Raw genomic sequence first — 56,212 nt, forward strand, 5'->3', positions numbered from 1 at the left:
CAATATCGGCGATGTCGGCAACCTGGCCAACAATGTGCTGCAACTCAAGCCGCACAACGCAGGCGTTGATACGGCGCGTTTGTTGGTCAACACCACCTTCGGCGTGCTGGGCTTCATTGATGTCGGCACCAAAATGGGGCTGCAACGCAGCGATGAAGACTTCGGTCAGACCCTGGGTTACTGGGGTGTGGGCAGCGGTCCCTACGTGATGCTGCCTTTGCTGGGCCCGAGCACACTGCGTGATGCACCGTCCAAATACGTCGACAGCTACACGCAACCGTATCGCTACATGAACGATATCGGCTGGCGCAACAGCACCATGGGCCTGAACATCGTCGACACCCGTGCCAGCTTGCTCGACAGTGAGAAGCTGATCACCGGCGACAAGTACACCTTCATCCGTAACGCCTACCTGCAGAACCGCGAGTTCAAGGTCAAGGATGGCAAGGTCGTCGACGACTTTTAAGCTGTGATGTTTTGAAACGAAATAAGGCGACCCCTGGAGGTCGCCTTTTTTGTGTGCGGGTTTCAGCGCATTTTCAGGATCTTCAGACCAAGCTGCTGCTCGTCCCCTGCGGTTTTAGCCCACACCACTTGCGTGTCCGCCTCCAGGCCCGCGAGCGCAGCGTGCTCCGAATCAATGCGCACGGTCAGCAGGTCACCCACAGTGAACTGGCGAGGCGCCTGTACCTGCATGCCAGAGCTGGAAAGGTCTACGCAAACCCCCGCAATCTCTTGCCCAGCGTGAATCAGTGACACATCGGCATCCACTTTCATGCGGATGAAATCACGTTTTTCAGCATAGTCGCGCTCGTGCTGGCTCATCGGTTCCGTCCTTACTTTGTGTTGTGGTTGTGCCTGTTCTTATAACTCCCGGTGATTTGCGGTGTAAAGACGCTCGGCGACCATCGGCATGAGCTTGAAACGCCTGTCGGATGGGAGTACCGTCTGCGCCTTAGAAGGGCACCTCTGCTTTACAGTTGTGCGTGGGCAAAACGCCTATGCTTTGTAGGACAGAGAGGCTAGAAAGCGAATCCAGTACGTGAGCCCGGTCATTGCCGAGCCACCTACGCCAACCTAATTCTGGCGCCGTTTGCCCACATGCAAAAAACCAGTGCCACGCTGCTGATAATCGATGACGACGAAGTAGTGCGCGCGAGCCTCGCGGCCTATTTGGAAGACAGCGGCTTCAGCGTATTGCAGGCCAGCAATGGTCAACAGGGTCTCCAGGTATTCGAGCGCGACCAGCCCGACCTCGTGATCTGCGACCTGCGCATGCCCCAGATGGGCGGCCTTGAGCTGATCCGCCAGGTGACCGAGCTTGCCCCGCAGACGCCAGTGATTGTCGTGTCCGGTGCCGGGGTCATGAACGATGCCGTCGAGGCCCTGCGCCTGGGCGCCGCCGACTACCTGATCAAGCCCCTCGAAGACCTCGCGGTACTGGAGCACTCGGTGCGCCGTGCCCTGGATCGTGCACGCCTTTTGGTCGAGAACCAGCGCTACCGCGAAAAGCTCGAAACGGCCAACCGCGAACTCGAAGCCAGCCTCAACTTGCTCCAGGAAGACCAGAACGCCGGTCGCCAGGTGCAGATGAACATGCTGCCGGTCAGCCCCTGGACCATCGACGAGTTCCAGTTCGCGCACCAGATCATCCCGTCGCTGTACCTGTCGGGAGATTTTGTCGACTACTTCCGTGTGGATGAGCGGCGCGTAGCGTTCTACCTGGCCGATGTCTCCGGGCATGGCGCGTCGTCCGCCTTTGTCACCGTGCTGTTGAAGTTCATGACCACACGGCTGCTGTTCGAATCCAAGCGCAATGGCACCTTGCCGGAGTTCACCCCGTCGCAAGTGCTGGGCCACATCAACCGGGGCCTGATCAGCTGCAAGCTGGGCAAGCACGTGACGATGGTCGGCGGCGTGATCGATGAAGAAACCGGTCTTTTGACCTACAGTATTGGCGGTCACCTGCCGATGCCTGTTTTATACACTCCTGACAGTGTGCGTTACCTGGAAGGGCGTGGCCTACCGGTCGGCTTGTTCAATGAAGCCACTTACGAAGACCACATCCTGGAGTTGCCGCCGACGTTCAGCCTCACGCTGATGTCCGACGGCATTCTGGACCTTTTGCCGGAACCTACACTCAAAGAGAAAGAAGCCGCCTTGCCCCAACGGGTCAAGTCGGCGGGCGGCAGCCTGGATGGCCTGCGGCAGGTTTTTGGATTGGCCACGCTGGGGGAGATGCCGGATGATATCGCCCTACTGGTGTTGAGCAGGAATCTTTGATGAGTACCGGAAGAATCCAGTTCGCCGAGCAAGACGGGACCTTTGTCCTGAAGTTTGTCGGTGAAGTGCGCCTGACCTTGTGTTCGGCGCTGGATGCGACGATTGAGCGGATCTTCACTGCGCTGAATTTCTCGGCGATCGTGATCGATCTGACCGAAACCCGCAGCATCGATAGCACCACCCTTGGTTTGCTGGCCAAGTTGTCCATTCTGTCGCGGCAGAAGGTCGGCCTGTTGCCTACCGTCGTCACCACCCACGAAGACATCACGCGTCTGCTGCAGTCCATGGGCTTCGATCAGGTGTTCAACATCGTTGACCGCCCGATCCCGTGCCCGGAATGCCTGACCGACCTGCCGTCCCAGGACCAGTCCGAGGAAGTGGTACGGGTCAAGGTGCTGGAAGCGCACAAGATCCTCATGGGCCTCAACGAGTCCAACCGCGAAGCCTTCCACGACCTCGTCAACGCCCTCGAGCGCCACTGATCCCTCTCATAGTTGAAATCTTGAGACCGGGGACAAAGACACAAAAAAGGGCGGCACCCTCACAGGTGCCGCCCTTTTTGCCGCTATCTGCCCTTACAGCTTGGCCGACAACAACGCCTCCAGCTTCTCCTGGTCCCGAGCAAACTGACGAATCCCCTCCGCCAGCTTCTCCGTCGCCATCGCGTCCTCGTTGGACTCCCAACGGAACTGCGCTTCAGTCATATGCACCCGCGCTTCACCGGCATGCCCTGGCGACAACTTGCGCTCCAGCTTGCCTTCATCGGCCGCCAGTTTCTCCAGCAGGTCCGGGCTGATGGTCAGGCGATCACAGCCGGCCAACTCTTCGATCTGGCTCAGGTTGCGGAAACTCGCACCCATCACCACGGTCTTGTAGCCGTTGGCCTTGTAGTAGTTGTAGATGCGCGTCACCGACTGTACGCCAGGATCATCGGAACCGGTGTAGTCGTTGCCGTTGGCCTTTTTGTACCAGTCATAGATACGGCCCACGAACGGCGAAATCAGGAACACGCCGGCTTCTGCGCAGGCCACGGCCTGAGCGAAGGAGAACAACAGCGTCAGGTTGGTCTGGATGCCTTCTTTTTCCAGCTTCTCCGCCGCGCGGATGCCTTCCCAGGTGGAAGCGATCTTGATCAGTACACGGTCACGGCCAACACCGGCTTTTTCGTACAGGTCGATCAGACGGTGCGCACGCTTGAGAATCGCGCCCTCATCGAACGACAGGCGGGCGTCCACCTCGGTGGAAATACGCCCCGGTACCACTTTGAGAATCTCTTGACCCACCGCCACCGCGAAACGGTCGCTGGCCAGGCCGACATCGCCGTTGCAGTCCTGCACACACTCGTCCAGCAGCTTGGCATAACCTGTGATCGACGCAGCTTTGAGCAGCAGGGAAGGGTTGGTGGTCGCATCCTGCGGCTTGAGCTTGGCGAGCGTTGAAAAATCGCCGGTATCGGCTACGACAGTGGTGAATTGCTTGAGTTGTTCCAGCTTGGAAGTCATGGGCGTGCTCTGTCCTATGGGTCTGGTGACATTACCCGAGCGTCGACAGGCGCTCAAGGCGCAAATGCGCTCGATCGTTTGCGCGGGTAATAAGCCTGAAAACAGCCGTTTGAGTGACCGGCCGTACTGCTCAATAGGAGGGCAAAACTGACCGCAGGTTCAACCCAACTGCCATGTGGGCAATACGGTCCCGTGATGCACAGCGTTCAAAAGGTGAGAGGGGGCTTGCTCCCGATAGCAATGTATCAGTCGAGCCATAACCCACTGACCCGCAGCAAGCCAACCAGTCAACGCCCTTCCAATAAAGCCCCTGCCTGATCCAGCAATGCCAACGGATCCGCCGCCTTATGAATATCCACCGACAACAGCTGCCTGAACCTGCGCGCCCCTGGGAAACCGGTGCCCAGCCCCAGCACATGCCGAGTGATGTGATGCATCACGCCACCACTCGCCAGATGTTCGGCAATATAAGGCCGCAATTGCGCCAGTACCTGAGCCCGACCAACCACCGGCGCCTCACTCCCGAACAACCGCTGATCCACCTCCGCCAGCAGATACGGGTTGTGATAAGCCTCGCGCCCCAGCATCACCCCATCAAACGTCTGCAAATGCTCCTGGCACTGTTCCAGCGTCTTGATCCCACCGTTAAGCACAATCTCCAACTCCGGAAAATCCCGCTTCAACTGCGCCGCCACGTCATAGCGCAACGGCGGAATGTCGCGATTCTCCTTGGGCGACAACCCCTCCAGAATCGCAATCCGCGCATGCACCGTGAAACTGGTGCAACCGGCGTCCTTCACCGTCCCGACGAAATCACACAGCTCGGCATAACTGTCACGACCGTTGATGCCGATACGATGCTTCACCGTTACTGGAATCGACACCGCATCGCGCATGGCCTTCACGCAATCGGCCACCAGGGCAGGGTGCGCCATCAGGATCGCGCCGATCATATTGTTCTGCACACGGTCGCTGGGGCAGCCGACGTTCAGGTTCACTTCGTCATAGCCGGCGGCTTCGGCCATGCGCGCGCAGGCGGCCAGGTCGGCGGGGACACTGCCACCCAATTGGAGGGCCAGAGGGTGCTCGGCTTCGTTGTGGCGCAGGAAGCGGTCATGGTCGCCGTGGAGGATCGCGCCGGTGGTGACCATCTCGGTGTAGAGCAGGGCGTGTTTGGAGAGAAGGCGCAGGAAGAACCGGCAGTGGCGGTCGGTCCAATCCATCATGGGCGCGACGGAGAAGCGGCGGGAGAGTGGGGCGGTTTCTAGGAGCATTGGGGGATCTGAGTCAGCGAGGCGAATGGGGCGCAGTTTATCAGGGATGCTTGTCGGGTACTTGGCGGGTTCTCAGGCCTAGTCACTCAATCTTCGATGACAGCCAGAGCACATGCTCGGTTACGGTTTGGGCGCAGACTTTGTGTTGACGATTTGTTGTGGCTACGATGAAGTTATTCAGATTACTTATAATCCGGCCAAAGACGATGGGGTAAATAAGCGATTGACTGCATGTCGTGGTGTTTACCCTATGGACTGACGCGGTCCACGTCATCAGCTTTCGTAAAGCCAACAAACGGGAGGTCAAAAGTTATGACCAAGAAACCCAGTCCTGAGAGGGGCGATACGGTAAACCCGGAATGCTCGGCCAAGGACTTCGCTAAGGCCAAACCAGCCAGCGAGGTGCTTGTGGGATTATTTGGCAAAGCTCAGGCGAAGGAAATGCTAAACCAAAGCGTGGCGGCCAAAGTCTTTAGCTACTAAAGAGCACGTCAATGTTCGTTTGGATGCTGATGTGCTGGAGCGATTCAGGGCTTCTGGCCCCGGGTGGCAAACGCGAGTGAACGCCGCTTTGGCCGATTGGCTCAAGACGCACACACCAGATGAGCTGAAGGCGGGTCGATAAGTAATATCCCCAAAACAATTAGCCGCCATGGGGAGGCTTTTTGCTGTCTGCTGAATTTTTGAGTGCTTTTGCAAGCCGCTCAGCCCGCATTCCGGCTCCAGCGCCTGGCGCGAATGGCTGTCACTTGGTCATCGGTGGCGAATATGCCCTGGTCGGCTTCCTTTACTGCCAGCTCGATTTGAGCGGTCAGCGTTTTTTCGTGCTCGATGTAGCCGCGAAGAACATCCATCGCCAAGTAGCTTGCCGTTTGGCCTTTGGTTTTGGCCTGGTCGGCGAGAGAGTTGGACAGGTCTTCTGGTAGATTTAGGGATATCCCAGTCATGACAGCCTCGATGATGGACGGTTGTGGGGCACCTTACACCTCGGAGCGCGGGATTGAATCGGTAGATCGTCGTGAGATGTGTCTGGGAGTGAATCGGCTGCTCCGGGTATCGTGGTCTGACCGCCCTATATCCCTATCCCGGTGGAGCTTTTTAGGTCTCATTCTACCCAGGTGGTCCTTCAAGAGGTAGGTATGAAAAAATCATTTTTTTATGAAAATGTAGTATCAAAAAAAAATTTTTCATTCACAATCTACCATTAGTATGAAATAGCCGCTGAGGAAGAATGGGGGCTATAACTAAGTTGGCTAATCAAGGAGCGAAATGTGGCAGCTATATCTGTAAGTCTGATAAATATGAAGGGTGGTGTTGGTAAAACGACACTCGCAGCTCAACTTGCACACGCTGCTGACACAAAGCGCTTGAGAATTTTGGCGGTAGATCTCGATCCTCAAGCAAATTTAAGCCAGGCTTTAATGGGCGCTAGAGGGTACGTTGATCATCTAAACCAAAAACGTCCAACAGTTGTTAATTTGTTCGAGCAGTATTTGCCGCCAAGCATTAGTACCCCCAGTCCGACTAAGTGCACAATTAATGATGTAATTATCAAGCAAGCAGGCTATTGGTCGAATACCATGTTGGACCTGATTCCTAGTAGGCTGGAGTTGTCCAATACGCTGAAAAACCCAACCGGAAAAGAGAGGAAGCTAGCTAAAGCATTAAGCACTGTGGTAGATGATTATGATTTGATTATCATTGATTGTGCACCTACGGAGTCTATTTTAACGGATGCTGCATACCATGCGAGTAGATATGCATTGGTTCCGGTGAAACCAGAATTTTTGGCAACTATTGGTTTGCCATTGTTGGCAAACTCAGTTATCGAGTTTAAAGCCGAAAACGCAGATCATTCTTTGGACATATGTGGCATTGTTTTTAATCATTCATCTTCCTATTCAGATGGTCCTGAAACTGCGGCGTCGGTCAGAGAGGTAACCAACGAGGCATCTAAGCACGGTTGGCATATATATGATACACATGTAAGATATTCGCGATCGTATGCTAAAGCTGCCCGAGAGCGTACGCCGATTGCATCGACTAGTCACGTGCGAACAAATGTTCCTAGGCAATTCTCCGCATTTTCCCAGGAGTTTTTCAAATCCATTGGAATAAACTAATTCTATGACGCCTAACGATATATTAGATTTAGAGATTTCGTTGCTTCTTTTGAAATATGGAAGGCAGCGTGTTTTACAATCAATTGCCAGGCGGGAGGGGGTGCCCGATGATGTTATTGAGCAAGAACTCAAGTTGGGCCTATTTGCGAAAGTAAGATCAAATAGGAAGAAGACAAATCCGTCTAAGCTATTTAGTATCGATTCGATTGTAACTGATAGTGGCGAAAAGTCTTTGATCTTGCGTGATCTAAATGCAAAGTTTGAAAATCGAAGGTTTCTGCCAGAGTTGAAGGACGTGAAACGGTTTTATGAACGTTACGGGGGGCGGTCAGCGTTATTAAAAACGCGAGCCGGATCTCAAGCCGTTTTATTTAGAATGTTGTCAAGCTTTGAGTTAAGTGAGCTTAAGAAGTTGACAGTCGATCCTCCGGCTCAGAACGAGTTTTCAGCTTTAGGTCTTATTTCAGATGAGATTTTAAGGCATAGCAAAAATAAAACGAATGATCAGAAAGAGTAGTATTTTTTAATTTTTTAAAGATGAGTATATCGGGGTCAGACCCTGAGGAATCCCTGGATTGAATCGGCAGGTCGTCTTGAGACGTGTCTGGGAGTGAATCGTTTGCTTTTCCTCTGCCAACTCAAAGCCGGGTATCGTGGTCTGACCCCCGATATCCCATTGAGATTTGGCTACGTTGGAAAATTAAAGCCTTTTGACGTTGAAGCTATTGCAGCCTTGGGAGCGTAGGGGGATTGTCATTTCAGGATCTGCAAACAAATCGACCTGGACGCAGTAGAGCATCAACCCCTTTCCCGTTGACGTAGAAAACAACGTATCAAAATAGCTTTTTGCATAGACTGCGAAGCGTTCGGTGTCGATGTCCTTTGCCACGCTTTCACGAACAGCCCACATGCGTGGGGAGACTTGATAGGCTCTTGTTGCGGAGACTGTTCGCTCAAAGCTGCTGGAGCCAGCCCCACGCACCAGGCCTGGATCGCCGATATTCCGGAAAAATGCAGCAGGGAAGGGCCCTCCACGACCTTGCGGTGTTCTCACATTGAAAGCCTGTGCTTTGAAGTCATAGCGGCCTAGTGTGATAACGGCGCTCCCAGTGAGGAGTCGAGGCGCGGTCTCTCCAAATTCAGCCCGGGATTGTCTGAAGGCCTCTTCGCCCGCAGATCTGCCTTCTGATGAGCGTCGACGTGCTTCGAACTCATCTTTTGGACTGTCCTCGTTTTCATCGTGAAGAAGCACATATTCCCGTGTGAATTCGGGTAAGTCATAGTTCTGAGCGAGGCCGGCAGTTACCAACACGCGATTTTTGACCTGATTGACATCTAGCGCCTTGGACTTTTGCTCTTCAGTAAGTGCTGTGGTCTCAAACGGCAAGGTCGTAAGTTTCTCGACCACAGCGGCGTTGTAGGTGTATCGGTTTTGTTTCTGAAAATGAAGTCCAGCAACGATGGCTGAGATGGAGGCGGCCATGGCGATAGAAACACCAATGACTGATTTTTTGGTTACTTTGCTCATGCTTTCCCTTTGCTCTAAGAGCCGATGCCCATCATTTTTGTCTGGCGCGAGTATGATTATCTCCAGTGACTGTATCCAGCTGGATTCCTCAGGGTCTGACCCCGATATCTGTCTTTCGACCCGCGATATCTAGGGGGCTTCGGAGTTTACTGAACTCAACTCTGTGTTGGTTGGGTTTGCCCCTCGAAACATTGCGCTATGTGTTATCGCTCTTCGGTTGTTCGCTTTCTGAATATTCCTCTTTTGGCACAACAGGAAATTTAACTTGGCCGGCAGCAGTTAATATGGCTTTTCGGCATTTTGTTGCATATCTTGTGTCGCGCTTGTTTTTCAAATACTTGGCAATGAGGAAAAGGTCAGGCGTGAATACGAGAGCTGTTGAACTTGTCGTTGCAGCAGAAATGCATTTTTTTGTGAACGGTTCTAGTCTCGCATTAATAGGCTGCAATCTGTATGGGTTGCCAAATAATACGGGTTTGGCTGGGTCATTAACTTCATCTCGCTCAAGATCCTCATGTATATTCATCGCGAGCTGACGTAGCTTATCAATATTTATTGGTTTGTTGTCTTTGCCTTCGGCCTCGCCAATTAGTCTACCTTCCTTGGATTCAAAAACAGCGTCGAATTCAGACTCGCCGTTATCAAATTGTGACACTTCGAAGCCGATTATTTTGAGGGCATCTAAAATTGCGAATTCTAATGGCTTGCCTTTCTCGAATAAAAGATTTCTAAGTCTTCCTAAGTCTTTTATTTCATCGATTATAGCTTCTTTTTGGGCTTGAACAGTTTCAAGATTTTTTTCGATTTTTAGAAGTTTCTGAGATGCTGATTTTTCTTGGTTTAATTTGTATTTGGGGTCTCTTGCCCAGTCAGGCTCAGGAGTTAATTCGGCAGAAGATCGTAAGGATTTTTCTATCGAAATAATTGATTTTATCATCCTGGATGCAAACTGCTTTGCTTCTGCTGTCCACTCACCTCCATTTTCTTCGTTTTCGTCACCAACTATAAAAGATTCAGGGTAGAAATCTATGTCAGGGAGGCATAGCAACGCGCCGTTAGAGTTTTTTGACCTATTAATAGTTCCTACTACTTTGTCGCCATGCCGGGTTAACAGGCACGGCGTCAATTCCCCTTCAATGATAGTCTTGTATGATGAGACTTTTGAGAACTCTTGCCAATAGGAAGATATAGGTTCAAAGTTTTTTTCAGAAGGTTTTATTTCTTTTCCCTTTGATATTCGTGGTTTTAGGGTTAGTGGTATTGACTGATAGTTGTCGTAGCTTGTCACGATTCTCGTGGTTTTTTGATTTTTGCCAGTCCCGGAGTATCTCTTTTCTCCTGTTGCAATACTCAATGGGGTCAGGTCACTTAAAAATACTAATACTAATTTCCCGTGCTCAGTGGCTGCTTTTATTTCTTTTCGCCAATGCTCAGATTGTGATTTTAATTTGAATGATTGATCATCCGATAAGCACGGTTTTCCTTCAAAGGTGCTCTCACGCTTATAGATGTAGTCGCTGATGTCTGGTTTAAAAAGGATTATGTCCCAGTCCAAAAGAGAAATGTCAGAGTCGAAATCACAAAATTCAGTTTCGTTATCTGCCAGTGAAAGTCCGATGGTTAATATCTTTTTGTTAGCCATGAATTATCCATTTCTTTAAAAACACAGAATTATAGTTAGGCCCAAAGCGGCTTCCAGGGCCAGTTGATTTTGATAAAGCCGTTCCTGCACTTCCGTACAGTGAGTACTCGCTCGCCATGGTATGCGACTCGTTTTGAAAAAAATCAAGCATAGCAGTGGCAACTCTCGGAATTGCGAAAGCGAGCAAAAAAAGGGAAAGGCGGCAGTGCGTGGGAGTGACTCTGGGACGAAAGTGGTACGAATGGGTGGCGAAGGTGCTGTAGTGCGCGTTCTGTGAGGCCTGTGATTTTAGTCGTTCCAATCCATCATCGGAGCGACCAAGTGATCCAGTGACCAGGCCAAATAGTCTAGGAAGTTTCCCACGCTTTTCTCAGCTTGCTCCTCAGACCACCCCTAGCTAACCTCCTCAAGCCGCTGCCAATCCAGCGGCCGGATGTGGAAGTCCGTACCAAGCTAAGACGCAATCGTCACAAACACCTACCGGCGTTTTTTTACGCCTGTATCATGTGTTTCGGCGGCTGTGCGCGGGGCACTTCGGTGCGCCGGGTCCTTAGCCCTGGTCTTCCACACCTGCGTACAGCTGCCACCCTCATGTGGAAGTGAGTTTGGCAGTTCCTGAAATAGTTAAGGAGCTTCGCCATGTACAAAGTCACACCAAATCCGCCTCATGCCTCAAACGCTGCGCTCTCTGATGTCAAGCTTCACGCTGCGGCCCAGCGTGCAATTCCTCATTACTTTCCTCTATCTGACGACAATGCACCGGTTGAGCAAGCTTGTAGCAATGTCTTCGTCGTCAACCCCAACATAGACACCGAAACCCTCCTGGCCAACGCCGCCGAAAACCTCGCCTCCGCCAACCAAATGGCCGCCACCCTGGCCTTCGACCTCGACGACCCCCTGCGCGCCCTCGCCCTGGGCATCCAACAACTAATCGACCTGAGCGCGCTACTCGTCGACCGAGCCCAGGAGCAAGTCGCGCCTGCCGCAAGCACGACCACAGTCTGACACCCACCCCGCCGCCTCACCCCAAGGCGGCAACCTGAACCCACCCTGTCACCCAACAAAATTTCATAATCCCTCGCCCCATTGAGGTCTACGATCCTCTTCGAGAGAGGCTCCCAGCACCACCAGCCCACAGGGAATTGAAAAATGATCTCCAACCTCGTCAAAGTCGTGATGATCACCGGTACGTTGCTGTTAAGCGCCTGTTCATCCTCACCCGCTGTAAACAGCGACCCGTGTTTTTCAGGCGGATGCCAGGCATTCGGTGACCACAGCCCGAGCAAAGCCGCCAAGATGAATTTTGGCGGCAGTGGGTTGGGGAGTAGTTATGGGGAGTATGGCTCGGGGTTGTTGCACGACGATTGAGGTCAGTCAGCCTGTTACGACGGTGCCCTTATGAAAAATCTGGCGGCGGGCCCGGCGGCTGATATTTTCGTGCTTGCTGGTTGCGTACATGGCGTCGAAGCGCTGGCGATCAATGTTGCCGTAGTGGGTCAGTTGTTCCAGCACCATCCGGTCGTAATCCTGCTCGATCACGAAGCGGAAAATCTCTCGGCGGTAATAGAACCCAAATTGAAACGCCAGCACCTCGGGCAGGTAGTCGGTTGGTGTGAGGAAGCAGTTTTCCAGGTCGATGGCCTTGGCAAGCGTTGGCTGCTTCAGATTGATCATCACGTTGTTGGCCCAGAAGTCCATGTGCACGACGCCTTTGCTGTGCAAGCAGTGCAGCAGTTTGAAGGACGCGGCGATCAGGCGCTGGATGTCGCGTTCCTGTTTGAGCCATGCCAGGCCATTGAGGTAGCCCTCCAGCATCTCGGTAAAGATGAAGAATTCCTGGACCAGGCCAAGCGCCGACTTTCTATAGCCGAACCCATACAAGCTGGCGACCGGGGCGCCGCGTTTCTGGGCGCCGAGGGTGTTGAGGACTTCTTCGACTGGCCAGTCGAACGCACCGTCACGTTTGGCGCGTCCGAAGGTGACTCGCCATTTTGGTCTCAGGCTATCCAGCGGTTGGGACTTGGCGAACAGGCCGTTTTCCATGCCTTTGAGTGGTGCGCTGATGCGGTCTGTCAGCTGATGCCGCGTGTCGATGAGCTCCTGAATCGCCTGCTGAGCATTTTCATCAGTATTGTCAGTGGTAAAAATCGTGGCGTTGCGATGGTTAAGTGTGGCCGAAAACTCCTGAAGCACACTTCTGTCAGGAAAACTCAAAACACGTCCTTGTCATTTCGGAAATTTATGACGGATATGTTACATGCTGCGTTTATTGGATCCAACCTGAACCTAACCTGTCTGAAGATAAAACAGTCTTCATTTCAGTGGTGCAGGCCGTTCGTTTGTGCTTTGCGCCAGGATTAATGCCCACCCTGCATCCGCCGCGCGCATAGGTATAGGCCCAGGCCGATCAGCGCCGTAGCTGCGCCAATGTACCCGGTGCTGGTCCACCCCAGCCCTGCCGTAATCGCCATCCCGCCAAACCACGGCCCCAGCGCATTCGCCAGGTTGAACGCCGCATGGTTGGATGCCGCCGCCAAACTCGGGGCTTCGTGGGCAATGTCCATCAGGCGGATTTGCAGCGGTGCGGCCAACGACACCATGGTGCCGACCAGGCCCATGCTCAGTAGCACGCCCCACAATGAAGCCGCGGCGAAGGGGAAGAACAACAACACCGCAATCGACCACACCAATATCAAACCCACGGCACGAAACTGCATGCGATCAAACAGTTTGCCGCCAGCGATGTTGCCGATGATTCCGCCCACGCCAAACGCGGCGAGGCCGAAAGGGATCCATTGCGGTGACACTTTGGTCACTTCGAGCATGGTCGGTGCCAGGTAGCTGAACACGCAAAACATCCCGGCAAAGCCGATCGCGCCGATGGACAGGGCCATCCACACTTGGGGTTTGGTGAAGGCGCGCATTTCCTTGCGCGGGTCGCTGCGTTCTTCGTCGTGGCGGTGGGGCACGAATTGCCAGACCAGGGCGATGGTGCACAGGGCAATCACGCTGACCAGCCCGAATGCCGAGCGCCAGCCCAGGTGTTGGCCGAGGAAGGTGGCGATGGGGTTGCCGAGCAGCATGGCCAGGGTCAGGCCCATCATCACCCGGGCCACGGCGCCGGCGCGTTTGTCGGTGGGCACCATGCTGGAGGCGACCACGGCGGCGATGCCGAAGTAGGCGCCGTGGGGCAGGCCGCTGATAAAGCGGAAGGCCACCAGTGAGCCGAAGCTCGGGGTAAACGCTGTGGCGAAGTTGCCTAGCGCATACAGGCCCATTAATAACAGCAGCATGTGTTTGCGCAGCAACTTGGCACCGAGGATGGCCAGCAGCGGGGCGCCGACCATCACGCCCAACGCGTAGGCGCTGATGGCGTGGCCGACCTGGGGTTCGCTTAAGCCCAGGTTCTGGGCGATGTCTGGCATCAGGCCCATGATGGCGAATTCGCCAGTACCGATTGCGAAAGCGCCCACGGCCATGGCCGCTTCCATTTTGGCGGCACTGCGCGCGGGCAGCACGTGCCCGGGTGTTTGGTGGATAGACATGGAGAGCTCTGTTGGATGAGTGCACGAAAGACAGTCGTCGATGCTACGCACGCGACGGTAAAGGTGTCTAGAACCGCCTCAGGCATGAGAGTTCCGGGCGTGTGACGCCACGTCGCGCCCGGTGCTATTGACACCTGCGGGTTAAAAGCCGCGATTTAGAGCTGTCAATTGGCCAAACAGCGCATAACGGCCTTTTGCCGTGATATTCTGCGCGCCGTCCTGGTCTAGTCTTTCCCCGGCGCGTACACCCGTATACGTCCCGGCGATTGGCTGTCGTCCAGGTAGCTGAAGCCAATAATGATAAGAAGTCAGCGCAGAAGGGACATAACAGTGAGGTCGATACGTCGGCCTTGTGTGCCCACCCTGCGACCCTGAAGAGTCAGGGCGGTAGGGCGGATGGCGTTTTATCATAGGTGCTACTGATGTTTAAGAAAGTAAACACTGCCCTGCTGGGGCTGGCTTTGTCGATGGGGATCACGTCCGTTCACGCGGAAGAGGCAAAGAAAGTCGATGTGCTGCTGATCGGCGGCGGCATCATGAGTGCCACCCTGGGTGTCTGGCTCAACGAGCTGGAACCGGACTGGTCGATGGAAATGGTCGAGCGCCTCGACGGCGTGGCCGAAGAAAGCTCCAACGGCTGGAACAACGCCGGTACCGGTCACTCGGCCCTGGCTGAGCTGAACTACACACCGGAAGACAAGAACGGCAACGTTGAGATCCCCAAAGCGGTCGAGATCAACGAAGCGTTCCAGATCTCCCGTCAGTTCTGGTCCTGGCAGGTCCAGCAGGGCGTGCTGAAGAACCCGCGTTCGTTCATCAACTCCACACCGCACATGAGCTTTGTGTGGGGCGATGACAACATCAAGTTCCTCAAGAAGCGCTACGAAGCCCTGCAGGCCAGCCCGCTGTTCGCCGGCATGCAGTACTCCGAAGACCCGGCGCAGATCGCCAAGTGGGTTCCGCTGATGATGGAAGGGCGTGACCCGAACCAGAAAATCGCGGCCACCTGGAGCCCGCTGGGTACCGACATGAACTTCGGCGAGATCACCCGCCAGTTCGTTGCCCACCTGCAAACCACACCCAAGTTCGACCTGAAACTGTCGAGCGAAGTGCAGGACATCACCAAGAACGACGACGGTTCGTGGCGTGTCAGCTACAAAAACCTGAAAGACGGGACCAAGACTGAAACCGACGCCAAGTTCGTGTTCATCGGCGCCGGCGGCGGAGCCTTGCACCTGCTGCAAAAGTCGGGCATTCCTGAAGCCAAGGAATACGCGGGCTTCCCAGTGGGCGGTTCGTTCCTGGTAACCGATAACCCAACCGTGGCCGAGCAGCACCTGGCCAAGGCCTACGGTAAAGCGTCGGTCGGTTCGCCGCCGATGTCGGTTCCGCACCTGGACACCCGTGTGCTGGATGGCAAGCGCGTGATCCTGTTTGGCCCATTCGCAACCTTCTCCACCAAGTTCCTCAAAGAAGGCTCGTACCTGGACCTGCTGACCAGCACGACCACCCACAACATCTGGCCAATGACCAAAGTCGGTATTCGTGAATACCCACTGGTCGAGTACCTTGCCGGCCAGCTGATGCTGTCGGATGACGACCGCTTCAAGGCACTGCAAGAGTACTTCCCTAACGCCAAGAAAGAAGACTGGCGCCTGTGGCAGGCCGGTCAGCGCGTGCAGATCATCAAGCGTGACGAAGAGCAGGGCGGCGTACTGAAACTCGGTACCGAAGTGGTCAGCTCCGCCGACAACACCATCGCCGGCCTGTTGGGTGCATCGCCAGGCGCGTCGACCGCGGCTCCGATCATGCTGACCGTGCTGCAGAAAGTGTTCAAGGACAAGGTCGCGACCCCTGAGTGGCAGGCAAAACTGCACCAGATCGTACCGAGCTACGGCACCAAGCTGAACGACAGCCCTGAAGCGGTTGCCAAGGAATGGGCCTACACCGCTGGCGTCCTGCAACTGATGCCACCGCCTGTAATTCCGCAAATGGCGGCTCCAAAGGCCACCGAGGCTGCCAAGCCTGCGGCCCAGCCGAGCAAGCCGGCGTCTGATCTGGCGCTGTAAAAAGCTGAGAAAAAGCCCGCTGAACCGGTGACGGTCAGCGGGCTTTTTTATGCGCGTCGTGTTTATGTACGAGGGCGCGAGCGCTCCACGGCCGGCAGTTCAACCGTGCGCTCGGCGGCGGCCAGCGCGGCCTTCAAGCCGGCCTGGTCCAACGGCACGCAATACGCAGGCTTGGCCCGCTCAAACCGCCAGCTGTCATCCAGGCCACCTGCATCCACGGCATCAAAACCGAGTTCGTCGAGCAACCGGATCACTTGTGCCTTCGCGGCGGCGTCGTCCGCGGCCACCGGCAGGGCACGGCGGTCGGGAGCGCCGTGGGGGCGGGCATCCTGTGTCAGGTCGGGGGCGAAGATCGCGTTGAACACCTTCACGACGTGTGAGTGAGGCAAGTGCTCGGCGAGCAGGCGGCTGGTGGTGGTTTCAAAGCGATCCAGCACAGGGATATGCCCGTCGCGGTTGGGGTAGTAATTATTGGCATCCATCACCGTCTTGCCTTCCAGCCATTGGGCCGGGACGCTGCGGTAATGCTCCAGGGGAATCGCTACGAGTACTACATCGCCGAACTGGGCGGCGTCTTCGGCGCTACCCACTTGCACGCCGAGTATGCCGCTCACCACGCTGCTCATGGTGTGTGGGCCGCGGGAGTTGCTCAACATCACCTCATGCCCGGCCGCCAGTGCCAGTTGAGCCACGGCGCGCCCGATAAAGCCTGCTCCAATAACGCCAATCTTCATGACTGTGCTCCTGCTGATGGGGGAGCCGTTATGATGATTGGCAACCAATGGGTGATAAATTGTCGTTCGGGTGTGGCTGTTGTTACTGGGAGTGGTGAATGATGGATCGCTTATCAAGCATGAATGCCTTCGTGACGGCGGCTGAGCTGGGCTCCTACGCGCGTGCCGCTGAGCGCCTGGGCATGTCGCCGCAGATGGTGGCCAAACATGTAGCCGCGCTGGAGTCGCGCCTGGGCGCACGCTTGCTCAACCGCACCACACGCAGACAAAGCCTGACGGAGCTGGGGAGCGCGTACTACGAACGCTGCAAACATATCCTCACAGAGGCCGAGGCTGCCGATTCGCTGGCGCAGATCATGAATGACACGCCACGCGGCAAGTTGAAAATCACCGCGCCGGTGACCTTCGGCTCCCACAGCCTGATGCCGCTGATTACCGGGTTCCTGCGTGACCATCCGGATGTGGAAATCGACCTGCACCTGACGGATCGGTTTGTCGACCTGGTGGAGGAGGGGTACGAAGCGGCGTTCCGTATCGGTCCCCTGGCAACCACCGGCCTCACGGCCAGGCCGCTGGCGCCTTACCGCCTGGTGGTCTGCGCTGCGCCGGCCTACCTGGCGGCACGCGGTACACCGCGGGTGCCGGCGGACCTCGAGCACCATGAATGCCTGGGGTACGCCTTCTGGTCGCGTCCGGCCGATCGCGAGTGGGTGTTTTTCCAGGGTACGACGCCGTACAAGGTGCAGGTGGCCAGCCGTTTGCAGATCAACGAAAGCCGGGCCTTGATGTCGGCCGCGCTGGATGGTTTCGGTATTGTCCTTGGTCCGGAGGATTTTCTGCGCGGGGCATTGGCCAGGGGCGAGTTGGTGCGGGTACTGCCGGACTTTGATGCGCCGAGCCGGTCGATGCATTTGGTCTACACCGCCAACCGGCAGCGTACGGCGAAGTTGCGACGGTTTGTCGAGGCGGTGGTTCAGCGCTTCGGTCCCGCGTGATGCCCTTACGTGCGCAGCGACCAGCGGTTTGCCGGATTAAAGAGTGAAACCCTTCTTCAACTGCTCATGCAGATGCAGCGCCAAATGGTTTGCGCTGTCGGAAAGCAAGTAAATGTGGTGTCGCGGCAAGTCCGGCAGATGCACCCCCGCAATGGTTTTAGTCAATCCAGGGGTGATTCGGCTTTCCTCAATCATGCCCACGGCCAAACCGCACATGATTGCCGCCTCTACGGCGGTCGAACTGGCGCTTTCAAGCAGGATTCGATAGTAGACCCCGTGCTCTTTCAGCGCCCGGATGGCCGAGGCTCGATAAGGGCAACCGACCAATTGCACCGCGATAGGCAGTGGGGCTTGCTCCGGGGTTTTGAACTGCTCGGAGACCACCCACACCGGCTGTATCGAGCCCAGATGTTCTCCTTGTTCCAAAGGGTGTGCGCTGACGATCAGCGCCAGGTCTATCTGTTCCCGGCTGAACATCGTCAATAGCTCGCCACTGGAACGGGCTTCCAGTTCGAGTTCCAACATTGGGTTTTCAGCAATGAGCTGCGGCAGAAAATCACGCATAAAGGCCGGGGCGTAGGAGTCGGGCAGTCCCAGGCGGATCTTTCCCTGCATGCGCTGCGGGCTCAGGGAGGCCAGCAAGCGATCGTGGCTCTTGAGGAAATCTGTCGTTTCACTGAGCAATTTTTTGCCGTACATCGTCAGCTCCACTCCCTGATTGCTGCGACTGAACAGGCGCTGGCCTACCAAGTCTTCCAGTTTTTGGATCTGTGTAGTGACGGTCGATGCGCTGCGATGGACGTGATTGGCCGCTTCGTTGAAGCGCCGAAAGCGTGCCACCGCGTGGAAGGTACGCAACAAGTCGATATTCAGTTGCTTGCTCATGATTCCTCTTTTGGGAATTACTGGTGCAGATTATTCAAATATACAAAATCATGCGGCCACCCTAGGCTTTGAGTCAAACAGGCGAGCGCAGGCACGCCGAAGTCAAACAAGAAACAGAGGGAGTCGATATGGATATCAATGAGTTGGTCGTCTCGTCACTGAAGAGCAACCATGGGGTTGTCTGCCCGATTTGGACAGTCGAAAACGCGGCCAAATACGCCGCGTCATCCGCTGATTTACTTGATCGACATCGGCAAGTCAGTGAAGAAATGCTGAGCCTGATGACCTCTTTGAATCACGAAGGCGTCACCCGGGCCGATCTTTGTGCCACGCCCTGTGGAAAGGGTGCATTGAATGAGCTTTTGCTAGCGGTGGCGGATGACCTCGTTGATTTAGTGGGCGAGGGCAGTTTGCATTACGTTGAACTGGGCCCCGAGCCGATCAAGACCTCAACGCTACTCCATTACTTGCTTGAGCACGGTACACAGTCGTTGCATTACACGGCGGTTGATATCAACGGAGCGTCGCGTGGTGTCATGCGCCGTGCGGTCGAGCCTCTGCTGTCTGCTCCCCAGAGATTTCGTTACTTGGCCACTGACTTTCGTGAGTTGTGCCGACGCCATATCGAGTGTGGACAGGACGTGACATTGATCACGATGCTGGGTTTCCAGGAAGGCAATGAGCTGCCCGATACCATCGGCCGAATCATTCGCCGAGTGGGCGGTGCGCGAACCTATATCCTTTCAGAAATGCAATTGTCGAGCCCAGAGGGCGATCAGCACATCCACCGTTTTTACGAACATGGCTGCATGAGCCGATTTTCCGATCTGGTGGGGTTGAAACTTGGCTTCGAGAAGACTGGAGACCATGAGGTCGTCATCTCGGAAATCGAGCACGACGATGATCGTTACCGCGTTGCCGTAACCTTGCTGCCGGTGAACAGCGGGCACGATGAGGGCTATCTACTGACCAATGTCTGTTTGAAATACACCCGTGAGCAGTTTATCCGCGTGCGCCAGGATTACGGTGGGTGCCGTGTCATTGGCGAGTATTGCAGTGGCGATGGAAGCGTCCTGTATCAGTTGGCGGAGTATTGCGCGCACGACCGAGTTGCCAACTGAGGGCATCATCATGAGACGACACAGTGAACTGCCCGTATTTGCCCAGGGCACGGCACGCTTGAAGTCAGCCTTGCAGGCGTCACTCTCACCGGCATCCAGGTGTAAACACCCTGGAGCATTGCTGGACACCCTGCAGCATTGGAGCGACAGCTATCTGCAAAGTGAGCGGCCGGACCTGCCGGTCTATCGCAGCCTCGCTGATTTTGGCTACACCACCTCGCCGCAGCCTATTGCCACGCCTCGGCAGTTGGCAGCGGTGGCTCAGGTTTCCGGGCTCTTCAGTGAGCAGGGGATCGTGGAGTTAAAGCGTGCGTGTTATCAACTGGAGGCGGGCTCCAGTGTCAGCGACTGGATTATTTCCAACCGGACCCGCGCGGTGACACAGTCGTCGACGCTTATTCGGGAGATGATGAACAGTCGAGCGTTTTTGCTGGCTGTGTCGCGAATTGCGGGTGTTCCGCTGGTGCCGCATCCATTGGTGCGTGCGCGCTCTCAGGTCAACTATTTCTATCCGCCTCAAACTCAGGATGCCAAGGCCCAGATCGGGATGTGGCACACCGACGGGACCAGCTTTGTACTGAATATCCTGCTGTCCGACCCCAGTGAGTACGACGGCGGCGAGTTCGTTTATTTCGATGGGCCCATACAGCGGTTCGATGTCGAAGGCTTGGGCGACCGTGTGCGCACCAGTTCAGTCAAGGCCAGCGGAGATGCGGTCTACATCTATGGAAGCAGGGTTTTCCATGGCGTGCGGCCGATTACCCGTGGCCGCCGCATGTCACTGGTGCTTTCATTCCATTGTCCCTATAGCAACGAGGATGTGAATAAGTTCTGGCATCTTGCCTCCGACGACGGTGTGCTGACGACCATCAGGCCTTGGTTCCAACTCAAGCGTGATCTGGCGCGTCCGGCCTGGGATCAATATCAGCGGTTGGGCATAGAGCCCATCACCTTCGCTGACCTGGCAGCCTTGCAGGGGGGGCGATGATGTTTCATAGCGCATCGACCGGTAAATTTTTGAAATTGCTGGTTCTTCAGGTGGTATTTGTCCTGTCATGGAGTTCCGGTTTTATCGGCGCCAAGTTGGGTGCGCAGAGTGCGGGAGCCTTCAACCTGTTGTTCTGGCGGTTTCTGCTTGTTTCTGTGTGTTTAGCGTTGTTTTTGAACGTGAGGTTGTTGAAGGTTTCCTGGGCACAGATTCGCCACTATGCCGTGATCGGGTTTCTATCGCAGTTCCTCTACCTGAGTTGCCTCTACGTAGCGATCCAAAATGGTTTGCCTCCTGGCATTGCCGCGATCATTGCAGCGCTACAGCCATTGATGACCGCTGCCTTATCGACGGGCAACGTGGGGGAGCGCAGCGGAGGCTGGCAGTGGCTGGGGTTGATGATCGGTTTTGGCGGGGTGTCGATTGTTATCTTCGGGCAGTACAACAGCGGTGGGCAAAGTGTTGGCCTGGTCATGTACCTGCTGCCATTGGTATCGGCATTGGGCCTCACGTTGGCAACCTTGTATGAGCGCCGCTCGGCACACACCCAGAGCGGTGGCTTGGTTTTGCCGTTGTTCATTCAGTCGCTGCTGACCTTGATCGGCTTCACCGCTGCCGTGTTGTACACCGATACGCTGAGCGTTCCCCATGAACCTGATGTGCTGATCTCGATTGTATGGCTGACGGTGTTTTCCACCTTTATCGCCTACTTGAGCCTATGGATGCTGCTGCGAGTCATGACCGCGACGCATGTGGCGGCGCTGGTCTACCTGGAGCCACCCGTGACGTTAGTGTGGGCGGCACTGATGTTTGGCGATGTGATTCATGCTTCGACCTACGCCGGTATCGCCGTGGTGGTCGCGGGGCTGGTGCTGGTGCGCTTCAAGCGACCGACCGTCGCTTGCACTTCTTGATGCCCTCGGGTTCAGCAATCTGACAGACACTGCCTGTTAAAAAAGTACCCAGGCCAAGCAGGAGCGCGGCTGATACACAGGGGGATTTTTTACTGGTGCAAGTGTTGGGCGTCAGCGCCCGAGGGTTTTGTATGTTGCTACGTTATGCGGCATTGGCGGCGGTCGTCGTCGCGGCATCCGGGTGTGTGCAAGAACGCGTTGTGCATGAGCGTCGGCCGGTACAGCGTGAGTATGTCGAGGTGGTTGCGCCGCAACCGCCCCCGGTGCAGGTGATTGAAGTCGAGCCACCGGTACGTGAAGGCTACGTATGGTCACGCGGTTACTGGCGCTGGGAAGGCGGACGCTATGTTGCGGTACATGGCCACTGGGAGCCGGTGCGCGAAGGTTATCGCTATGTGCATCCGCACTGGGTGCAGCGCAATGACGGGTATCACTGGCAGGTAGGGGGTTGGGTTCGCTGAGCCTCGTATCAGGAAAGCCTGCCCGTTGCCGCAACGCCGCGACTCAGGTCAGTCGTTTCATAGCCGCCGCTTTGGCGGCATTGAGATCAAAGGTGGCGGTGTATTCGCAGCCGGCCGCGTGAGCACAGCGCTCTATCAGGCAATCGGCGAAATCGGCGCCGTTGGCCGCGAATCGCCGCAGCGCCTGCCAGATGACTTCGGCATGTTCGACGGTCAATTCTCGCGTGCGCAAGAGCGTTTCCAGCACGGTGACTACATCGCTCTTCGTCGATTGGTAACAGCTTTGTAAAACCCAGACCAGTTCCACCACGGACACCAGGCTGACAAAGCCTGGCGAAAGGGTGGTGAGGGATTCGATCAGGGCGGATGCCTTGGGTGATTGAACCGGATCATCCTGGGTGACATAGCGCACCAGCACGTTGGTATCCAGCCCGATCATCCAGCCTTCGCTCCTCGCGCAGCGATGGCGCGGTTCATATCGTCAATGGAAACCTTCTCGGCAGGCTTGCGGATCAGCCCCTTGAGGTCTTGAACGGTCTTGCTCGCTGCGATGATGGAAAATTTGCCATCGTCCATTTCGACAAATTCAACGCGGTCGCCTGTTTCCAGGCCCAACGCGGTTCTGACTTGGACGGGGATGGTGATTTGCCCTTTTGAGGTGAGTGTGGCGGTCGCCATAGTAAGTATCTCCAGCATGATGCTCCTTACCTTAGGGTAAGGAATGATGGAGGACAAGATCCGTTGGTCCATGGGGTGCTCGCAGGTGTGGGTGAGTCGGCATCTTCAAACCGTAGACCCCACACTGCTGATCCGCACCCGTGCCCAGGCGCCAAAGCGATACAAACTATGACCGACCGCCAGCCTCTGCTGGCGGCGGCGCGACTGGCGCTAGCTCACTGCACCACGCGGTAGCACGGCACATACGCCGCGCCGCCCGGTAACTTCATGCGGTGCTGGGCGACGAATGCCTGTAGCAGCTCATCCAGCGGTTTCATGATGGTCGGGTCGCCGTGGATCTCGTACGGGCCGTTCTGTTCGATCAGGCGGATACCCTTGTCCTTGACGTTCCCCGCCACGATGCCCGAGAAGGCGCGACGCAGGTTCGCCGCCAACTCGTGGGGTGCCAGGGCATGGCTCAGTTGCAGGCTGGCCATGTTCTCGTGCGTCGGGTCGAACGGACGCTGGAAGCCTTCATCGATCTTCAGCAGCCAGTTGAAGTGAAACGCGTCGTTGCGCTCGCGGCGGAACTGTTTCACCGCCTTGAGGCCGACAGTCATCTGGCGCGCCACTTCGGCCGGGTCGTCGATGATGATCTGGTAGTGCGCCTGCGCCGCTTCGCCAAGGGTGGCACCGACGAACGCATGCAGTTGCTGCAGGTACGGCGCGGCCTGTTTCGGCCCGGTGAGGATGACCGGGAACGGCACATCGCGGTTGTCCGGGTGCATCAGGATGCCCAGCAGGTACAGAAATTCCTCGGCGGTACCGGCGCCGCCCGGGAAGATGATGATGCCATGGCCGACCCGCACGAAGGCTTCCAGGCGCTTCTCGATGTCCGGCAGGATTACCAGCTCATTGACGATCGGGTTGGGTGCTTCGGCGGCGATGATGCCCGGCTCGGTCAAGCCCAGGTAGCGCCCGCCGGTGATGCGTTGCTTGGCGTGGGAAATGGTCGCGCCCTTCATCGGACCTTTCATCACACCGGGACCGCAACCGGTGCAGACGTCGAGGCTGCGCAGGCCCAGTTCGTGGCCGACCTTCTTGGTGTATTTGTATTCTTCGGTATTGATCGAATGCCCGCCCCAGCACACCACGATCTTCGGTTCGACGCCCGGGCGCAGCGTGCGGGCGTTGCGCAGCAGGTGGAACACGTAGTCGGTGATGCCCTGGGAATTGCTCAGGTCGATGCGCTGGCTGTCCAGCTCGTTCTCGGTGTAGACGATGTCGCGCAGGGCGCTGAACAACATCTCACGGGTGCTGGCGATCATTTCGCCGTCGACGAACGCGTCGGCGGGAGCGTTCAACAGTTCCAGGCGCACGCCTCGGTCCTGCTGGTGGATGCGTACTTCAAAGTCTTTGTAGGCGTCGAGGATGGTCTTGGCGTTATCGATGTGCGCGCCGGTGTTGAGGATTGCCAGGGCGCACTGGCGGAACAGGGTGTAGATGCTGCCGGTGCCGGCTTCGCTCAGTTGCTGGACTTCACGTTGGGACAGGGTTTCGAGGCTGCCCTTGGGGCTGACGGAGGCGTTGATGACTTGACGTTGGGGCATTCTGATTCCTTGAAAGCGCAGCCACCGCGCCCTGTGAGGCGCGATGGCTTGAGATGGTGGGCGCGGATTGAAGCGCACGAGCCGAATATTTACCTCAGGTGCAAGGCCGAGCGCAAATACCGTCCAACACCATCATGCCGCAGAACTTACTGAATCAGCTTCCAGTTTTTGTAGAAAACCCGACGCAGGGTAAAGACCATTCCGGCAAACCCCGCGATCACGGCATTCAGCACCCGCGGTAACCGGGTAGGCCGCACGATATCGATAAACAGGCAGTAGCGTTTGGCGTCGTTCTTGTTGAAGGACGCATGCATCAGCGTGTCATCAAAGATAAACAGCGGGTCGTCGTGCCAGTAGTGTTTGTGCTTGCCCACCTGGATATACACGCCCTCGTGATGAGGCGCCGGCGCCATGTTGTAGAGCACACGGAACATCATGCGCAGGGGGCCGAAGTGAAACGAGGTGGAGCGGTTTTCGTTGAACACCGACACGCCGATGGTCTTCACGAACGGCAGTTTTTTGCGCAGCTCAGGAATATCCAGCGTGGTTTCAATCGGGCGCCCGTACCACTGGAAAAACAACATGCCGCGCTTCTTCTCGGCCATGCGCGTATCCAGGTAACCGATGATTTCATCTTTATGGGCCATCGCATCGTCGAGCACCTGTTGCAGGTCTTCACGCCAGGCGGGCGGCAGGTCGCTCATCGTATAAACATGGCGATTGCGCGAACTCAGCAGGTCGAACAGCGTGTTGAACGGTGCCAGCAACCAGGTGTTGCGGCCACTGCCGATAAAGTATTTCTTGAACGTGGGTGTGTCATACAGGCCGTTACGCAGGAAGTCATAAATACCGCAGATCAGCACCAGGCAGAGGAATACCAGCGTGGTTTCGGGGAATACATCAATGATCAGCAGGACGCCGAGTACCCAGGCGATCGATACCGCTTTTTTACGCAAGGCCAGCGTGTTCATGCAACTTCGCTCCAGCAGGACGCCATTCGACAGGTCCGTATCCGTGGCCGCGAGTGGTGGGGTTTTGAAACATGTTGAAATAATTGCGTCATGATAAGCCGTTCTGCGTTGCAATGGCGTTTTTAAATAGGGCGAAATTGTGAAGGCTTTTCACACTTTTCAAGCCTTGCCAGCCGTGTGTGGATTGGATTTTGTAAACAGAAGATTTGCGACTATCGTGACGCTTCGGTTTTTCGGACGTCATAGACCGGTACGATTGAAGTTGAACGGCCACCACTGGCCTTCGGCACCTTGGAAGAGGCAGAGATTTTATGATCATCAAACCGCGGGTTCGTGGCTTTATCTGTGTGACCGCTCACCCTGTTGGCTGTGAAGCGAACGTCAAGGAACAGATTGACTACGTGACTCAACACGGAATCATCGCAGGCGGCCCTAAAAAGGTGCTGGTCCTCGGCGCTTCCACCGGCTACGGCCTGGCCGCGCGCATCAGTGCTGCGTTTGGCTGCGGCGCCGACACCCTGGGCGTGTTTTTTGAGAAAGAAGGCGAAGAAGGCAAGCTCAGCTCCGCCGGCTGGTACAACAGCGCCGCGTTCGAGAAGTTCGCTGTTGAAAAAGGCCTGTACGCCAAGAGCATCAACGGCGACGCGTTCTCTGATGAGATCAAGCGCCTGACCATCGAGACCATCAAGAAAGACCTGGGCAAGATCGACCTGGTGGTCTACAGCCTGGCCGCGCCACGCCGTACCGATCCGCAAGGCGTGGTGCACACTTCCACCCTCAAGCCGATCGGCAAGGCCGTAACCCTGCGCGGTATCAACACCGACAAGGGCGTTGTGGTCGACACCACCCTTGAGCCAGCGACCCAGGAAGAAATCGACGGCACCGTGAAAGTCATGGGCGGTGAAGACTGGCAACTGTGGATCGACGCCCTGCGTGACGCCGACGTTTTGGCCGAAGGTGCCAAGACCACCGCATTCACCTACCTCGGTGAGAAGCTGACCCAGGACATCTACTGGAACGGCTCCATCGGCGAAGCCAAGAAAGACCTGGACAAGAAAGTCCTGACCCTGCGCGACAACCTCGCCGCGCTCAAGGGCGACGCCCGCGTGTCGGTGCTCAAGGCCGTGGTCACCCAGGCCAGCTCGGCGATCCCGATTATGCCGTTGTACCTGTCGCTGCTGTTTCGCGTGATGAAAGAGCAGGGCACCCATGAAGGCTGCATCGAGCAAGTCTACGGGCTGTTCAAGGACAGCCTGTATGGCAGCGAGCCGAAACTCGACGCCGATGGTCGTCTGCGTGCCGACTTGGCCGAACTGGAACCGAAAGTCCAGGACGCCGTGGCAGCCCTGTGGAACCAGGTCACCGACGAGAACGTCAACGAGATCAGCGATTTTGCCGGCTACAAGGCGGAGTTCCTGCGCTTGTTCGGTTTTGAAATCGACGGTGTGGACTATGAGGCGGATGTGAATCCGACCGTCAAGATCAATGGCCTGATTCAGGCCTGAACACCGTTGTAAAAAATGTGGGAGGGGCACCGCCCCTTCCACATTTGCTTTGTGTGCGTTTTCAGAAGTTTCTTACGCTTCAGCGCGCCCACTTCTCCATGACGAAATCAACAAAGGCCCGCAGCTTCGGCAGCCGGTAACGGTCCTGGCCATACAGCAAGTGCATGGGGCGGCTTGGCAGTTGATAGTGGTTCAGCAAGGCCACCAGCTTGCCGCTCTGCAGGTCCGGCTGCACCAGCGCATCGGGCAGCATGACGATGCCCATGCCTTGCACCGCCACCTGGCGCAGGGCCTGTGAGCTGTTGATGGTCAGCGAGCCGGACACCGGGATTTCCACTTCACCTGCTGCGTCGGTCATGCGCCACAGTTTGTCGGCATCGCGCCAATCATCGGTGGAAGGGTAGGCGAACGCCAGGCAATCGTGCTGTTGCAGGTCTTCGGGCGTTTGCGGCGTGCCGTGCCGGGCCAGGTACTCCGGCGAGGCGCACAGGGTGATGGTGTAGTCCTGCATCGGTCGGGCAATCAAGCTTGACGGCTCCAACTCACCCAGGCGGATCGCCGCGTCAAAGCCGCTATCGACCAGGTCCATGCGTTCGTTGCCGAGGACCACATACAACTTGATCTGCGGATAGCGTCGGGAAAACTCACTCAACGCCGGCGCCAGGCGTTCGGTGCCAAATGCCGGTGGGGCGGTGATCCGCAGCGTGCCCTTGGGCACGTCGCTGTGGGCCTGCTCGGCCAATTGCTCGGAGTCCGCCACCAGGCCCAGCACCTCCAGGCAGCGCTGATAATACTGGCCGCCAAATTCCGTCAGGCTTTGTTTGCGCGTGGTGCGCTTGAGCAGGCTGACGCCCAGGCGCTGCTCCAGGGCGCGCAGGTGGTTGCCGACCATGGTGGTCGACATGCCGCAGGCATAGGCAGCCGCGGTCATGCTGCCGGTCTCTACTACTTTTACGTACACCGACATTGCCTGGAACAAATCCATTATCAAGCCCTGGTTTAAAGTCATTGCAGTAAAGCGCAGTTTATCCAGCTGGGGTGGCTAACGATACTTCGATCATCCCTTAACGATGCACTGGAGCCCGCCGTCATGACCGCCGCCTGCCTGATGACCACCTACCAACCCTTGGCCTTGAGCTTCACCCGTGGCCTGGGTACGCGCCTGTGGGATCAGCAGGGCCGCGAATACCTGGACGCGGTGGCGGGGGTGGCGGTGACTAATGTCGGGCATTCCCACCCGAAACTGGTGACGGCCATCAGCGAACAGGCTGGGCTTTTGCTGCACACGTCCAACCTCTACAGCATCGACTGGCAGCAACGGCTGGCCCAGCGTCTTGCGCAACTGTCTGGCCTGGACCGCGCCTTTTTCAACAACTCCGGCGCCGAAGCCAACGAGACAGCGCTGAAACTGGCGCGGCTGCACGGCTGGAAAAAAGGCATCGAAGAACCGTTGGTGGTGGTGATGGAAAACGCCTTTCATGGGCGCACTCTCGGCACCATGGCGGCCAGCGATGGGCCGTCGGTGCGCCTGGGTTTTCAGCGGTTGCCGGGGGATTTTCTCAAGGTCAGGTTTGGCGATCTGGCGGCGATTGAAGCCATCACCCAGTCGTATGGCGCGCGCATCGCTGCGGTGTTGCTGGAGCCGATCCAGGGCGAAAGCGGCGTATTACCTGCCCCAGCGGGTTACCTGCAAGCCCTGCGCGATCACTGCACGCGCCACGGCTGGTTGATGATGCTCGATGAAATCCAGACCGGCATCGGCCGCACCGGCGCCTGGTTCGCCTTCCAGCACGAAGGCATCGTGCCGGACGTGATGACCCTGGCCAAAGGCCTCGGCAACGGCGTGCCCATCGGCGCCTGTCTGGCCCGGGCCGCAGTCGCCCGGTTGTTCACCCCGGGCAGTCACGGCAGTACCTTCGGCGGCAATCCGCTGGCCTGTCGGGTGGGCTGCACCGTGCTGGAGATCATCGAAGAGCAAGGCCTGCTGCACAACGCCGCGCTACAAGGCGAGCGCCTGCTGGCGCGCTTGCGGATGGAGTTGGATGAGCACCCACAGGTGCTGGCGATTCGGGGGCAGGGCTTGATGATCGGCATCGAACTGGCGACCCCTTATCGCGATCTGGCCCAGCGTGCGGCCCAGGAGCATGGGCTGTTGATCAACGTGACGCGGGGCAAGGTCATTCGCCTGCTGCCGCCCTTGACCCTGGAGGCCAAGGAGGTGGAGATGATCGTGCGGGCCATCACTCGCCTGCTGAACTGACAGGAAAGTCCATGGGCCCATTCAACCATTCCTGGTTCATCGTCTCGGTGTCCCCCAGATACTCCAGCAACCACGCCATGGCCGGAGACAGCTTGTCCTGGGCCCAGGCCACGCAGGAGGGGCTGGCGGGGAAGGGCCGGGTCAATTGCAGCGCCACCAGCTCGCCGCGTTCGATCCACGGCAGTACCTGATGCGCCGGTGCCATGCCGACACACAGGCCATCGCGCAGGCAGTCAAGGGCTGACGCCCAGTTCGGCACCACCAGGCGACGCTGGTTATCCAGGGTCCAGGTGTCGCGCTTGGGCAGGTTGCGCGAGGTGTCGGTCATGCACAGCGAAGCAAACGGACGCAACTGGTCGTCATTGAGCAGACCTTCGACCGTTGCCAATGGATGCTTCGCACTGACCACACACAGCCAGTTCAGCAGCCCCATGTCCCTAAAGGTGAAGCGGCTGGCGACCGGCACTGCGCTGGTGGCGCCGATCACGATATCGGTGCGCTCGTCGGCCAGGGCGTCCCAAACGCCGTTGTACACCTCGTATTCGAGCAGCAATTCCACTTCGGGAAACTGTCGATAGAAGTCCAGCACCAACTGTCGGCAGCGCTGGGGTTTGACGATGGAGTCCACCGCCACCTTCAACTGGCCGCTCCAGCCGTTGGCCACCTGCTGGCACAAGCGCCGCGTGCCGAGCATTTTTTTCATCACGCCACGGGCTTCATCGATAAACAGGCGACCGGCGGGGGTCAGTTCGACGTCGCGATGGCGCCGCACAAACAACGGCACCGCCAGCCATTCTTCAATCTGGCGTACGGTATAGCTGATGGCCGACGGCACGCGGTGCAATTCCTGGGCGGCGGCGCTGAAACTGCCATGGCGCGCCACCGCATCGACTACATCCAGGGAATATTCAGACCACATAGGGGCTGCCTTCAAAATTTTTGAACAAGTTGTCCAATTATTATCGCTTCACACAAAATATGTCAGCTTCATAATGAGCGCCAGTCAGCAAATAGTTTGATGGCAGAGTTCACAAAGGCTTCAATGAAAAATTCTTTTGGTTTCACTGGGTACCTGGCGGGGCTGAGCATGCTCGGTTATCTGGCCATGGACATGTACTTGCCGGCGTTCGGCGCCATGGGCGAGCAGTTGCAGATTGGTGCTGGCGCGGTGGGCGCCAGCTTGAGCATCTTCCTCGCCGGCTTTGCGCTGGGGCAGTTGTTGTGGGGGCCGTTGTCCGACCGACTGGGGCGCAAACCGATTCTGCTCGCGGGTCTGAGTCTGTTCGTGCTGGGCTGCGCCGGAATGTTCTGGGTCGAGACGGCGCCGCAGTTGCTGGCCTTGCGCTTTATGCAGGCGATTGGTGTGTGCTCCGCTGCCGTGAGCTGGCAAGCACTGGTGATCGATCGTTACCCGGCCGACAAGGCGCACCGGGTGTTCGCCAGCATCATGCCACTGATGTCGCTGTCACCGGCCCTGGCACCGCTGTTGGGGGCGATGGTGTTGAATCACTTGGGCTGGCAGGCGATTTTCGGGGTGTTGCTGGGGGTGTCACTGCTGTTGCTGTTGCCGACTTTACTCCTGCGCCGTGTGCCGAAAAACGTGACGCAAACGCCGTCGCGCCTCGGTTATGCGCAGTTGCTCAAGTCTCGGGTGTTCACCGGCAACGTGATGATCTTCGCTGCCTGCTCCGCCAGTTTCTTCGCCTGGCTGACTGCTTCGCCGTTCATCCTTGGCGACATGGGCTACAGCCCGAATGACATTGGCTTGAGCTATGTACCGCCGACCCTGGCGTTTCTGGTGGGGGGCTACAGCTGTCGCAGTGCCTTGCAGCGTTTCCAGGGCAAGACATTGCTGCCTTGGTTGCTGGTGGCTTATTGCATCAGCATGGTGGTGCTGTATCTGGTCGCCACCTTGAGCGTGCCGACTCTCACCACCTTACTGATTCCGTTCTGCCTGATGGCGCTGGTCAACGGCGCCAGTTACCCGATCGTGGTAGCGAATGCGCTGATGCCCTTTTCGGAAAATTCCGGCAAGGCCGCAGCGCTGCAAAACACCCTGCAGTTGGGGCTGTGCTTTCTCAGCAGCCTGCTGGTGTCATCGATGATCGAGCAGCCGCTGTTGATTACGGTGATTGTAATGCTGGCGACTGCGCCACTTGCGGTGTTGGGGTACTGGTTGGCGCGGCCGAAAAACCGTCCTTGCGAACCGGCCAACGCCTGAGCTGACAATGCGCTCAAAAATGTGGGAGGGGGCTTGCTACCCGTTTTGGCTCATCACGGCCAGGTTGTTTTTGTAACGCCGATGGAGGGTATTTTGTTCGACATATTGTATACAACTCTATGGACATACAGTCCTAAGATTGCATACAGTGGCCGCACAACAAAAACAGAGACCCCCTCACCATGACTATTCCGAAGGCGTCACAGCGGCCAGAAGATGAGAATCTCGGCGTCGCCGCCAACATGGCTTACGGCCTGCAGCATGTGCTCACCATGTACGGCGGCATCGTCGCCGTCCCCTTGATCGTCGGTCAGGCGGCCGGGCTGTCTCCGGCGGATATCGGCCTGTTGATCGCGGCGTCGCTGTTTGCCGGTGGCCTGGCAACTCTGTTGCAAACCCTTGGCCTGCCGTTCTTTGGCTGCCAGTTGCCGCTGGTGCAGGGTGTGTCGTTTGCCGGTGTGGCTACCATGGTGGCGATTGTCGGCGGCGACGGTGCAGGCGGGGTGCCAGCGATTCTCGGGGCGGTGATGGCAGCGTCGTTTATCGGGTTGCTGATCACGCCGGTGTTCTCGAGGATCACCCAGTTTTTCCCACCGTTGGTGACCGGTATTGTGATCACGACCATTGGCCTGACCCTGATGCCGGTTGCCGCGCGCTGGGCCATGGGCGGCAACAGCCGCGCGGCGGATTTTGGCAGCATGGCCAATATTGGCCTGGCCGCATTGACCCTGTTGCTGGTGTTGCTGCTGAGCAAGATCGGCAGCGCGACGATTTCGCGCTTGTCGATCCTGCTGGCGATGGTGATCGGCACGTTGATTGCGGTGTTCCTCGGCATGGCGGACTTCTCGGGCGTGGCCCAAGGGCCGATGTTCGGTTTCCCCACGCCTTTTCATTTCGGCATGCCGACCTTTCACATCGCTGCGATCATTTCCATGTGCATCGTGGTGATGGTGACCCTGGTGGAAACCTCCGCCGACATCCTGGCCGTGGGCGAAATCATCGATACCAAGGTCGACTCCAAACGCCTGGGCAATGGCTTGCGCGCCGATATGCTGTCGAGCATGTTCGCGCCGATCTTTGGCTCGTTCACCCAGAGCGCGTTCGCCCAGAACGTCGGCCTGGTGGCGGTGACCGGGGTGAAGAGTCGCTTCGTGGTCGCCACCGGTGGGCTGTTCCTGGTGATCCTCGGCCTGCTGCCGTTCATGGGCCGGGTGATTGCGGCGGTGCCGACCTCGGTGCTGGGTGGTGCCGGGATCGTGCTGTTCGGCACGGTGGCGGCCAGTGGTATTCGTACCTTGTCCAAGGTCGATTACCGCAACAACATGAACCTGATCATCGTCGCCACTTCCATCGGTTTTGGCATGATCCCCATCGCCGCGCCGAGTTTCTACGATCACTTCCCCAATTGGTTCGCGACGATTTTCCACTCGGGCATCAGCTCGTCGGCGATCATGGCGATCCTGCTGAACCTGGCGTTCAACCATTTCACGGCGGGCAACTCGGACCAGCAGTCGGTATTTGTCGCGGGGACCGAACGCAGCCTGTGCTTCCACGAAGTGGCGGCGCTGCGTGATGGCGATTACTTCAGGGGCGGCAAGTTGTTCGATGCCGAGGGGAAGGAAATTCCTTTAGTCGCAGATGTGCCGACGAGGACAGCAAAGGCTGAAACCAGCGAGGTCTAAATGTGGGAGGGGGGCAATCCCCCCCACATTGCACTCAACCGGCCTTGAGTTCCGGGTGCATCACCGAACACGCCTCATCCAGAAACTTCACCACAGTGCCCATGCATGCCTGGCGCTCTTCCACATGGGGCATGTGGCTGGAGTCTTCAAACAGCGCCCAGCGCACATCGGCGATCTCATCCAGGAACGGCTTGACCACCAGCGGCGTGGCCTCGTCATGCCGGCCGGAGATGACCAGGGTCGGTACCTTGATTGCCGACAGGCGGCCGATGGACGTCCAATCCTTCAAACTGCCGATGACATGAAACTCAGTCGGACCGCTCATGGCGTGGTACACCGTGGGGTCCGAATCGACCTGAGCGAAGGTGCGCGCCACTTCCTCCGGCCACGGGTTGACGCGGCATACATGCTGGTCATAGAACACCCGCGAGGCGGCGAGGTATTCCGGGGCCTGGTAGGTGCCGGCGGCTTCATGCTTGAGCAGGGTTTCATGCACACCTTCAGGCAACAATTTGCGCAGGCGGTTGGCTTCGCTGACCCAGGTGCGCATGCAGGTCGGTGAGTTGGCCGGGATAAACGCGCGCAGCCCCTTGGGTTGCAAAATGGCGTGTTCACTGCCGAGCATGCCGCCCCAGGACTGGCCGAGGATCGCGTAGTTATCGCTGATCCGCAGATGGTCCAGCAGGTTGTTCAGCTCGGCCAGGAACAGCTCGACGGTCCAGAACGATGGGGCTTTATCAGGCAAGTGCGTCGAGCGCCCATTTCCCAACTGGTCGTAGTGAATGACCGCGTGCCCACTGGCCGCGACATCCTTGAAGGCGTCGACATAGTCGTGGGTGCAGCCGGGGCCGCCGTGGATGATCACCAGCGGTGTACGGCCGCTGGCCAGGTCGCCGGTGACGCGGTACCAGGTCTGGTAGTCGCCAAATGCCGCATACCCTTCGCGGATTTTTTCGATGAAGTCCATTTCGTACCCTGCTCTGAAAAAAAGGATCAGAGCCACGATAATCTGCACGGGGCATTTAAGTAACTAGCAAAACAGCTAGGTTTTGCCGGTGAATCAGTCTTCGAGCAAGCGGTAGTGTGTGGCGCGAACCACCGCCTGTACGCGGTTCTTGGCCCCCAGTTTGTGCATCGCCGAGGCCAGGTGCAGGCTGACCACCGCCAGTGAGCGGCTCAACTGCGTGGCAATTTGCGCAGCGGTGAGGCCTTCGGCGGCCCATTTGAGGCATTCGCGCTCGCGCTTGGTCAGGTGGATGTATGGATAGGTGCGCAATTCTTTGCTGAACAACGGATAGGCCGCTTCCTGCAAGGCGTGGGAAATCACGCTGAACTCCGACAGCGTCTGCTGCGCATCCTGCAACACGCTGCTGGCCTTGCCGGTGCGCAGGCCGGTCAGCGATGCAAAACCGCCACGGGGCAGGTGGATCGGCACGCTGACACCGCAGGTCAGTTGCTGGTCGTGCAGGTAGGAAGATACGGGGGCGTGGCACGGATCGATGATTTTCTGCAGCGGCGTATCCGTCTTGGCCTCATAAGACCACACGAACGGCGACACCGTGCTCAGGGCCAGATGCTGCACCGGATCGATCTGGTAGAACCCTTTGCCGCACCATAATGCATGCCAGTCGGGCGGGGTATTGCGCAGTTCCAGCACCGACGGGGTGATCAATGCACCGTCCTGGTCAGTCGGCACCGGGGTGTAGTCGTACACCAAGGCATCGAAGCCCAGCTGTTGGGCGAGCAGGAAAGTGTTGTCCATCTGCTCGTCCAGGCTCCTGCCCGGCATCAGACGAGTATTGAAGGCAGTTAGCTTGGCCAGCATCCGTTCTGCTCCCGAAGTCATTTGAATCTCCACGTGCTGCAAGTAGAATGCCACGCCCCGGCGAAGGACTGCCAGGCCAAACCTATAAGAACTGCTAGGTTATGGACGCGCGGCATCCTCGGTAGTGTTGACCTGTAAACGGCCGCTACCCCGCCAGGCCGATACAACACAAGGAATGTATGCATGTGGCGTGAAATTGCCCCCGACCAGCGGTACAACGTACAGGTCGACGGCCACAACCTCGTGGTCTACAGCTTTGGCGAAGGCGATGAGGTGTTGCTGTGCCTCAACGGCGGCCCGGGCCTGCCGTGTGACTACCTGCGCGACGCCCATGGCTGGCTCAAAGAACATAACCTGCGAGTGGTTGCATTCGACCAGCTTGGTACAGGGGCATCAGCCAGACCGACCGATGTTTCGCTGTGGGAAATCCGCCGTTATGTCGAAGAAGTCGAAACCGTGCGCCAGGCACTGGGTCTGGGCCGTGTGCATCTGCTCGGGCATTCCTGGGGCGGCTGGCTGGGTATCGAGTACGCCGTCCATTACCCCGACATCCTGAAAAGCCTGATCCTGGAAAACACCGTCGGCGACATTCCGCACCTGTCCCAGGAGCTTGAACGCCTGCGTGGCGCATTGGGCAGCGAAACCGTGGCGATGATGCAACGCCATGAGGCCATGGGTACCCTTGACCATCCGCAGTACCAGGCGGCGATCACCTTGCTCAACTATCGCCATGTGTGTCGCCTCGACGAGTGGCCCGAGCCGGTCAAGCGTTCCCTCGGCGACTGGAACATGGGCCCCTATGAAACCATGCAGGGGCCCAACGAATTTCTTTACGTCGGCAACCTCAAGGACTGGAACCGCCTCAAGGAAATGGCGGATTTCAGCATGCCGATCCTGATCACCACCGGCCAGCATGACGAACTCACCCCTGCCTGCGCGATGCGCATGAAGATGGCCGCCCGCCACGCCGAACTGCACGTATTTCCCAACAGCAGCCATATGCCGTTCTATGAAGAACCCCAGGCGTATTTTCCGGTGCTGCTGGACTTTCTCGCTCGTCATCGAGGCTGACGGATGAACCTGGCGCGTTATCGTTTTGTACTGTCCCGGCCGCTGCAATTGCTGCCGGTGCTGTTCGGCATCAGCCTGATCACCTTTGTGCTGGTGCGTTCGATCCCGGGCGACCCGGCACGGGCGTTGCTCGGCTCGCGCAGCACGCCGGACGCCTTGCTGAAAATCCGCGCCCAATATGGTCTCGATCAGCCTTTGTGGCTGCAATACTTCTACTTCCTGAAGAACCTCCTCCAGGGTGATCTCGGCAATTCCCTGCTGTACAAGGTCGATGCGCTGAAGCTGATTGTGACTCGCATCGAACCGACCCTGGTGCTGGTGCTCGGCAGCGTCGTGCTGGCCCTGCTGATCGCGGTGCCACTGGCGACGCTGGCGGCGCGCAATAAAGGCGGCTGGACGGATAACCTGATTCGCGTGTTCACCACCGTCGGGCTGGGCATGCCGGCGTTCTGGCTGGGCTTGATGCTGATTTTGTTGTTCAGCGTGCAATGGGGCCTGTTCCCGGTGTCCGGCTACGGGCGGAGCGGGTTGGACAAGGCGCACCATATGGTATTGCCGTGCCTGACCATCGCCCTGGCGCTGTCGGCGGTGCTGGTGCGCAACCTGCGCGCCAGTATGTTGATGCAATTGCAGGCCGATCACGTCACCGCTGCGCGGGCGCGCGGCCTGTCTGAGGCGGCGGTGTTTCGCCGGCATGTGTTGCCCAACGCCCTGGTGCCGACGGTCAACTTGCTGGCGGTGAATATCGGCTGGCTGATCAGCGGCACGGTAGTGATCGAGAGCCTGTTCGCCATTCCCGGCATCGGCCAATTGCTGGTGCGCGGCATCTTTACCCGCGATTACATGGTGGTGCAGGGCGTGGCCATGGTGCTGGCCTGCGCGACGGTGGCGGTCAACTTCATCGCGGACGTGGTGACCGTAGCCCTCGACCCACGGGTGAAGATGCAATGACCAGCCGCCCAGTGATTGCCCCGTGGCGCTTGCGCCTGCGTTTTGGTTTTCGCAATGGCCGGCTCACGGCGGCGTGGGGGCTGTTGATCCTGCTGGGGTGGTTGGGCCTGGCGCTGTTTGCGCCGTGGATAGCGCCTTATGACCCGATTGCGCAAAACACCGATATCAGTCTGCTGGGCCCCAGCCTGGCCCATCCATTCGGCACCGATAACTACGGCCGCGACATTCTTTCGCGGGTGATCTGGGGCGCGCGCATCGATTTGCAACTGGCGGTGCTCGGGGTGATCTTCCCGTTCATGATCGGGACGTTCGTGGGCGCGGTGTCCGGCTACATCGGCGGGCGTTTCGACAGTGTCTGCATGCGTGTGATCGATGTGGTGCTGGCGTTCCCATTCCTGGTGCTGATGCTGGCGATCATGGCCATCCTCGGTCCGGGGTTGCAGAGCTTCTATATCGCCATGGCGCTGGTGGGTTGGGTCTCGTATGCGCGGTTGATTCGCTCGCAAATCCTGGTGCTCAAGGAGAGCGACTTCGCCCTGGCCGCCAAGAGCCTGGGCTTTGGCCATGGGCGCATTCTGTTCCGGCATTTGCTGCCGAACGCGATGTTCGGCTCGATTGTGTTTTCCATGTCCGACGCCGTGCTGGTGCTGCTCAACGGCGCGGCTGTGAGCTACCTGGGCCTGGGTGTACAACCGCCGACCGCCGAGTGGGGCACCATGGTCGCCGAAGGCCAGGCGTTCATTACCACGGCCTGGTGGCTCTGCACGTTTCCCGGCTTGGCCATCGTGACCCTGGCCATGGGCTTCAGCCTGTTGGCGGACGGCGTGGCGCACGTATTGGGGGATCGTTCATGAGCCTGCTGCACGTGCGTGACCTGAGTGTGATCGCCAACAATGCCGGGCGTGAGGTGACCCTGGTCGACCGCGTGTCGTTTGACCTGGCCGAAGGCGAAATCCTTGGCCTGGTGGGCGAGAGCGGTTCGGGCAAGACCATGGCGTGTCGTGGCCTGATGCGTCTGCTGCCGTCGCCCAACCTGCGGGTGCAAGGCGCTGCGGTGCGCCTGGCCGGCCAGGATCTTCTGCAATTGGACGATGCCGGCATGCGTGCGGTGCGCGGCGGGCAACTGGGCATGATTTTCCAGAACCCCAGCAGCCACCTCGACCCGCTGATGCGCATCGGTGAGCAGATCGCCGAGGGCATCCGCCTGCACCAGGGCGCTTCGAAAAAACACGCGCGTTTGCAGGCCATCGATGTGCTGCGCCAGGTGGGCATTCCCGATCCGAAGGCGCGCGTCGACAATTATCCCCACGAGTTTTCCGGCGGCATGCGCCAGCGCGCGATGATCGCGGTGGCGCTGGGCTGCAACCCCAAGGTGCTGATCGCCGACGAGCCGACCACGGCCCTGGACGTGACCGTGCAGGCGCAGATTTTGCGGCTGTTGCTGGACCTGCGCGATCAGCGTGGCCTGTCGATCATCATGATCACCCATGACCTGGGGGTGGTGGCGCAAACCTGCGACTCCATTGCCGTGATGTACGCCGGCCGCCTGTGTGAACACGGCAGCAAGTACGACGTGCTGGCCCATCCGCAACACCCGTACACCGCCGGCCTGATCGACTGCCAGCCGGCCCACAGCAGCGGCCATGCCTTGCTGCGCACCATTGTCGGCCAGCCGCCGTTGCTCGACGCGTTGCCCGAAGGCTGTCGGTTCAACCCGCGTTGCCCGCAGGTCGGCGCCTTGTGCACCGAGCGCTTGCCCGAAGGCACGCGGGTGGCGTGCCACTATCCATTGGGAGATCGCCCGTGAGCCTGTTGCAGATCAAGGACCTGGAGGTGCGCTTTGCTGCGTCCGGCACTGGCCTGTTGGGCCTGAACAAGCAGTGGGTGAGGGCGGTGAACGGGGTGTCGCTGAACCTGGCCGCCGGCGAAACCCTCGGCCTGGTGGGCGAGTCGGGCAGCGGCAAGAGCACCCTGGGCCGCGCGATTCTGCACCTGAACCCCATCAGCGCCGGGCAGGTGCTGTTCGATGGCATCGACATGGCCCAGGGCAGTGCGATCGACATCACGCGCCTGCGCTCTGAAACGGCAATGATCTTTCAGGACCCCTACGCCGCGCTGAACCCGCGCCATACGATTGGCGAAACCATTGCCGAGGTCTTGCGCGTGCAGCGCAAAGTGGCCTCGGAACACATTCCCGCCCGCGTCAACGAACTGCTGGACCTGGTGGGCCTGCGTCCCGAGTTGGCCGGTCGCAAACCCGGCTCACTCAGTGGCGGCCAGTGCCAGCGTGTCGGCATTGCCCGGGCGTTGGCGGTAGAGCCGCGCCTGATCATCGCCGATGAATGCGTGGCGGCGCTGGATGTGTCGATCCAGGGCCAGATCATCAACTTGTTGCTGGAACTGCAACAGCGCATGAACCTGGCGATCCTGTTTATCGCCCATGACCTGGCCATCGTGCGGCGCCTGTGTGACCGCGTGGCCGTGATGTACCTGGGCAAGATCGTCGAGGAAGGGCCGGTGGAAGCGGTGTTTACCGCACCGCGCCACCCCTACACGGCGGCATTGATCCAGGCGATTGCGCAGATCGATCCGCATCTGCCGTTGCCTGCGCAGCCGCTGTTGGGCGAGCCTGCGAGCCCACTGAACTTACCCACAGGCTGCGCCTTTCACCCGCGTTGTCGGTATGCGCGCGCCATGTGTTCCGTGGTGTTGCCGCCGACCCATTTGCTGCACGAGCATCGGTACAGTTGCGTGCTTGAAGAACCTTTGCTTTGACCCTTCCCTGCCATTCATGAACAAGGAGTTATGACATGCAATCGCGCCACTTGAAGTTGCTCGCCGCCGCCACGCTTACCGCGTGGTCGCTGACCGCCGGCCTGGCCCAGGCTGCCGGTGTACTGACCATCGGCTGCCGTGAAGACAGCACCACCTTCGACCCGATCAAAAGTGCACAAAACCGCGACACCTGGGTGTTCGCCAACGTCTACGACACCCTGGTGCGCGTGGACAACCTGGGCACCAAGATGGAACCGGGCCTGGCTGAGAGTTGGGAGATCTCCAAGGATGGCCTGACCTACACCTTCAAACTGCGTGAGGCGAAGTTCTCCGACGGCTCGCCGATCACCGCCGATGATGCGGCGTTCAGCCTGTTGCGCATTCGCGATAACAAAGCCTCGTTGTGGGCCGATCCGTTCAACCTGATCAATACCGCCAAGGCCGCCGACGCGAAGACTTTGGTCGTGACCCTCAAGACCCCCGCGGTCGCGTTTCTCTCGCAACTGGCTTCGCCAACGGTGTCGATCCTGTCGGAAAAAGCCATGACCAAAATGGGCGAAGACGCCTATTCGGAAAACCCGGTGACCTCCGGCGCGTTTACCGTGGACGAGTGGCGCAAGGGGGATCGGGTGATCCTCAAGAAGAACCCGAACTTCTGGCAAGCCAGGAAGGTCAGCCTCGACGGCGTGGAATGGGTCTCGGTGACCGACGACAACACGCGCATGCGCATGGTGCAGAACAACGAACTCGACACGGCGATCTTCGTGCCGTTCTCGCGGGTTGAGGAACTGAAGAAAGACAAGAACGTGGTGATCCATGCCGACCCATCCACCCGTGAAGATCACCTGCTGATCAACCACGCGCACGGCCTGCTGGCCAAACCGCAAGTGCGCCAGGCGCTGGACATGGCCATCGATAAACAATCGCTGGTCAAGACCGCCACCTACGGTCAGGGCACTGTGGCCTATTCCTACATTCCAAAAGGCTCGCTGTATCACTACGCGGACAACCTGCAGCGTCCATATGACCCGGCCGAAGCCAAGAAACTGCTGGCCGCTGCCGGTGCCGATGGCTTGAAGCTGAACTACGTGGTCAACGCCGGCAACGAAGCCGACGAGCAGATCGCGGTGATCATCAAGGACCAATTGGCCAAGGTTGGTGTCACCGCCAACCTGCAGAAAGTCGACCCGACCCAAAGCTGGCAAATGCTGGTGGACGGCGAGTACGACATTTCGGTGATGTACTGGACTAACGACATTCTCGACCCGGACCAGAAGACCACCTTCGTGCTGGGCCACGACACCAACCAGAACTACATGACCCGCTACAAGAACGATAAGGTCAAGGAGCTGGTGGCGGCGGCGCGCATCGAGGCCGACCCGGTCAAGCGTGAGCAGATGTATGTGGAGCTGCAGAAACTGGCCAAGCAGGACGTGAACTGGATCGATCTGTACTACAGCCCGTACATCAACATCTCACGCAAGAATGTGAGCAATTTCCTACAAAATCCGCTCGGCCGTTTCACCCTTGAGGACGTGGTGAAAAACTAAGTTCCAGAGAACACTGCAATACAAATGTGGGAGGGGCGGTGCGACGATTCGACTTGCTCCCACATTTTGTTTCGGTTGTGTCAGGGTTTACTGCGCATCAAACGCCTGCCCATTTACGCCGGCACTGCCCGGCCCCATCAGGTACAGGTACACCGGCATGATTTCTTCCGGTGCCGGTCTTTCCATCGGATTCTCCCCCGGATACGCCTGGGCCCGCATGCTGGTGCGGGTGCCGCCTGGGTTGATGCTGTTGGCGCGTACTGCCGCCACATCTTCAAGCTCGTCGGCCAGGGTTTGCATCAAGCCTTCAGTGGCGAACTTCGATACGCCGTAAGCCCCCCAATACGCCCGCCCCTTGCGCCCGACGCTGCTGGAAGTGAACACCACCGACGCATCCTGTGACAGCTTGAGCAGCGGCAGCAGGGTGCTGGTGAGCATGAACATCGCGTTGACGTTGATGTGCATCACCCGCATGAAGTTCTCGCCGGACAGCTGCTCGATGGGCGTGCGTGGGCCGATGATCGAGGCATTGTGCAGCAGGCCGTCAAGGTGGCCGAACGCCTTTTCGATCATCGCCGCCAACTCATCGTATTGATGGGGCAGGGCGGTCTCCAGGTTGAACGGAATCACCACTGGTTGCGGGTGGCCGGCTGCTTCGATCTCGTCATACACCTGGGCCAGGTTGGCTTCGGTCTTGCCCAGCAACAGCACGGTGGCGCCATGGGCGGCATAGGTTTTCGCCGCCGCCGCGCCGATCCCGCGACCGGCGCCGGTCACCAGGATGACTCGGCCTTTGAGCAGATCTGGGGGGGCGGAGTAATCAAACATAAATAACCTCGAATTTGAAAACACTGAAGATCCAATGTGGGAGGGGGCTTCATCGGTCAGTTGGATCGGTGAGCCATCAGCAACCGCACAACGCGTTATCCAGCACCTTGCGCAATTCCAACGGGTGATCCACCACCACATCCGCGCCCCAGTGGCGCGGGTTGTCGTCCGGGTGGATATACCCATAGGTGACCGCCGCCGTGCGGGTGCCGGCATCGCGGCCGGACTCGATATCGCGCAGGTCATCGCCCACGAACAGCACGCTGGCCGGGTCGAGGTCGAGCATTTTGCACGCGAGGATCATCGGCTCCGGGTCCGGCTTGCTGTTTTTAACGTGGTCCGGGCAGATCAGCACGGCCGAACGCTCGGCCAGGCCCAGTTGCTGCATGATCGGTTCGGCGAAGCGCAGTGGCTTGTTGGTGACCACGCCCCAGATCAGGTTGGCTTTCTCGATGTCTTCCAACAACTCGGCCATGCCGTCGAACAATCGGCTGTGAACCGCGCAGCCTTTGAGATAGCGCTCCAGGAACTCCAGGCGCAGTTCTTCAAAGCCTGGCGACTCCGGGTCCATCGAGAAGGTCACGGCGACCATCGCCCGTGCGCCACCGGAAATTTCATCGCGGATGTGCTCGGGGTTGATCGGCGCCAGGCCACGGTCGGCGCGCATGGCCTGGCAGATGGCGATAAAGTCCGGCGCGGTGTCCAGCAAGGTACCGTCCATGTCGAAGAGAACCGCTCGCAACTTCACAGGCTTACTCCTCGCGCAGGGTCTGGATCATGTAGTTGACGTCGACGTCGCTGGCCAGCTTGTAGTGCTTGGTCAGCGGGTTGTAGGTCAGGCCGATGATGTCCTTGACGGTCAGGCCGGCCTGGCGGCTCCACGCGCCCAGTTCGGAGGGGCGGATGAATTTCTTGAAGTCATGGGTGCCGCGCGGCAGCAGCTTCATGATGTATTCGGCGCCGATGATCGCGAACAGGTATGCCTTGGGGTTGCGGTTGATGGTGGAGAAGAACACCTGGCCGCCCGGCTTGACCATGCGAAAGCATGCGCGGATAACCGAGGACGGGTCCGGCACGTGCTCCAGCATCTCAAGGCAGGTGACCACGTCGAACTGCTCGGGCATTTCCTCGGCCAGGGCTTCGGCGGTGATCTGGCGGTATTCCACGCTCACGCCGGACTCCAACTGATGCAGTTGGGCCACGGCCAGCGGTGCTTCGCCCATGTCGATGCCCATTACCGTGGCGCCGCGCTGGGCCATGGCTTCGCTCAGGATGCCGCCGCCGCAACCCACATCCAACACCTTCTTGCCGGCCAGGTTGACACGTTCGTCAATCCAGTTGACCCGCAGCGGGTTGATGTCGTGCAGGGGCTTGAACTCGCTTTCACGGTCCCACCAGCGGTGAGCCAGGGCTTCAAATTTGGCGATTTCAGCGTGGTCGACGTTGCTCATGGTGAATCCTCTGAATCTGATAATCGGTTGGTCGGTGTTGAACGTGGGTTCAACGCCGACGTTATTCGCTGTGCCCGCTGATGCGTTGGCCCCAGGCGATGGCCGTGGCGGTCAACTGTTGTTCATCCATGCGGGTCAATCGCCGGTCGTCGAGCAACTGCTTGCCGGCGACCCAAAGGTGTTTCACGCAGTCGCGTCCGGTGGCATAGATAAGCTGTGAGACCGGATCGTAGATCGGTTGTTGCGCCAGCCCCGACAAATCAAACGCGACGATATCCGCAGCCTTGCCCACTTCCAGTGAGCCGATCTGGCTTTCCAGGCCCATCGCCCGTGCACCGTTGAGCGTGGCCATGCGCAGGGCACGGTGGGCATCCAGGGCGGTGGCCGAGCCGGCGACGGCCTTGGCCAGCATCGCGGCGGTGCGGGTTTCGCCCAGCAGGTCCAGGTCATTGTTGCTGGCGGCGCCGTCGGTGCCGATGGCCACATTGACGCCCGCCTGCCACAGACGCTCTACCGGGCAGAAGCCGCTGGCCAGTTTCAGGTTCGACTCCGGGCAATGGACGACACTGGTGTTGCTTTCTATCAGCAAAGCCAGGTCATCCTCGCTGATTTGGGTCATATGAACGGCTTGGAAGCGCGGACCCAGCAGCCCGAGGCGACCCAGGCGGGCGAGTGGGCGTTCGCCGGTCTTTTCGACGGCTTGCTGTACCTCGAAGGCGGTTTCGTGCACATGCATGTGGATCGCGGCGTCCAGCTCTTCGGCGATCACGCGGATTTCTTCCAGGTTGTCGTCGCACACGGTGTAGGGCGCGTGGGGGCCGAAGGTGATCTTGATGCGCGGATGGTGCTTGAGGTCGCCGAACAGCTCGATGCCCTGGCGAATGGCTTCATCGGCGCTGCTGGCGCCGGGAATCGGGAAGTCGAGGATCGGAATCGCGATCTGCGCGCGCATGCCGCTGTTGTGCACGCAGTCACTGGCGACCTTGGGGTAAAAGTACATGTCGCTGAAGCAGGTGATGCCACCCTTGAGCTGTTCGGCGATGGCCAGGTCGGTGCCATCACGCACGAAGGCTTCATCGACCCATTTGGCTTCGGCGGGCCAGATGTGCTTTTCCAGCCAGGTCATCAGCGGCAGGTCGTCGGCCAGGCCGCGAAACAGGCTCATTGCCGCATGGCCGTGCGCGTTGATCAGGCCAGGGCTGAGCAGCATGCCCGGCAGCTCGCGCACCTCGGTGGCCGCCAGCTTCAAGGCCGCCGCGCGTGGCCCGATAAACGCAATGCACCCATCGCGAATGCCCAGGCCATGCTCCTTGAGCACCACGCCGGCGGGTTCGATCGGTACCAGCCAGGTCGGCAGCAACAGCAAGTCGAGCGGGGCGGCAGTGGCGGTCATCGCGGGCTTCTTCCTGGGCAGCTATAAAAGAAGGGCGAAGTATACCCGAGCGTCCTGGCTGGCGGATCGCTATAATCGGCGGCTTTTGTTCATGAGTGCGGAGTAAGGGATGCGCGATCGACTGTTGGCTTTGGAGAACGTGAAGGCCATCGATTGGCGCGACGGCACGCTGCACCTGCTCGATCAGCGCGCCTTGCCGTCCCGTGAAAGCTGGGTAGCGTGTGCGACAGTCGAAGCAGTGGCCGCGGCCATTCGTACGATGGTGGTGCGTGGTGCGTCGGCCATCGGCATCAGCGCGGCTTATGGTCTGGTGCTGGCGGCGCGTGTGCGCATCGCCCAGGGCGGTGACTGGCAGGCCGCATGGGAAGAAGACTACGCACTGCTGGCCAATAGCCGTCCGACCGCATCGCATCTGTTCTGGGCACTTGCGCGCATGCGTGATCGCCTGGACCGCCTCAAGAAGCACGCCGACCCGCTGGTGGCGCTGGAAGCCGAAGCTATGGCGATTCATGAAAGCGACCGCGAAGCCAATCTCGTCATGGCCCAGTTGGGCGTTGAGCGAATTCGCAAGCATCAGGGCAACGCCCAGGCGATTCTCACCCACGGCAATACCGGCGCGTTGGCCACCGGCGGTGTCGGGACGGCCCTGGGGGTGATTCGCGCCGCGTTCCTGGAGGGCCTGGTCGAGCAGGTGTATGTCAACGAGACCCGCCCCTGGTTGCAGGGTTCGCGGCTGACAGCCTGGGAGTTGGCGGGCGTCGGCATCCCGGTCATGGCGAATGCCGACTCGGCCGGTGCGCATATCCTCAAGACCAAGGGCGTGACCTGGGTCATCGTGGGCGCTGACTGCATTGCGGCCAATGGCGATGTGATCAGCAAGATCGGGACCTATCAGCTGGCGGTTTGCGCCATGCACCACGGTGTACGCTTTATGGTGGTGGCGCCGAGTTCGAGCCTGGATCTGATGATGGCCACCGGTGAAGAGGTCGCTCTGGAGCAGCGTGATGTGGGCGAGTTGCTTGAGGTGAATGGGCAACGGTTGGACGTGCAGGCGTTCAATCCGGTGTTTGATGTGACACCGGCCGATCTGATTGATGTCATCGTCACTGAAAAAGGTGTGGTAGAGCGGCCGGACGCGGCCAAACTGGCCAAGTTGATGTGCCGTAGGCGTCTGCATTAAGGGGCTGTGGTGTCTGTGAAATTGCTATCGGGGGCAAGCCCCTCCCACGTTTCAATTGCGAGCACAGTCAAAATGTGGGAGGGGCTTGCCCCCGATTGGTCCTCAAAGTCAATAAACCTTGTGGATCCGCCCTCAAAAAAAAGCATCACCCCACCTCTGAGCCCCTCTCGTCCCCCTCAAGCCTGTCATCCGTCAAATTACTAGTCTCCATGCGCATCAGGGGGATAGGTGCGTGGCGGCGATTGTGATAACATCCGGCGGTTTCCAGGGCTGCCCCGAGGGGTGGCCTATAACGTGCAGATCCGTGTCATAACTCGTTGATTTGTCGTAAGTCGTTGCCAGGCACTCTGCCGGCAGCGGCGAGCTTCGTTCGTCCCATATGGATGTGACGAGGTTTCACCCGAAAAAGGAATCAGGCTTCTCATGGGCGAACTGGCCAAAGAAATCCTCCCGGTCAATATCGAAGACGAGCTGAAACAGTCCTACCTCGACTACGCGATGAGCGTAATTGTCGGTCGGGCACTGCCTGATGCGCGCGATGGCTTGAAGCCCGTGCACCGGCGTGTGCTGTTCGCGATGAGCGAGCTGGGTAACGACTGGAACAAGCCGTACAAGAAATCTGCCCGTGTTGTTGGTGACGTGATCGGTAAGTATCACCCTCACGGCGACACTGCGGTGTACGACACCATCGTTCGGATGGCCCAGCCGTTTTCCCTGCGCTACCTGCTGGTAGACGGCCAGGGTAACTTCGGTTCGGTCGACGGCGACAACGCCGCGGCGATGCGATACACCGAAGTGCGCATGACCAAGTTGGCGCACGAGCTGCTGGCCGACCTGCATAAAGAAACCGTGGACTGGGTGCCGAACTACGACGGCACCGAAATGATCCCGGCGGTCATGCCGACCCGTATTCCCAACCTGCTGGTCAACGGCTCCAGCGGTATCGCCGTGGGCATGGCCACCAACATCCCGCCGCACAACCTCGGTGAAGTCATCGACGGTTGCCTGGCCCTCATCGACAACCCCGAGCTGACCGTCGACGAGCTGATGCAATACATCCCCGGTCCGGACTTCCCGACCGCCGCGATCATCAACGGTCGCGCCGGCATCATCGAAGCCTACCGCACCGGCCGCGGCCGTATTTACATGCGCGCCCGCTCGATCATCGAAGACATCGACAAGGTCGGTGGTCGTCAACAGATCGTCATTACCGAACTCCCATACCAGTTGAACAAGGCGCGTCTGATCGAGAAGATCGCCGAGCTGGTTAAAGAGAAGAAGCTCGAAGGCATCACCGAGCTGCGCGACGAGTCCGACAAAGACGGTATGCGTGTGGTGATCGAACTGCGTCGCGGCGAAGTACCGGAGGTGATCCTCAACAACCTCTACGCCCAGACCCAGTTGCAAAGCGTATTTGGTATCAACGTCGTTGCGCTGATCGACGGCCGTCCGCGCATCCTGAACCTCAAGGATCTGCTGGAAGCCTTCGTGCGTCACCGTCGCGAAGTGGTCACCCGTCGTACCGTGTTCGAACTGCGCAAGGCCCGCGAGCGCGGCCATATCCTGGAAGGCCAGGCGGTTGCGCTGTCGAACATCGACCCGGTGATCGCCCTGATCAAGGCCTCGCCAACCCCGTCGGAAGCCAAGGAAGCGTTGATCAGCACGCCTTGGGAATCGAGCGCCGTGGTGGCCATGGTTGAACGTGCCGGTGCCGACTCGTGCCGTCCGGAGACCCTGGACCCGCAATACGGTCTGCGCGAAGGCAAGTACTTCCTGTCGCCGGAACAGGCCCAGGCCATCCTGGAACTGCGCCTGCACCGCCTGACCGGGCTGGAACACGAGAAGCTGCTGGCCGAGTACCAGGAGATCCTCAACCAGATCGGCGAGTTGATCCGCATCCTCAACAGCGCCGTGCGCCTGATGGAAGTGATCCGCGAAGAACTGGAAGTGATCCGCGCCGAATATGGCGACGTGCGCCGTACCGAAATCCTCGATGCGCGCCTCGACCTGACCCTGGGTGACATGATCCCGGAGGAAGAGCGTGTGGTGACCATTTCCCACGGTGGCTACGCCAAGACCCAGCCATTGGCTGCGTACCAGGCCCAGCGTCGTGGCGGTAAAGGTAAATCGGCTACCGGCGTGAAGGATGAGGACTACATCGCGCACCTGCTGGTCGCCAACAGCCACACCACGCTGCTGCTGTTCTCCAGCAAGGGCAAGGTGTACTGGCTGAAAACCTACGAAATTCCCGAAGCGTCGCGTGCCGCCCGTGGTCGTCCGCTGGTCAACCTGCTGCCGCTGGACAGTGATGAATACATCACCACCATGCTGCCGGTCGAGGAATACACCGAAGGTCACTTCATCTTCATGGCCACCGCCAAAGGCACCGTGAAGAAGACGCCGTTGGAGTCCTTCAGCCGTCAGCGCAGCGTGGGCCTGATCGCTCTGGAGCTGGATGAAGGCGACGTACTGATCTCCGCCGCCATCACCGATGGCGAGCGTGAAGTCATGCTGTTCTCCGACGGCGGCAAGGTCACGCGTTTCAAAGAGTCCGACGTTCGCGCCATGGGCCGTACCGCCCGCGGTGTGCGCGGCATGCGCCTGCCGGAAGGTCAGAAGCTGATTTCGATGCTGATTCCGGAAGAAGGCAGCCAGATCCTCACCGCTTCCGAGCGTGGTTATGGAAAACGCACCGCCATCAGCGAGTTCCCGGAGTACAAACGTGGTGGTCAGGGCGTTATTGCCATGGTCAGCAACGATCGCAACGGCCGTCTGGTCGGCGCGGTCCAGGTGCTCGACGGCGAGGAAATCATGCTGATTTCCGACCAGGGCACGCTGGTACGTACCCGTGTGGCCGAAGTGTCGAGCCTGGGTCGTAACACCCAGGGCGTGACGCTGATCAAGCTGGCCAAGGACGAAAAACTGGTCGGCCTGGAGCGTGTGCAGGAACCGTCGGAAGTCGAAGGTGAAGAGCTGGAGGGCGAGGAATTTGACGGCGAGGTGGTCGCAGCAGGCGATGACAACGTCGACGAGCCAACCCTCGACGCAGCCGCAGACGAAGAAGAACCGCAGGAATAAGCGGACACACAGGGGGCGGATGAAGATTCGCCCCCTTGTTGTTTGTCCCTTGTGAAAGTATTGAATACCCGTTTATTGCACCACCCCACCAGATCAGAGTGAGATTGGATGTGAGCAAGAGAGCCTATAACTTCTGTGCCGGTCCCGCGGCGCTTCCTGAAGCAGTCCTGCAGCGCGCGCAGGGTGAACTCCTCGACTGGCATGGAAAAGGCCTCTCCGTGATGGAAATGAGCCATCGCAGCGATGAGTTCGTGTCCATTGCCACCAAGGCCGAGCAGGATCTGCGCGACTTGCTGGACATCCCATCGAACTACAAAGTGCTGTTCCTGCAGGGCGGCGCCAGCCAGCAGTTCGCGCAAATACCGCTGAACCTGCTGCCGGAAGACGGCACCGCCGACTACATCGACACCGGTATCTGGGGTCAGAAAGCCATTGAGGAGGCCTCGCGTTACGGGCATGTCAATGTGGCCGGTACCGCCAAACCCTACGACTACTTCGCCATTCCCGGTCAGAACGAATGGAAGCTGTCGAAGGGCGCGGCCTACGTGCACTACGTTGCGAACGAAACCATCGGCGGCCTGGAATTCGACTGGGTGCCGGAAGTCGGCGACGTACCGCTGGTATGCGACATGTCTTCGGACATCCTCTCGCGCCCGATCGATGTGTCGCGCTACGGCATGATCTACGCCGGTGCGCAGAAGAACATTGGCCCGAGCGGGATCCTGGTCAACATTATCCGCGAAGACCTGCTGGGCCGCGCCCGTTCGCTGTGTCCGACCATGCTCAACTACAAGGTCGCGGCCGATAACGGCTCGATGTACAACACCCCGCCGGCGTTCGCCTGGTACCTCTCCGGCCTGGTGTTCGAGTGGCTCAAGGAGCAGGGCGGCGTGGCGGCCATGGGCAAGCTCAACGAGGTGAAGAAACGCACCCTGTACGATTTCATCGACGCCAGCGGCCTGTACAGCAACCCGATCAACCTCACCGACCGCTCGTGGATGAACGTGCCGTTCCGCCTGGCTGATGACCGCCTGGACAAGCCGTTCCTGGCGGGTGCCGACGAGCGTGGCCTGCTGAACCTCAAGGGCCACCGCTCGGTGGGTGGCATGCGCGCCTCCATCTATAACGCTGTCGACATCCACGCGATCAACGCGTTGGTTGCCTACATGGCAGAGTTCGAAAAGGAACACGGCTAATGTCTGAACAAGAGCTCAAGGCCCTGCGCGTGCGCATTGACAGCCTGGACGAGAAAGTCCTGGAGCTGATCAGTGAGCGTGCGCGATGCGCCCAGGAAGTGGCGCGGGTGAAGATGGCGTCCCTGGCTGAAGGCGAAGTGCCGGTGTTCTACCGTCCCGAGCGTGAAGCCCAGGTGCTCAAGCGCGTGATGGAACGCAACAAGGGGCCGTTGGGCAACGAAGAGATGGCGCGGTTGTTCCGTGAAATCATGTCGTCGTGCCTGGCCCTGGAGCAGCCGCTCAAGGTCGCGTACCTCGGTCCCGAGGGCACGTTCACCCAGGCGGCGGCCATGAAGCACTTCGGTCACGCAGTGATCAGCAAACCGATGGCGGCCATCGACGAAGTGTTCCGTGAAGTCGCGGCCGGTGCAGTGAATTTTGGCGTGGTGCCGGTGGAAAACTCCACTGAAGGCGCGGTCAACCACACGCTGGACAGCTTCCTCGAGCACGACATGGTGATCTGCGGCGAAGTCGAGCTGCGCATCCACCACCACCTGCTGGTGGGCGAAAACACCAAGACCGACAGCATCAGCCGTATCTATTCCCACGCCCAGTCCCTGGCCCAGTGTCGCAAGTGGCTGGACGCCCATTACCCGAATGTCGAGCGCGTGGCGGTGTCCAGCAACGCCGAAGCGGCCAAGCGGGTCAAGGGTGAGTGGAATTCGGCAGCCATTGCCGGGGATATGGCGGCGGGCCTCTACGGGCTGACGCGCCTGGCCGAGAAAATCGAGGATCGCCCGGACAACTCCACGCGTTTCCTGATGATCGGCAGCCAGGAAGTGCCGCCGACCGGCGACGACAAGACCTCGATCATTGTCTCCATGAGCAACAAGCCCGGCGCACTGCATGAGTTGCTGGTGCCGTTCCACGACAACGGGATCGACCTGACACGCATCGAGACGCGGCCTTCGCGCAGTGGTAAATGGACCTACGTGTTCTTTATCGACTTCATCGGCCACCACCGCGACCCACTGGTTAAAGGTGTACTGGAAAAGATCAGTCAGGAAGCCGTGGCGCTCAAGGTGCTGGGCTCTTACCCGAAAGCGGTTTTGTGAGGCGTTAACATGAGTGGCAACTTCCTCGCCCTGGCGCAGCCGGGCGTGCAACAACTGTCGCCTTACGTCCCGGGCAAGCCTGTGGACGAGCTGGCGCGTGAGCTGAACCTGGATCCTTCGAAGATCGTCAAGTTGGCGAGCAACGAGAACCCGCTTGGCCCGAGCCCCAAGGTGTTGGCGGCCATCCGTGAAGAGCTGGCCGAGCTGACCCGCTACCCGGATGGCAACGGCTTTGCCCTCAAATCGCTGCTGGCGCAAAAGTGCCGTGTCGAGCTGAACCAGGTGACCTTGGGCAACGGCTCCAACGACATCCTTGAACTGGTCGGCCGTGCTTACCTGGCGCCGGGCCTGAATGCGGTGTTCAGCGAGCACGCGTTTGCGGTCTATCCGATCGTCACCCAGGCCGTTGGCGCGCAAGCCCGTGTCATTCCCGCCAAAGACTGGGGCCATGACCTGCCCGCGATGCTGGCGGCCATCGATGCCAACACGCGTGTGGTGTTTATCGCCAACCCGAACAATCCGACCGGTACCTGGTTCGATGCACAGGCGTTGAATGCATTCCTGCAAGACGTGCCGGAGCATGTGCTGGTGGTGCTGGACGAGGCTTACATCGAATACGCTGAAGGCAGCGACCTGCCGGATGGGCTGGACTTCCTGGCGGCCTACCCGAACCTGCTGGTATCGCGCACCTTCTCCAAAGCCTATGGCCTGGCGTCGCTGCGGGTCGGTTATGGCCTGTCCACGGCAGTGGTCGCCGACGTGCTGAACCGCGTGCGCCAACCGTTCAACGTCAACAGCCTGGCCCTGGCGGCGGCGTGCGCGGCGCTCAAAGATGCCGAGTATCTGCAAGAAGGTCGACGTATCAACGAAAGCGGCATGCTGCAGTTGCAGGACGGTTTCCGTGATTTGGGCCTGGGCTGGATCCCGTCCAAGGGCAACTTCATCTGCGTCGACCTCGGCCAGGTGGCTGCCCCGGTATTCCAGGGCTTGCTGCGTGAAGGCGTGATCGTGCGTCCGGTGGCCAACTACGGCATGCCGAACCACCTGCGTATCACCATCGGCCTGCCGGCTGAAAACAGCCGCTTCCTGGAGGCGCTGGCCAAGGTTCTGGCTCGTGGGTGATGTCACTGCATTGCAACCTGCTGTGCCTATGATCGGTCGCCTGGTGGTGGTCGGCCTGGGGTTGATCGGCGGCTCCTTCGCCAAAGGTCTGCGCGAAAGCGGGTTGTGCGGCGAAGTGGTCGGTGTGGACCTGGACCCGCAATCGCGCAAACTGGCCGTTGAACTGGGGGTGGTGGATCGCTGTGAAGCGGACCTGGCATTCGCGTGCCAGGGCGCCGACGTGATCCAGCTTGCCGTGCCGATCCTGGCCATGGAAAAGCTGCTGGCGATGTTGGCTGGCATGGATTTGGGCAACGCGATTCTCACGGACGTCGGCAGTGCCAAGGGCAATGTGGTGCGCGCGGCGCAGTTGGCCTTTGGTGGCATGCCGGCGCGCTTCGTGCCGGGCCATCCGATTGCCGGCTCCGAGCAGAGCGGAGTGGAGGCGTCCAATGCGCAGCTGTTCCGTCGGCATAAAGTGATCCTCACGCCGCCGGCGCAAACCGATCCGGCGGCGTTGGCGGTGGTGGACCGTCTTTGGCGCGAGCTGGGTGCGGATGTCGAGCATATGCAGGTCGAGCGTCACGACGAAGTGCTGGCGGCCACCAGTCATCTGCCGCATTTGCTGGCGTTCGGTCTGGTGGATTCGCTGGCCAAGCGCAACGAGAACCTTGAGATTTTCCGTTACGCAGCGGGTGGCTTTCGCGACTTTACGCGGATTGCCGGCAGCGACCCGGTGATGTGGCATGACATCTTCCTCGCCAATCGCGAAGCGGTGTTGCGCACCCTGGACACCTTCCGCAGCGACCTCGATGCCTTGCGTGACGCGGTCGATGCGGGGGATGGCCACCAATTGTTGGGCGTGTTCACTCGTGCGCGGGTGGCGCGCGAACACTTCAGCAAGATCCTGGCGCGCCGGGCCTACATGGAAACCACTGTGGACACCGATGACCTGATCTTCGTCGCCAACCCGGGCGGTGTCTTGAGCGGGCGTATCCGGGTACCAGGTGACAAGTCGATCTCCCATCGGTCGATCATGCTGGGGTCGTTGGCTGAAGGGGTGACTGAAGTCGAAGGTTTCCTTGAGGGTGAGGATGCCCTGGCCACCTTGCAGGCGTTTCGCGACATGGGTGTGGTCATTGAAGGCCCGCACCATGGGCGCGTGACCATTCATGGCGTGGGGTTGCATGGTTTGAAGGCGGCGCCGGGGCCGATTTACCTGGGTAACTCCGGCACGTCCATGCGCCTGCTGTCCGGGTTGCTGGCGGCGCAGAATTTCGACAGCGTGTTGACGGGCGATGCGTCGCTGTCCAAGCGCCCGATGAATCGTGTGGCCAAGCCTTTGCGGGAAATGGGGGCGGTGATCGAGACAGGTCCGGAAGGGCGCCCGCCGCTGACCATTCGCGGTGGCCAGTCGCTCACAGGCATGACCTACGCGTTGCCGATGGCGAGTGCCCAGGTCAAGTCCTGTCTGTTGCTGGCCGGGTTGTATGCCAAAGGCACTACAGCGGTGACGGAGCCCGCGCCGACCCGCGACCATACCGAGCGCATGTTGCGCGGCTTTGGTTGTCCGGTGGCGATTAATGGGGCCACCGCGTCAGTGGAATCGGGCCATGTGCTGACGGCCACCCACATTGAAGTGCCGGGGGATATTTCCTCGTCGGCGTTCTTCCTGGTGGCCGCTTCGATTGCCGAGGGCTCCGAGTTGTTGCTCGAGCATGTGGGGATCAATCCGACCCGAACCGGTGTGATCGATATCCTGCGCTTGATGGGCGCCGATATCACCTTGGAAAACCAGCGCGAAGTGGGTGGCGAGCCGGTTGCCGACCTGCGTGTGCGTGCGGCCGGGCTGAAGGGTATCGAGATTCCCGAAGCGCTGGTGCCGTTGGCGATCGACGAGTTTCCGGTGCTGTTTGTGGCGGCGGCCTGTGCCGAAGGGCGGACCGTTTTGCGTGGCGCTGAAGAGTTGCGCGTGAAGGAGTCCGACCGAATCCAGGTGATGGCCGACGGTCTGCTGGCACTGGGGGTGAAGTGTGAACCGACCCCTGATGGGATTATCATTGACGGTGGCCCGATAGGCGGCGGCGATGTGCATGCCCATGGCGATCACCGCATTGCCATGGCGTTCAGCGTCGCTTCCCTGCGGGCAACGGCGCCGATTCGTATCCATGACTGCGCCAATGTTGCTACGTCTTTTCCGAACTTTCTTACACTGTGTGCCCATGTCGGCATCCGTGTTGCCCAAGAGGCTCAATTGTGAATATCAAAGCACCGGTGATTACCATCGACGGGCCAAGCGGCTCGGGCAAAGGCACGATCGCCGGCATCCTGGCCAAGCGCCTGGGCTGGTGCCTGCTGGATTCCGGCGCGCTGTACCGCCTGCTGGCATTTGCCGCACGCAACCATGGCGTCGACCTGACCAACGAAGAATCCCTGAAGCTGCTGGCGGCGCACCTCGATGTGCAGTTCGTCGGGGCGACGGAAGGCCATCCGCAGCGCATCATCCTGGAAGGCGATGATGTGACGGATGACCTGCGCAACGAACAGGTCGGTTCCTGGGCATCCCAGGTTGCCGCGCTGCCGGCCGTGCGTGATGCCTTGCTGCAGCGCCAGCGGGCTTTCCAGGAGCCGCCAGGCCTGGTGGCCGATGGTCGCGACATGGGCACGGTGGTGTTTCCCGAGGCGCCGCTGAAGATTTTCCTCACCGCCAGCGCCGAGGAACGGGCCCGCCGGCGTTACTTGCAGTTGAAGGGCAAAGTCGATGGTGTTAGTCTGTCGAGTCTGCTAGATGAGATCCGTGCACGCGATGAGCGTGATACCCAGCGTGCAGTAGCCCCACTCAAGCCGGCGGCTGATGCCATACAGCTGGATTCCACGGAGTTGTCCATCGAGCAGGTGCTGGAACGCATCTTGAGTGAAATCGCCATTCGCGATATCGCCGGGTGATCAAGAAGGCCGCAGGGGACCAGTCATAGTCCTGCGGTGGCTTCTTTTAACTGAAACTGACCCACACCGTCTGGGGTGTGGAGATGGGCGTATTCTTCGCCCTTATCAACAGGAATTAAAATGAGCGAAAGCTTTGCGGAACTCTTTGAAGAAAGCCTAAAAACCCTGAACCTTCAGGCAGGCTCCATCATCACCGGTGTTATCGTTGATATCGATTACCAAGCTCGCTGGGTAACCGTTCACGCTGGTCTGAAGTCTGAAGCTCTGATCCCGCTAGAACAGTTCTACAACGATGCTGGCGATCTGACAATCAATGTCGGTGACGAAGTTCACGTTGCTCTGGACTCGGTTGAAGACGGTTTCGGTGAAACCAAGCTGTCCCGTGAAAAAGCCAAGCGCGCTGAATGCTGGATTGTTCTCGAAGCAGCCTTCGCAGCTGAAGAAGTGGTCAAGGGCGTTATCAACGGTAAGGTTAAAGGCGGCTTCACTGTCGACGTTAACGGCATCCGTGCGTTCCTGCCAGGTTCTTTGGTCGACGTTCGTCCAGTGCGCGACACCACGCACCTGGAAGGCAAGGAACTCGAATTCAAAGTCATCAAGCTCGACCAGAAGCGCAACAACGTTGTCGTTTCCCGTCGCAGCGTCCTGGAAGCAGAGAACTCCGCCGAGCGTGAAGCTCTGCTGGAATCCCTGCAGGAAGGCCAACAAGTCAAAGGTATCGTCAAAAACCTCACCGATTACGGCGCATTCGTCGATCTGGGTGGCGTCGATGGCCTGCTGCACATTACCGACATGGCTTGGAA

The 56,212-nt window shown here is 58.9% G+C and carries 55 protein-coding genes (2 of these 55 cut by a window edge); 33 read left to right on the forward strand and 22 right to left on the reverse strand.

Features of this window, described 5'->3' with window-relative positions; all coding sequences use genetic code 11:
* On the forward strand, positions 1–466 hold the 3' portion of the coding sequence (locus V6M90_RS10200; protein WP_003172597.1) for an MlaA family lipoprotein. Its footprint begins 224 nt before the window's first position; 466 of the gene's 690 nt are visible here — the last part of the coding sequence; the start codon falls outside the window, past its left edge; its stop codon occupies positions 464–466.
* 62 nt (positions 467–528) lie between these two features.
* On the opposite strand, the gene V6M90_RS10205 is transcribed toward V6M90_RS10200, so the two are convergent.
* Complete coding sequence (locus V6M90_RS10205; RefSeq protein WP_141064534.1) at positions 529–825, reverse strand: PilZ domain-containing protein; 297 nt, start codon at positions 823–825, stop codon at positions 529–531.
* Positions 826–1,101: 276 nt separating this feature from the next.
* Between V6M90_RS10205 and rssB the strand changes: the two genes are divergently transcribed.
* The gene (gene rssB / locus V6M90_RS10210; RefSeq protein WP_003172599.1) at positions 1,102–2,283 is read left to right on the forward strand and encodes a two-component system response regulator RssB; all 1,182 of its coding nucleotides are present in this window, start codon (positions 1,102–1,104) and stop codon (positions 2,281–2,283) included.
* Positions 2,283–2,765 carry an anti-sigma factor antagonist RssC gene (gene rssC / locus V6M90_RS10215; RefSeq protein ID WP_003172602.1) on the forward strand — a complete coding sequence of 161 codons (483 nt, stop codon included), beginning with the start codon at positions 2,283–2,285 and terminating at the stop codon, positions 2,763–2,765. Before rssB ends, rssC begins: the two co-directional genes overlap by 1 nt.
* Positions 2,766–2,858: 93 nt before the next feature.
* On the opposite strand, the gene tal is transcribed toward rssC, so the two are convergent.
* Together tal and dusA are read right to left on the reverse strand one after the other, a co-directional pair.
* Positions 2,859–3,785 carry a transaldolase gene (gene tal, locus V6M90_RS10220; protein ID WP_003172603.1) on the reverse strand — a complete coding sequence of 309 codons (927 nt, stop codon included), beginning with the start codon at positions 3,783–3,785 and terminating at the stop codon, positions 2,859–2,861.
* A gap of 287 nt (positions 3,786–4,072) precedes the next feature.
* On the reverse strand, positions 4,073–5,059 hold the full coding sequence (gene dusA / locus V6M90_RS10225) for a tRNA dihydrouridine(20/20a) synthase DusA (RefSeq protein WP_332846417.1): 987 nt from the start codon (positions 5,057–5,059) through the stop codon (positions 4,073–4,075).
* 312 nt (positions 5,060–5,371) lie between these two features.
* Between dusA and V6M90_RS10230 the strand changes: the two genes are divergently transcribed.
* Both V6M90_RS10230 and V6M90_RS10235 read left to right on the forward strand, forming a co-directional pair.
* On the forward strand, positions 5,372–5,542 hold the full coding sequence (locus V6M90_RS10230) for a hypothetical protein (RefSeq protein WP_332846418.1): 171 nt from the start codon (positions 5,372–5,374) through the stop codon (positions 5,540–5,542).
* A gap of 31 nt (positions 5,543–5,573) precedes the next feature.
* Positions 5,574–5,684, forward strand: coding sequence for a BrnA antitoxin family protein (locus V6M90_RS10235; protein WP_332846419.1), 111 nt, complete (start codon positions 5,574–5,576; stop codon positions 5,682–5,684).
* A 79-nt stretch (positions 5,685–5,763) separates the two neighbouring features.
* Here the strand turns inward: V6M90_RS10235 and V6M90_RS10240 are convergent, their stop codons facing one another.
* Positions 5,764–6,006 carry a CopG family transcriptional regulator gene (locus tag V6M90_RS10240; protein ID WP_332846420.1) on the reverse strand — a complete coding sequence of 81 codons (243 nt, stop codon included), beginning with the start codon at positions 6,004–6,006 and terminating at the stop codon, positions 5,764–5,766.
* Between the two features lie 324 nt (positions 6,007–6,330).
* On the opposite strand from V6M90_RS10240, the gene V6M90_RS10245 reads away from it, so the two are divergent.
* Together V6M90_RS10245 and V6M90_RS10250 are read left to right on the forward strand one after the other, a co-directional pair.
* On the forward strand, positions 6,331–7,182 hold the full coding sequence (locus V6M90_RS10245) for a ParA family protein (protein WP_332846421.1): 852 nt from the start codon (positions 6,331–6,333) through the stop codon (positions 7,180–7,182).
* Between the two features lie 4 nt (positions 7,183–7,186).
* Entirely contained in the window at positions 7,187–7,699 is a 513-nt protein-coding gene (locus tag V6M90_RS10250; RefSeq protein ID WP_332846422.1) for a hypothetical protein, read from the forward strand.
* 183 nt (positions 7,700–7,882) lie between these two features.
* Here V6M90_RS10250 and V6M90_RS10255 read toward each other — a convergent pair whose 3' ends face one another.
* Both V6M90_RS10255 and V6M90_RS10260 read right to left on the reverse strand, forming a co-directional pair.
* Positions 7,883–8,710 carry a hypothetical protein gene (locus tag V6M90_RS10255; RefSeq protein ID WP_332846423.1) on the reverse strand — a complete coding sequence of 276 codons (828 nt, stop codon included), beginning with the start codon at positions 8,708–8,710 and terminating at the stop codon, positions 7,883–7,885.
* Between the two features lie 196 nt (positions 8,711–8,906).
* Positions 8,907–10,352, reverse strand: a complete 1,446-nt coding sequence (locus V6M90_RS10260) for a hypothetical protein (RefSeq protein ID WP_332846424.1) — start codon at positions 10,350–10,352, stop codon at positions 8,907–8,909.
* Positions 10,353–10,991: 639 nt separating this feature from the next.
* Here V6M90_RS10260 and V6M90_RS10265 point away from each other — a divergent pair.
* A complete protein-coding gene (locus tag V6M90_RS10265; RefSeq protein ID WP_332846425.1) occupies positions 10,992–11,357 on the forward strand; it encodes a DUF6124 family protein in 366 nt (121 codons plus the stop codon).
* A 144-nt stretch (positions 11,358–11,501) separates the two neighbouring features.
* On the forward strand, positions 11,502–11,720 hold the full coding sequence (locus tag V6M90_RS10270; protein ID WP_003172610.1) for a hypothetical protein: 219 nt from the start codon (positions 11,502–11,504) through the stop codon (positions 11,718–11,720).
* Positions 11,721–11,726: 6 nt separating this feature from the next.
* Here the strand turns inward: V6M90_RS10270 and V6M90_RS10275 are convergent, their stop codons facing one another.
* Together V6M90_RS10275 and V6M90_RS10280 are read right to left on the reverse strand one after the other, a co-directional pair.
* The gene (locus tag V6M90_RS10275; protein ID WP_332846426.1) at positions 11,727–12,566 is read right to left on the reverse strand and encodes a lipopolysaccharide kinase InaA family protein; all 840 of its coding nucleotides are present in this window, start codon (positions 12,564–12,566) and stop codon (positions 11,727–11,729) included.
* 143 nt (positions 12,567–12,709) lie between these two features.
* Positions 12,710–13,897 (reverse strand): MFS transporter, encoded by a 1,188-nt coding sequence (locus V6M90_RS10280; protein WP_305428774.1) that lies wholly within the window; start codon positions 13,895–13,897, stop codon positions 12,710–12,712.
* 422 nt (positions 13,898–14,319) lie between these two features.
* Between V6M90_RS10280 and mqo the strand changes: the two genes are divergently transcribed.
* Complete coding sequence (mqo, locus tag V6M90_RS10285) at positions 14,320–15,966, forward strand: malate dehydrogenase (quinone) (RefSeq protein ID WP_078732158.1); 1,647 nt, start codon at positions 14,320–14,322, stop codon at positions 15,964–15,966.
* A 62-nt stretch (positions 15,967–16,028) separates the two neighbouring features.
* On the opposite strand, the gene V6M90_RS10290 is transcribed toward mqo, so the two are convergent.
* Entirely contained in the window at positions 16,029–16,718 is a 690-nt protein-coding gene (locus tag V6M90_RS10290; RefSeq protein WP_332846448.1) for an NADPH-dependent F420 reductase, read from the reverse strand.
* 80 nt (positions 16,719–16,798) lie between these two features.
* On the opposite strand from V6M90_RS10290, the gene V6M90_RS10295 reads away from it, so the two are divergent.
* Complete coding sequence (locus tag V6M90_RS10295; RefSeq protein ID WP_003172615.1) at positions 16,799–17,695, forward strand: LysR family transcriptional regulator; 897 nt, start codon at positions 16,799–16,801, stop codon at positions 17,693–17,695.
* Between the two features lie 36 nt (positions 17,696–17,731).
* Here the strand turns inward: V6M90_RS10295 and V6M90_RS10300 are convergent, their stop codons facing one another.
* On the reverse strand, positions 17,732–18,580 hold the full coding sequence (locus V6M90_RS10300; RefSeq protein WP_305428776.1) for a LysR family transcriptional regulator: 849 nt from the start codon (positions 18,578–18,580) through the stop codon (positions 17,732–17,734).
* Between the two features lie 128 nt (positions 18,581–18,708).
* On the opposite strand from V6M90_RS10300, the gene V6M90_RS10305 reads away from it, so the two are divergent.
* The 4 genes from V6M90_RS10305 to V6M90_RS10320 all read left to right on the forward strand — a co-directional run bounded on the left by V6M90_RS10305 (position 18,709) and on the right by V6M90_RS10320 (position 22,064).
* Positions 18,709–19,701, forward strand: a complete 993-nt coding sequence (locus tag V6M90_RS10305; protein WP_042944356.1) for a class I SAM-dependent methyltransferase — start codon at positions 18,709–18,711, stop codon at positions 19,699–19,701.
* Between the two features lie 10 nt (positions 19,702–19,711).
* A complete protein-coding gene (locus tag V6M90_RS10310; protein ID WP_332846427.1) occupies positions 19,712–20,689 on the forward strand; it encodes a 2OG-Fe(II) oxygenase family protein in 978 nt (325 codons plus the stop codon).
* On the forward strand, positions 20,689–21,603 hold the full coding sequence (locus tag V6M90_RS10315; protein ID WP_003172620.1) for a DMT family transporter: 915 nt from the start codon (positions 20,689–20,691) through the stop codon (positions 21,601–21,603). Before V6M90_RS10310 ends, V6M90_RS10315 begins: the two co-directional genes overlap by 1 nt.
* A 131-nt stretch (positions 21,604–21,734) precedes the next feature.
* A complete protein-coding gene (locus tag V6M90_RS10320; RefSeq protein WP_042945624.1) occupies positions 21,735–22,064 on the forward strand; it encodes a YXWGXW repeat-containing protein in 330 nt (109 codons plus the stop codon).
* 43 nt (positions 22,065–22,107) lie between these two features.
* Here the strand turns inward: V6M90_RS10320 and V6M90_RS10325 are convergent, their stop codons facing one another.
* From V6M90_RS10325 to V6M90_RS10340, 4 genes are all read right to left on the reverse strand, one after another.
* Positions 22,108–22,503, reverse strand: a complete 396-nt coding sequence (locus tag V6M90_RS10325) for a PIN domain-containing protein (protein WP_305428784.1) — start codon at positions 22,501–22,503, stop codon at positions 22,108–22,110.
* Positions 22,500–22,814 carry an AbrB/MazE/SpoVT family DNA-binding domain-containing protein gene (locus V6M90_RS10330; RefSeq protein WP_332846429.1) on the reverse strand — a complete coding sequence of 105 codons (315 nt, stop codon included), beginning with the start codon at positions 22,812–22,814 and terminating at the stop codon, positions 22,500–22,502. The genes V6M90_RS10325 and V6M90_RS10330 overlap by 4 nt, the downstream gene beginning before the upstream one ends.
* A gap of 143 nt (positions 22,815–22,957) precedes the next feature.
* A complete protein-coding gene (gene ppnN, locus V6M90_RS10335) occupies positions 22,958–24,331 on the reverse strand; it encodes a nucleotide 5'-monophosphate nucleosidase PpnN (RefSeq protein ID WP_003172625.1) in 1,374 nt (457 codons plus the stop codon).
* 146 nt (positions 24,332–24,477) lie between these two features.
* Positions 24,478–25,302, reverse strand: coding sequence for an aspartyl/asparaginyl beta-hydroxylase domain-containing protein (locus tag V6M90_RS10340; protein WP_003172626.1), 825 nt, complete (start codon positions 25,300–25,302; stop codon positions 24,478–24,480).
* A gap of 311 nt (positions 25,303–25,613) precedes the next feature.
* Between V6M90_RS10340 and fabV the strand changes: the two genes are divergently transcribed.
* Positions 25,614–26,807, forward strand: a complete 1,194-nt coding sequence (gene fabV / locus V6M90_RS10345; RefSeq protein WP_141064956.1) for an enoyl-ACP reductase FabV — start codon at positions 25,614–25,616, stop codon at positions 26,805–26,807.
* Positions 26,808–26,886: 79 nt separating this feature from the next.
* Here the strand turns inward: fabV and V6M90_RS10350 are convergent, their stop codons facing one another.
* Positions 26,887–27,792, reverse strand: a complete 906-nt coding sequence (locus V6M90_RS10350) for a LysR family transcriptional regulator (protein ID WP_332846430.1) — start codon at positions 27,790–27,792, stop codon at positions 26,887–26,889.
* A gap of 105 nt (positions 27,793–27,897) precedes the next feature.
* On the opposite strand from V6M90_RS10350, the gene V6M90_RS10355 reads away from it, so the two are divergent.
* Positions 27,898–29,067 carry an aspartate aminotransferase family protein gene (locus V6M90_RS10355; RefSeq protein WP_003172629.1) on the forward strand — a complete coding sequence of 390 codons (1,170 nt, stop codon included), beginning with the start codon at positions 27,898–27,900 and terminating at the stop codon, positions 29,065–29,067.
* Here the strand turns inward: V6M90_RS10355 and punR are convergent.
* Positions 29,048–29,986: a DNA-binding transcriptional activator PunR gene (gene punR, locus V6M90_RS10360; protein ID WP_003172630.1), complete on the reverse strand. Its 939-nt coding sequence runs from the start codon at positions 29,984–29,986 to the stop codon at positions 29,048–29,050. The two genes, V6M90_RS10355 and punR, sit on opposite strands and share 20 nt — an antisense overlap.
* Positions 29,987–30,109: 123 nt before the next feature.
* On the opposite strand from punR, the gene punC reads away from it, so the two are divergent.
* Both punC and V6M90_RS10370 read left to right on the forward strand, forming a co-directional pair.
* On the forward strand, positions 30,110–31,288 hold the full coding sequence (gene punC, locus V6M90_RS10365) for a purine nucleoside transporter PunC (protein WP_305428795.1): 1,179 nt from the start codon (positions 30,110–30,112) through the stop codon (positions 31,286–31,288).
* A 182-nt stretch (positions 31,289–31,470) separates the two neighbouring features.
* The gene (locus V6M90_RS10370) at positions 31,471–32,970 is read left to right on the forward strand and encodes a nucleobase:cation symporter-2 family protein (protein WP_332846431.1); all 1,500 of its coding nucleotides are present in this window, start codon (positions 31,471–31,473) and stop codon (positions 32,968–32,970) included.
* Positions 32,971–33,004: 34 nt separating this feature from the next.
* Here V6M90_RS10370 and V6M90_RS10375 read toward each other — a convergent pair whose 3' ends face one another.
* Together V6M90_RS10375 and V6M90_RS10380 are read right to left on the reverse strand one after the other, a co-directional pair.
* Positions 33,005–33,937, reverse strand: coding sequence for a proline iminopeptidase-family hydrolase (locus V6M90_RS10375; RefSeq protein WP_003172634.1), 933 nt, complete (start codon positions 33,935–33,937; stop codon positions 33,005–33,007).
* A gap of 93 nt (positions 33,938–34,030) precedes the next feature.
* Positions 34,031–34,795, reverse strand: a complete 765-nt coding sequence (locus V6M90_RS10380) for a LuxR family transcriptional regulator (RefSeq protein WP_003172636.1) — start codon at positions 34,793–34,795, stop codon at positions 34,031–34,033.
* A gap of 183 nt (positions 34,796–34,978) precedes the next feature.
* Between V6M90_RS10380 and V6M90_RS10385 the strand changes: the two genes are divergently transcribed.
* Genes V6M90_RS10385 through V6M90_RS10410 form a run of 6 tightly spaced genes read left to right on the forward strand, consistent with a single transcriptional unit; the run spans position 34,979 to position 41,142 of the window.
* A complete protein-coding gene (locus V6M90_RS10385; RefSeq protein ID WP_003172637.1) occupies positions 34,979–35,866 on the forward strand; it encodes a proline iminopeptidase-family hydrolase in 888 nt (295 codons plus the stop codon).
* 3 nt (positions 35,867–35,869) lie between these two features.
* Positions 35,870–36,817 (forward strand): ABC transporter permease, encoded by a 948-nt coding sequence (locus V6M90_RS10390; RefSeq protein ID WP_078823711.1) that lies wholly within the window; start codon positions 35,870–35,872, stop codon positions 36,815–36,817.
* The gene (locus V6M90_RS10395) at positions 36,814–37,671 is read left to right on the forward strand and encodes an ABC transporter permease (RefSeq protein ID WP_003172639.1); all 858 of its coding nucleotides are present in this window, start codon (positions 36,814–36,816) and stop codon (positions 37,669–37,671) included. The genes V6M90_RS10390 and V6M90_RS10395 overlap by 4 nt, the downstream gene beginning before the upstream one ends.
* A complete protein-coding gene (locus tag V6M90_RS10400) occupies positions 37,668–38,624 on the forward strand; it encodes an ABC transporter ATP-binding protein (protein ID WP_003172640.1) in 957 nt (318 codons plus the stop codon). Before V6M90_RS10395 ends, V6M90_RS10400 begins: the two co-directional genes overlap by 4 nt.
* On the forward strand, positions 38,621–39,592 hold the full coding sequence (locus tag V6M90_RS10405; RefSeq protein ID WP_003172641.1) for an ABC transporter ATP-binding protein: 972 nt from the start codon (positions 38,621–38,623) through the stop codon (positions 39,590–39,592). The genes V6M90_RS10400 and V6M90_RS10405 overlap by 4 nt, the downstream gene beginning before the upstream one ends.
* 35 nt (positions 39,593–39,627) lie before the next feature.
* Positions 39,628–41,142 carry an ABC transporter substrate-binding protein gene (locus V6M90_RS10410; protein WP_141064949.1) on the forward strand — a complete coding sequence of 505 codons (1,515 nt, stop codon included), beginning with the start codon at positions 39,628–39,630 and terminating at the stop codon, positions 41,140–41,142.
* Between the two features lie 87 nt (positions 41,143–41,229).
* On the opposite strand, the gene V6M90_RS10415 is transcribed toward V6M90_RS10410, so the two are convergent.
* From V6M90_RS10415 to V6M90_RS10430, 4 genes are all read right to left on the reverse strand, one after another.
* Positions 41,230–41,970, reverse strand: a complete 741-nt coding sequence (locus V6M90_RS10415) for a YciK family oxidoreductase (protein WP_078732177.1) — start codon at positions 41,968–41,970, stop codon at positions 41,230–41,232.
* Positions 41,971–42,046: 76 nt separating this feature from the next.
* Positions 42,047–42,718 carry an N-acetylmuramic acid 6-phosphate phosphatase MupP gene (gene mupP, locus V6M90_RS10420; RefSeq protein ID WP_003172644.1) on the reverse strand — a complete coding sequence of 224 codons (672 nt, stop codon included), beginning with the start codon at positions 42,716–42,718 and terminating at the stop codon, positions 42,047–42,049.
* 4 nt (positions 42,719–42,722) lie between these two features.
* On the reverse strand, positions 42,723–43,421 hold the full coding sequence (ubiG, locus tag V6M90_RS10425) for a bifunctional 2-polyprenyl-6-hydroxyphenol methylase/3-demethylubiquinol 3-O-methyltransferase UbiG (RefSeq protein WP_003172645.1): 699 nt from the start codon (positions 43,419–43,421) through the stop codon (positions 42,723–42,725).
* Between the two features lie 61 nt (positions 43,422–43,482).
* Entirely contained in the window at positions 43,483–44,814 is a 1,332-nt protein-coding gene (locus V6M90_RS10430; RefSeq protein WP_332846432.1) for a TRZ/ATZ family hydrolase, read from the reverse strand.
* Between the two features lie 109 nt (positions 44,815–44,923).
* Between V6M90_RS10430 and mtnA the strand changes: the two genes are divergently transcribed.
* From mtnA to rpsA, 8 genes are all read left to right on the forward strand, one after another.
* Entirely contained in the window at positions 44,924–45,994 is a 1,071-nt protein-coding gene (gene mtnA / locus V6M90_RS10435; protein ID WP_332846433.1) for an S-methyl-5-thioribose-1-phosphate isomerase, read from the forward strand.
* A 423-nt stretch (positions 45,995–46,417) separates the two neighbouring features.
* Complete coding sequence (gene gyrA / locus V6M90_RS10440) at positions 46,418–49,072, forward strand: DNA gyrase subunit A (protein ID WP_003172648.1); 2,655 nt, start codon at positions 46,418–46,420, stop codon at positions 49,070–49,072.
* A 110-nt stretch (positions 49,073–49,182) separates the two neighbouring features.
* Positions 49,183–50,268, forward strand: coding sequence for a 3-phosphoserine/phosphohydroxythreonine transaminase (serC, locus tag V6M90_RS10445; protein ID WP_078732182.1), 1,086 nt, complete (start codon positions 49,183–49,185; stop codon positions 50,266–50,268).
* Positions 50,268–51,362 (forward strand): prephenate dehydratase, encoded by a 1,095-nt coding sequence (gene pheA, locus V6M90_RS10450; RefSeq protein ID WP_003172650.1) that lies wholly within the window; start codon positions 50,268–50,270, stop codon positions 51,360–51,362. Before serC ends, pheA begins: the two co-directional genes overlap by 1 nt.
* A gap of 9 nt (positions 51,363–51,371) precedes the next feature.
* A complete protein-coding gene (hisC, locus tag V6M90_RS10455) occupies positions 51,372–52,484 on the forward strand; it encodes a histidinol-phosphate transaminase (protein ID WP_003172651.1) in 1,113 nt (370 codons plus the stop codon).
* Between the two features lie 28 nt (positions 52,485–52,512).
* A complete protein-coding gene (locus tag V6M90_RS10460) occupies positions 52,513–54,723 on the forward strand; it encodes a bifunctional prephenate dehydrogenase/3-phosphoshikimate 1-carboxyvinyltransferase (protein WP_332846449.1) in 2,211 nt (736 codons plus the stop codon).
* Positions 54,720–55,409 (forward strand): (d)CMP kinase, encoded by a 690-nt coding sequence (gene cmk / locus V6M90_RS10465; protein WP_003172653.1) that lies wholly within the window; start codon positions 54,720–54,722, stop codon positions 55,407–55,409. The genes V6M90_RS10460 and cmk overlap by 4 nt, the downstream gene beginning before the upstream one ends.
* Before the next feature lie 120 nt (positions 55,410–55,529).
* Positions 55,530–56,212: the beginning of a 30S ribosomal protein S1 gene (gene rpsA / locus V6M90_RS10470; protein WP_003189774.1), read on the forward strand. Its footprint extends 1,003 nt past the window's final position; 683 of the gene's 1,686 nt are visible here — the first part of the coding sequence; the start codon lies at positions 55,530–55,532; its stop codon lies beyond the right edge, outside the window.

It is taken from the genome of Pseudomonas lactucae, assembly GCF_036688725.1.
Classification (GTDB): domain Bacteria; phylum Pseudomonadota; class Gammaproteobacteria; order Pseudomonadales; family Pseudomonadaceae; genus Aquipseudomonas; species Aquipseudomonas lactucae.

Excerpts from the sequence above, each read along its gene's own strand:
- V6M90_RS10205 (WP_141064534.1), bottom strand. The coding sequence starts at position 825 with ATGAGCCAGCACGAGCGCGACTATGCTGAAAAACGTGATTTCATCCGC.
- rssB (WP_003172599.1), top strand. The coding sequence starts at position 1,102 with ATGCAAAAAACCAGTGCCACGCTGCTGATAATCGATGACGACGAAGTA.
- rssC (WP_003172602.1), top strand. The coding sequence starts at position 2,283 with ATGAGTACCGGAAGAATCCAGTTCGCCGAGCAAGACGGGACCTTTGTC.
- tal (WP_003172603.1), bottom strand. The coding sequence starts at position 3,785 with ATGACTTCCAAGCTGGAACAACTCAAGCAATTCACCACTGTCGTAGCC.
- dusA (WP_332846417.1), bottom strand. The coding sequence starts at position 5,059 with ATGCTCCTAGAAACCGCCCCACTCTCCCGCCGCTTCTCCGTCGCGCCC.
- V6M90_RS10230 (WP_332846418.1), top strand. The coding sequence starts at position 5,372 with ATGACCAAGAAACCCAGTCCTGAGAGGGGCGATACGGTAAACCCGGAA.
- V6M90_RS10240 (WP_332846420.1), bottom strand. The coding sequence starts at position 6,006 with ATGACTGGGATATCCCTAAATCTACCAGAAGACCTGTCCAACTCTCTC.
- V6M90_RS10250 (WP_332846422.1), top strand. The coding sequence starts at position 7,187 with ATGACGCCTAACGATATATTAGATTTAGAGATTTCGTTGCTTCTTTTG.
- V6M90_RS10255 (WP_332846423.1), bottom strand. The coding sequence starts at position 8,710 with ATGAGCAAAGTAACCAAAAAATCAGTCATTGGTGTTTCTATCGCCATG.
- V6M90_RS10260 (WP_332846424.1), bottom strand. The coding sequence starts at position 10,352 with ATGGCTAACAAAAAGATATTAACCATCGGACTTTCACTGGCAGATAAC.
- V6M90_RS10265 (WP_332846425.1), top strand. The coding sequence starts at position 10,992 with ATGTACAAAGTCACACCAAATCCGCCTCATGCCTCAAACGCTGCGCTC.
- V6M90_RS10270 (WP_003172610.1), top strand. The coding sequence starts at position 11,502 with ATGATCTCCAACCTCGTCAAAGTCGTGATGATCACCGGTACGTTGCTG.
- V6M90_RS10280 (WP_305428774.1), bottom strand. The coding sequence starts at position 13,897 with ATGTCTATCCACCAAACACCCGGGCACGTGCTGCCCGCGCGCAGTGCC.
- mqo (WP_078732158.1), top strand. The coding sequence starts at position 14,320 with ATGTTTAAGAAAGTAAACACTGCCCTGCTGGGGCTGGCTTTGTCGATG.
- V6M90_RS10295 (WP_003172615.1), top strand. The coding sequence starts at position 16,799 with ATGATGGATCGCTTATCAAGCATGAATGCCTTCGTGACGGCGGCTGAG.
- V6M90_RS10300 (WP_305428776.1), bottom strand. The coding sequence starts at position 18,580 with ATGAGCAAGCAACTGAATATCGACTTGTTGCGTACCTTCCACGCGGTG.
- V6M90_RS10305 (WP_042944356.1), top strand. The coding sequence starts at position 18,709 with ATGGATATCAATGAGTTGGTCGTCTCGTCACTGAAGAGCAACCATGGG.
- V6M90_RS10310 (WP_332846427.1), top strand. The coding sequence starts at position 19,712 with ATGAGACGACACAGTGAACTGCCCGTATTTGCCCAGGGCACGGCACGC.
- V6M90_RS10315 (WP_003172620.1), top strand. The coding sequence starts at position 20,689 with ATGTTTCATAGCGCATCGACCGGTAAATTTTTGAAATTGCTGGTTCTT.
- V6M90_RS10320 (WP_042945624.1), top strand. The coding sequence starts at position 21,735 with ATGTTGCTACGTTATGCGGCATTGGCGGCGGTCGTCGTCGCGGCATCC.
- V6M90_RS10325 (WP_305428784.1), bottom strand. The coding sequence starts at position 22,503 with ATGATCGGGCTGGATACCAACGTGCTGGTGCGCTATGTCACCCAGGAT.
- V6M90_RS10330 (WP_332846429.1), bottom strand. The coding sequence starts at position 22,814 with ATGGACCAACGGATCTTGTCCTCCATCATTCCTTACCCTAAGGTAAGG.
- ppnN (WP_003172625.1), bottom strand. The coding sequence starts at position 24,331 with ATGCCCCAACGTCAAGTCATCAACGCCTCCGTCAGCCCCAAGGGCAGC.
- V6M90_RS10340 (WP_003172626.1), bottom strand. The coding sequence starts at position 25,302 with ATGAACACGCTGGCCTTGCGTAAAAAAGCGGTATCGATCGCCTGGGTA.
- fabV (WP_141064956.1), top strand. The coding sequence starts at position 25,614 with ATGATCATCAAACCGCGGGTTCGTGGCTTTATCTGTGTGACCGCTCAC.
- V6M90_RS10350 (WP_332846430.1), bottom strand. The coding sequence starts at position 27,792 with ATGGATTTGTTCCAGGCAATGTCGGTGTACGTAAAAGTAGTAGAGACC.
- V6M90_RS10355 (WP_003172629.1), top strand. The coding sequence starts at position 27,898 with ATGACCGCCGCCTGCCTGATGACCACCTACCAACCCTTGGCCTTGAGC.
- punR (WP_003172630.1), bottom strand. The coding sequence starts at position 29,986 with ATGTGGTCTGAATATTCCCTGGATGTAGTCGATGCGGTGGCGCGCCAT.
- punC (WP_305428795.1), top strand. The coding sequence starts at position 30,110 with ATGAAAAATTCTTTTGGTTTCACTGGGTACCTGGCGGGGCTGAGCATG.
- V6M90_RS10370 (WP_332846431.1), top strand. The coding sequence starts at position 31,471 with ATGACTATTCCGAAGGCGTCACAGCGGCCAGAAGATGAGAATCTCGGC.
- V6M90_RS10375 (WP_003172634.1), bottom strand. The coding sequence starts at position 33,937 with ATGGACTTCATCGAAAAAATCCGCGAAGGGTATGCGGCATTTGGCGAC.
- V6M90_RS10380 (WP_003172636.1), bottom strand. The coding sequence starts at position 34,795 with ATGCTGGCCAAGCTAACTGCCTTCAATACTCGTCTGATGCCGGGCAGG.
- V6M90_RS10385 (WP_003172637.1), top strand. The coding sequence starts at position 34,979 with ATGTGGCGTGAAATTGCCCCCGACCAGCGGTACAACGTACAGGTCGAC.
- V6M90_RS10390 (WP_078823711.1), top strand. The coding sequence starts at position 35,870 with ATGAACCTGGCGCGTTATCGTTTTGTACTGTCCCGGCCGCTGCAATTG.
- V6M90_RS10395 (WP_003172639.1), top strand. The coding sequence starts at position 36,814 with ATGACCAGCCGCCCAGTGATTGCCCCGTGGCGCTTGCGCCTGCGTTTT.
- V6M90_RS10400 (WP_003172640.1), top strand. The coding sequence starts at position 37,668 with ATGAGCCTGCTGCACGTGCGTGACCTGAGTGTGATCGCCAACAATGCC.
- V6M90_RS10410 (WP_141064949.1), top strand. The coding sequence starts at position 39,628 with ATGCAATCGCGCCACTTGAAGTTGCTCGCCGCCGCCACGCTTACCGCG.
- V6M90_RS10415 (WP_078732177.1), bottom strand. The coding sequence starts at position 41,970 with ATGTTTGATTACTCCGCCCCCCCAGATCTGCTCAAAGGCCGAGTCATC.
- ubiG (WP_003172645.1), bottom strand. The coding sequence starts at position 43,421 with ATGAGCAACGTCGACCACGCTGAAATCGCCAAATTTGAAGCCCTGGCT.
- V6M90_RS10430 (WP_332846432.1), bottom strand. The coding sequence starts at position 44,814 with ATGACCGCCACTGCCGCCCCGCTCGACTTGCTGTTGCTGCCGACCTGG.
- mtnA (WP_332846433.1), top strand. The coding sequence starts at position 44,924 with ATGCGCGATCGACTGTTGGCTTTGGAGAACGTGAAGGCCATCGATTGG.
- gyrA (WP_003172648.1), top strand. The coding sequence starts at position 46,418 with ATGGGCGAACTGGCCAAAGAAATCCTCCCGGTCAATATCGAAGACGAG.
- pheA (WP_003172650.1), top strand. The coding sequence starts at position 50,268 with ATGTCTGAACAAGAGCTCAAGGCCCTGCGCGTGCGCATTGACAGCCTG.
- hisC (WP_003172651.1), top strand. The coding sequence starts at position 51,372 with ATGAGTGGCAACTTCCTCGCCCTGGCGCAGCCGGGCGTGCAACAACTG.
- V6M90_RS10460 (WP_332846449.1), top strand. The coding sequence starts at position 52,513 with ATGATCGGTCGCCTGGTGGTGGTCGGCCTGGGGTTGATCGGCGGCTCC.